The organism is Methylicorpusculum sp. (genome assembly GCF_030651835.1).
Classification (GTDB): Bacteria; Pseudomonadota; Gammaproteobacteria; order Methylococcales; family Methylomonadaceae; genus Methylicorpusculum.
This window is the reverse complement of the sequence record NZ_JAUSBX010000125.1, coordinates 57,672-110,731: the sequence shown is the minus strand read 5'-3', so window position 1 is coordinate 110,731 and position 53,060 is coordinate 57,672. Positions and strand designations below refer to the sequence as shown.

Here is a 53,060-nt window from a genome sequence, read left to right as displayed (position 1 = left end):
TCGGCGCAAATAGGAATGTTTCTCAATTAGACGCAATCAGCGTGTCTGAGCGTTCGATCTGAAGGCAAAATTCCCGGAAAATCGTCATCAAAGCAACGGCGAAATTATAAAAAATTGAGTTTTCTTTCAGACACTAATTAGATTTTTTACGGCTCGGCTTTGTTTTCCCTTCGTCGATTAATTCCTGGTATCGCTCAAACAGGAAGGCCACCCGATCACTATCACCGGAAAACTTTTTCTTGGAGTAAGCCGCGTCAACGACTGAATCAAGTTTGTGGTGTGCCTTGACCAATTCCGGGGGCATGGTCAACGGGTTGTAAAGGTCAGCAAGGGACGAGTTGGGATATTTAGCGCGGGCATCAAGGACGGCCTGCGCGGCCTCCTCGATGCTGAGCTTTTGCTTCTCGGTCGCGTTTTCCGGCCAGGGGAAATTGTTGTAAACGATGGTGTTTGAATAACTGTAATCGCTTTTAAGGCGACCGCAAACGCTCCGCATCCAAGCGTTGTGAAGGGTACTGTTTAAAATGCCAAAATTGTAGAGGCTTTCATCCGATATGATGAAAATTTTATCACCACACACCACTTCAGCATCAAGGTAACCAATCGGAATAAAGCGGCGACGCTCTGAAGAAACTTTTGGAATTGCTAAGTAACGCGGTGAAGTCGGTTGTCGTATTTCTCCAAACAAATAAGGAGTTTCCGCCTGCTTTTGGGTCGGTAACTTGGGGCTAGCTAAACGCATGGTTTTTACAGCTTCCACTCGGTGCATTATATGCGGCAGGGTTCGTAACTCGTGAGGTGAAATGCCATTTAACCACAAACACCAGCGAGAAATGGAATTGATAAACTCATCACCCATCAAGAAAGGCCGTATCCAGTGTGCCGCTTGCGGCTCAACTTGTAACAAGGCCGCTTTTTCAGCATCGTTTAACAGCAAGTTGCCGCCATCGGTAGGTTTACCACCATTTGCCATTTCCGGCACACCTTCACACAATGGTTTGCGGCGTTTTTCGAGTAATACGCTAGGCGCATCCACCAAATACGGGTTGATATTCTTAGCTTTGACCTCGTGGGCTTCAGCTTGCGAGGTTTCATAGTCAAAAATCCGCTTGTCCGCCGCATCATGCAGGGCAAAGCCGATGATGACGCAATGCACGGCAGCCTTGCCCCGCGCTTCACTCGACCATTGAAACGTGCGGTGTGCAAAATGGATTTTCACCCCGCGCCGCAGCAAGTCCGACCACAACACACTGACCTGTTCTCCTTGGGTGATGGAATTGGTAGAGACAAACGCGGCTTTTATGGTTGGATTATCGGCCATATAGTCCGCCGTCTTGCGATACCACGCAGCGACAAAATCTAGTACTCCCGTGCTCTTAACGTCATGGAAAACCCGCGCACAATCATTTTTTTGTTCCTTGCTCTGGTAGCTGTAACCCACAAACGGCGGATTACCAAGAATATAAGTTAGCTCGGAGGGTTTCACCACGTCCCGCCAGTCTACTTGTAAAGCGTTGCCGTGCATGATAGTTGCCGATTTTTTGAGCGGCAAACGAACAAAGTAACTGCCGAACTCTTCCGAGACGAGCATATTCATTTGATGATCCATCAGCCAAAGCGCGGTTTGCGCAATTTGTGCCGGGAACTCTTCAATCTCGATTCCGTAAAACTGGTCAACGTCACACAGGATATTAAACTCGCCGACGTCAAGTGAAAGCGACTGAGACTGGCCATAGAGAACGCGCAAAATCTCCAGCTCCAGTAAGCGTAATTCACGGTAAGCAATCACAAGGAAGTTGCCGCAACCACAAGCCGGGTCGAAAAACTTGAGCTTGGCGAGGCGCTGGTGAAACTCATAAAGTTTTTTAGCGCTAGTCTTGACCCGTTCAAACTCTGCCCGCAATTCGTCCAGAAACAGGGGGCGAATGAGCTTGAGAATGTTTTGCTCGCCGGTGTAATGCGCTCCCAAATCACGGCGCTGTTTTTTATCCATGACGGATTGAAACAGCGCTCCGAATATGGCGGGAGAAATCAGGCTCCAATCGAGGGCGCAAGCTTCCAACAGCATGTCCCGCATCTCCCGGCCAAAGGAAGCCGTGCTGAGCCGTTCAGCGTAAAGGTTGCCGTTGGCATAGGGGAAGGCAGCTAGCTGTTCATCCAGCGATTTAAGCCGCTTATCGCGGGGTGTGTTCAGCACCTCAAATAGATTCGCCAACCATTGAGCAAGGTCGCGGCCGTCTTCTGCCGTAATTTGTTCGATGAGTTCTTGAAACTGGCTACGTTCAAATATGCTGGTGTCTTCCGCGAACAGGCAGAACAGCAACCGTACCAGATACACCTCCAACTCGTGACCTTCATAGCCCACGGTCTTAAGCTTGTCATGCAGTCGCCCCATGCGCTCAGCAGCTTTGATATTAACCGCTTCCTGTTCCTTGAAAGAGGTAGTTTGATACCCGGCGATGAAGCCAAACAGCCGGATGTTTTTGTAAAACTCTTTCAGGGTGAAGTCGTGTTGCTGGTCTTCCTCAAGGTCATAGAGTCGGAACCGCTCGAAGTCGGAAACCAGAATATATCGGGGCGTATCTCTATCCTTGAGGCCGGGAAAATAGTCCTTTGCTTGGTTAATAAGTCCTTGCCGCGTGATTTATGCTCAACAAGTAAAATCCCTTTCCACAGCAAATCAATGTAACCGTCCCGGCCATCGAGTTTTTTACGCGTTTTTCAAAGGTGACAACCCGCTTACGGGGAACGCCGAACACATTAAAAAAGGCATCTAAAAATGATTTTGCCTCGGCATCTTCCGAAGATTCATCTATCCATTCACGGGAGAATTTTAGAGCGCGGTCTTTGATTTCGTTTCAGGATAAAGCCATGGGTGTCTCTAGGATTTGCGGTTTGGATGTTCAGGTAAATATGGGGCCAGCATCAGCCTAATGGGCTAGTTGCCTTTCTATTGCATCAGGGCGCCATCCCTGTTCGTTTTCTATGGACAATAAAAAACCCGCTAAGCCTTTCAACTTGCGGGTTTCTGTACTTCTTTGGGCTTGTTAAAAAAACCCCTGATTGGTGCCGATGGCCGGACTTGAACCGGCACGACTTGCGTCACCACCCCCTCAAGATGGCGTGTCTACCAATTTCACCACATCGGCTTGAATTCAGTTTAGCGGATTACCAGCTTATTGAGAGGCCGGTACATCTAATTGATTTTGTTCAGCCGGAACAGGAACCGGAGTATCAGTTGCTGATTTAGGCCCTAGATTTGGTACTTCGGATATTTCTGCTTCGGGCATGTCCAACAGATCTTTTACTTCAGTTGTCTTACCGCTTAAAACAGCAAGTCCTAAACTGGTGATAAAGAATAATGACGCCAAGATCGCTGTCGTTCTTGATAAGAAGGAAGCGGCTCCCTGAGCTCCGAAAATAGTGCCTGATGCGCCGCTACCAAAAGCAGCACCTGCGTCCGCACCTTTCCCTTGTTGCATTAAAACCAAGCCTATAACACCCAGGCCCAGTAATACATGAATAACGATTATAGCTTGATACATAACGATTAATTAGCCGCTTGATAAATCTTTAAGAAACCTTCAGCATCCAAAGAAGCTCCGCCAATTAAACCACCATCAATATCAGCCATAGCGAACAAACCTTTGGCATTATCAGCTTTTACGCTGCCACCGTACAATATTTGCAAGTTGCTGGCTATTTCAGGGTTTTGTTTGGCAAAGCGTTCACGAATGTATTTGTGAACTTCTTGTGCTTGCTCATCGGATGCCGTTTTGCCGGTACCGATCGCCCAGACGGGTTCATAAGCAATTACAGCACTTTTAAATGCTTCAATGCCGGCTGCCGCCAGAACTGCATCCAGTTGTTCGTCAATCACGCTGAACGTCTGATCATTTTCACGTTGTTCAAGCGTTTCACCGACACATAAAATCGGCAGGATGTCTTGTTTTTGAGCCTGGCAAAAACGCGCAGCCACTGATTCGTTGGAATCGCCATAGTAAGATCTGCGTTCAGAATGGCCGACGATTGCATAGGTGCAATCAAATTCCTTAAGCATGGCTGCCGAAATTTCGCCGGTATAAGCGCCTGATGTCTGGTCTGCCACGTTTTGTGAACCCAGCTGAAGATGAGTTCCCTTAAGCGCGTTTGCAGCGTCAGATAAATAAACATAGGGTACACAAACCGCGATATCCGCTCCTGTTTGAGTTAATCCTGAAATTATGGATTTACATAATGACGCGGTCATTTCTTTAGAACCGTTCATTTTCCAATTTCCAACTACTAGTTTACGACGCATTTTCCTCTCCGGCGAAAATAAGCTGGGTATCATATATGCATAACTTTACTAATTCAAGCACCGATTGCGTTCCTAACTTGATCAGCCAGATACTGTGCCAATTCATTGACCAGCGTTTCATTGCTGCCTTCCACCATCACTCTAATCAAAGGTTCAGTCCCCGATGATCTCAGCAATACACGACCGGTATTACCTAATTTCTTCTCAGCGTCCTTGACTGATTTCTGCAAGCCTTCGTGGGTATCAGGATTAATTTTTTCAGCGGTTTTGACATTGATCAATACTTGAGGGTATTTCTGCATGCCTGATTTCAGCTCGTGTAATGATTTTCCGGTAACATGAATTTCAGCCAGCACTTGAAGCGCTGCAACAATCCCGTCGCCTGTCGTCGTCCTGTCCAGACAGATAATATGCCCGGAATTTTCACCGCCCAAAATACCTTGCTTATTCGTCATCATTTCCAAGACATAACGATCTCCGACATTAGCACGAAACAAGGGCACACTGAGGTCTTTCAATGCGTGCTCCATTCCCAGATTTGTCATTAAAGTCCCAATCACGGGCCCTGTTAAATGTCCGCTTTTGAGCCTTGACTTAGCAATGATATAGATCAATTCGTCACCGTCAACGATCTCGCCTTTATGATCAACCATGATCAAACGATCGCCATCGCCATCCAGCGCTATACCTAAATCGGCACGGTAGGCCTGAACGGCCGCCACGAGTTTATCCGGCTTGGTTGCGCCGCATTCTTCGTTGATATTCAAGCCATCAGGATCGACACCGATTGAAACAACTTCCGCACCGACTTCGCTGAACACATGCGGGGCTATATGATAAGTCGCTCCGTTTGCGCAATCCACGACAATTCTCATGCCATTAAAATCCATAGACGTGGGTATGGTGCCTTTACAAAACTCGATATAACGGCCGGCAGCATCGTCCACTCTTTTAGCTTTGCCTAGTTCCGATGACTCCACTGTAGTCATCGGGGAATCTATATAACCTTCTATTTTTTTCTCTATTTCGTCGGGCAACTTGGTGCCTTGAACAGAAAAAAACTTGATGCCGTTATCGTAGTAAGGATTATGCGAAGCACTGATTACAATACCCGCCTGAGCCCTTAAAGTTCGGGTCAAATAGGCAATACCCGGCGTGGGCATGGGGCCCAATAACCGAGTATCGACTCCGGCGGCGGTCAGGCCTGCTTCAAGCGCTGATTCAAACATGTATCCGGAAATGCGGGTATCTTTGCCGACCAGCACAAAGCCATGACCTTCGTTCGCAAATACGCGTCCTGCCGCCCAGCCCAGCTTGAGCATGAAATCTGCTGTAATTGGCGGCACACCCACTTTGCCCCTAATTCCATCGGTTCCAAAATATTTTTTTTCCTTCATCGTTCAAGCCTATTCTGAAATAAATTATCTTTAAAAAATCGCAACCCGACAAACCTTGATCCTGAAAGACACAACTGCGCTTTAGCTAGGCATTTTGAACAGGTTTACACTGAGGAAATTGTAGTATCGAGAGGCGTATAAAACAAAAAAGGAGCCGTGAAAATAATCACCGCTCCTTTGTTTGATCAAGCTTTTTTCAATGACAGCTATTTAATTAACTGCAACAAACTGCCTTTTTAGTGGCTTCCTTCGGCTGGATCGCCGACTGAATCAGCGGGTTTATCAGTCGAGGAACTTTGGCTTTCTTTCCCATCCTTGTCCAGATGACCCCAGTCGCCCCAGCCTTTGGGCGGACCCACAGGTTTGCGCTGCATCAAATCATCTATCTGATACTTATCAATGGTTTCATATTTAATTAATGCTTCGGCCATTGAATGAAGAATGTCGATATTCTCTTTCAGAATTTCTTCAGCTCTCGCATAGTTCTTGTCGATAATAGACCTGATTTCCTCATCAATCGTATGCGACGTTTCCTCGGACACTGACTTATGACGCGTCACGGACCGGCCAAGAAAAACCTCACCTTCCTCTTCACTGTAGGCCAAAGGCCCCAAGCGCTGGGATAATCCCCACTTGGTAACCATGTTTCTTGCCAGTTCTGTGGCTCTTTCGATATCGTTGGATGCGCCGGTACTGACTTGCTCCCAGCCAAAAATCATATCCTCGGCAATACGGCCGCCAAAAAGACTGGAAATCATACTGTCCAGCTTACATTTACTGGCGCTGTATTGATCGGCTTCAGGCAAGAACATGGTCACACCCAAAGCGCGACCTCTCGGCATGATACTGACTTTATAAACAGGATCATGTTCAGGAACAGTCTTTCCAACTATCGCGTGACCTGCTTCATGATAAGCCGTCATACGTTTTTCTTTTTCACTCATCACCATGGAGCGGCGTTCTGCACCCATGATCAACTTATCTTTTGCGCTTTCAAGGTCGCCCATGCTGACCGTATTTTTATTGGTCCTGGCGGCAAATAATGCGGCCTCATTCACCAGATTGGCCAAATCGGCCCCTGAAAAACCGGGCGTGCCCTGAGCAATATATCTGACTTTAACATCGTCTGACGCAGGCACTTTCTTCATGTGCACGTTCAGTATCTGCTCTCTGCCTTTCACATCCGGCAGCCCCACAGTCACCTGACGATCAAATCGGCCTGGACGGAGCAAAGCTTTGTCCAAAACGTCCGGACGATTGGTTGCGGCAATGACAATAATTCCTTCATTACCTTCGAAGCCGTCCATTTCAACGAGCAGTTGATTCAAGGTTTGCTCACGTTCATCATGTCCACCACCCAAGCCGGCACCACGCTGCCTGCCAACGGCATCGATTTCATCGATAAATATGATGCATGGCGCATGTTTCTTAGCCTGCTCAAACATATCCCGAACGCGCGAAGCGCCGACACCGACAAACATTTCTACAAAATCGGAACCGGAAATACTGAAAAAAGGCACTTTTGCCTCACCGGCAATCGCTCTGGCAAGCAAGGTCTTTCCAGTTCCCGGAGGTCCGACCATCAGTGCGCCGCGTGGAATTTTGCCGCCCAGTTTCTGATATTTGGCCGGATCTTTGAGGAAGTCGACCATTTCTTTGACTTCTTCCTTGGCTTCATCGCACCCGGCAACATCGGCAAAGGTGACTTTAATCTGATTTTCCTCAAGCATTTTCGCTTTGCTTTTGCCAAAAGAAAGCGCACCTTTACCTCCGGCTCCGCCTCCCTGCATCTGGCGCATGAAAAACACCCAAACACCGATCAGCAGCAAAATCGGGCCGAATGACACCAATAACTGCATCAGGAAAGAGGGTTGCTCAGGCGGAACGGCTTTAACCTCAACACCGTTTTCCAGAAGATCATCAACCATGTGGGGATCATTGGGGGCGTAAGATCTAAATTGTTCACCGCTTTGCATTTTGCCTTTGATGACACGGTCATCAATGATAACGTGCTGGACCTGCCCTGATTTTACAGCTTGTATAAACTGTGTGTAAGACAGCGAGGCGTCGCCTTTAGCTCCTTGTGGCGCGAAGTTATTGAAAACTGACATCAGCACTACAGCGATGACAACCCACAAAATTACATTTTTAAGCATATCGTTCAAACTTTTCGCCCCTGACCGGAACGGTCCTCTTTTGTATTAATCGTTGGCATTATAACAGGAATAGTCATTCCCGGCCCTCGTTATTGGTTGACAATCTTATTATTTTGACTCTAGACATGATATGGTTCTGTATTTCATTTTTTAAACCCTTTAGCCAAAATATAAACTTCATTACTGCGAGGCCGCGAGGCTTTTGGCTTTCTGACCACTACCTTTGAGAAAGAACTGCTCACATCACGATAGAACTCATCAAAGCCCTCACCCTGAAAAACCTTGACTAAAAAACCGCCTCCGGGCATTAACACTGTCCGGGCTGTATCTAATGCCAATTCACACAAATAAATTGCGCGGGGCAAGTCAACGCCTTTATTACCGCTCATATTCGGCGCCATATCGGATAGGACCACACTAACAGGAGCACCTTCCAGCACTTCGTGCAACTGGTCAAGAACAGCCTCTTCGCGAAAATCACCTTGAATAAACGAAACACCTTCGAGCGGCGTCATGGGCAAAATATCTAAAGCCACAATTTTATTTTTCTTGCCAAGAATCTGCCTGGCATATTGAGACCATCCGCCTGGAGCAGCGCCCAAGTCAATGACATTCATCCCAGGCTTGATCAGTTGATCCTTCTCCTGAATTTCAATAAGCTTGAACACTGCTCTGGAGCGCCATCCTTGCTGTTGAGCCAGTTTGACATATTCATCATGAAAATGTTCCTGTAACCACTGATTGCTGCTTTTGCTTCGTGCCATTGTTGAATTCGTGTATTATTTCGCCTTTTTTACGAAGGAATTAAGAGTGATCGCAGCCGACAAAAAGAAGCTAAAGGCTCAAGCCCACAGCTTGAAACCTGTCATTATGATAGGTCAATCCGGATTAACAGAAGCTGTCCTGGCTGAAATCGAACTCGCTTTAGACAGTCATGAACTCATCAAAGTCAAGATTCGCGCCGAACGCGAAGAGCGCGTTCGTATTCAGGAATCCATCTGCACTAGAACCGGCGCGAACTTTATTCAAAGTATCGGGCAGATTTTGGTCATTTATCGTTTAAATCCCAAAAAATAAGTCTTTGCGAGGGAATCACATTCCCTCGCCTGTCACATCTGACTAGATATACTGAATGGAGATGACTTCGTACTCAACATCCCCGCCTGGTGCTTTGACGATGACCGTATCACCGGCTTCTTTGCCTATCATGGCTCTCGCAATGGGCGAGCCGATTGAAATGCGCCCTGCTTTTATATCGGCCTCATCTTCACCGACAATCTGATAAACCACTGTTTTACCGGTATCGGCATCTTCAATCTCGACAGTTGCACCAAAAACAACTTTGCCATTCGCATCCAACTTGGTCACATCAATGATTTGCGCATTTGAAAGCTTGGATTCAATTTCTGCAATCCGGCCTTCTGCAAAACTTTGCTGCTCTCTGGCCGCATGGTATTCGGCATTTTCCTTTAAGTCACCATGAGCCCTGGCATCCGAAATTGCAGCAATGATTCTTGGTCTTACAACCGATTTCAATTCCTCTAATTCAGCACGCAGTTTTTCTGCTCCGACAATAGTCAGTGGTACTTTATTCATTTATAAACAACTCCAGTCAATTTCGTTCCGATTTTATTTTTTGCTTTAAACCGGAATTATCATTTTAGAAACACACAACAAATAACCCAGCAATTCCCAGTTCGATATTTTTCAGCGTCATGTTGGGCAGGGAAAAGACTTTCGAGGAAAGCAAACCCTTCCATGGAGGCTTGACAACTGCATCCCTGCTGCCGGCATCCTCAAAAAGCTTCCTCCCGACCCTTTTTTTCTTCAAATTGAGAATTGCTCAAATAACCTGAAAATCAAACCGCCTTTCACAATGAAAACCAATAAAAGGCAAAGCTATCAGATGCCTGATCCTAACTTATCGATCATCTTCAGCAATAATGCAAAGACGCGCTTTATTCAAAAGTCTTATGTAAATCCTTAAGACAGGAAACACTCCCGGCACTCAATTCACCCAAGGCACAACACGCCGCTTTCGCACCGGCCATTGTCGTATAATAAGCGACACGGTGCTGCAAGGCTTCACGCCGCATGGTGAATGAATCGTTAATGGCTTTTTTGCCTTCGGTGGTATTAACAATCAATTGAATCTGATCGTTTTTTATCATGTCAACCGTATTGGGCCGTCCCTCGTTGACCTTAAAAACCTCTTCACAAGGTATTCCCGCTTCCTTGATGACTCTGGCCGTACCCCGGGTCGCAACAATCTCATAATTTTTTGCCACTAACAATCGGGCAATTTCCGGCAATTTAGGCTTGTCTGCATCGCGAATACTGATTAACACCTTACCGCTTAGATTCAGATCCACTCCGGCTGCCCTTTGCGATTTTGCAAAGGCTTCACCAAAAGTTTTTCCGACTCCCATGACTTCGCCGGTGGACTTCATTTCAGGTCCCAGCAAAGGATCAACACCGGGAAATTTAACGAAGGGAAAGACAGCTTCTTTGACAGAGAAATAGCTGGGGATACGTTCTTCAGTGACGCCCTGCTCTGTCAGACTTTTGCCGGCCATGCAGCGCGCTGCAATTTTCGCCAGCGGGTAACCCGTCGCCTTGGATACGAAAGGCGCTGTTCTGGAGGCTCTAGGGTTAACCTCCAGCACGTAAACATCGGTACCCTGAATGGCGAACTGAGTATTCATCAGGCCAATAACACCCAAGGCTTCCGCCATTTTTTCAACCTGTTCGCGCAACTGATCCTGTAACTCCGGGGCCAGATCGAAGGGTGGAAGTGAACACGCCGAATCACCGGAATGCACACCGGCTTGCTCGATATGCTCCATTAAGCCGCCGATCAAAATGCGCTCTCCGTCATAAATCGCATCGACATCCATTTCCACCGCATCATCAAGAAAGCGATCCAGCAAAACAGGCGAGTCATTGGATACACTGACCGCCTCTTTCATGTAACGCTGCAAACCTTCTTCGTTAAATACGATTTCCATGGCTCGCCCGCCCAAGACATAAGAAGGCCGGACCACCAAGGGATACCCCAATTCACGAGCTGAATTGATGGCTTGTTCTACCGAACGCGCCGTTGCATTCGGAGGCTGGCGCAAACCCAATCGCTCCAGTAACTTTTGGAAGCGCTCTCTGTCTTCAGCCAGATCGATGGAGTCGGGCGACGTGCCTATTATCGGCGCGCCGGCAGCTTCAAGTGCGCGAGCCAGCTTTAATGGCGTCTGCCCGCCGAATTGAACAATAACACCTTTCGGTTTTTCCAGATGGATGATTTCCAGCACATCCTCCAAGGTCAAAGACTCAAAATACAAGCGATCTGACGTATCAAAATCGGTAGAAACGGTTTCAGGATTACAATTGATCATGATTGTTTCGTAACCGTCTTCACGCAATGCCAACGCAGCATGGACACAGCAATAATCAAATTCAATACCCTGACCGATCCGGTTTGGCCCGCCACCGAGAATAATTATTTTCTCTTTGTCTGTAACACGCGCCTCACATTCTTCCTCGTATGTCGAATACAGGTAGGCCGTATCGGATGAAAACTCGGCCGCGCACGAATCGATTCGCTTATAAACCGGACGGATGTTTTTTTTGTGCCTCACGTTGCGCACTTCCGACTCGGTGGCACCCAATAATTTTGCAATTCTGGCATCTGAAAATCCTTTTCTTTTTAGCTTGTACAATTCACCGTCATCCATGGTTGCCAGCGTTTTGGCCGATAAAGATTTTTCAGCAATGACCAAATCCTCAACTTGCGCGAGAAACCAGGGGTCAATTTTGCACGCTGAAAAAATCTCTTCCAGCGTCATACCCTTTCTAAATGCATCGGCTAGATACCATAACCGATGCGCGCCTGGATGCCTGAGTTCGCGCTGAATTTTTTCCAATGCATCGTCAGCATTTAAATCGACGATTTCATCCAGACCGGTTTTGTCGACTTCAAGACCTCGAATAGCTTTCTGTAAAGACTCCTGAAAAGTCCGGCCAATGGCCATGACCTCACCTACCGACTTCATTTGAGTGGTCAGACGGTCATCGGCATCGGGGAATTTTTCAAACGTAAATCGAGGTATTTTGGTAACAACATAATCAATGGACGGCTCGAATGACGCCGGTGTTGCGCCACCTGTGATTTCATTTTTCAATTCGTCCAGCGTATAGCCAACCGCCAATTTGGCAGCGACTTTGGCAATCGGAAAACCGGTTGCTTTTGAGGCCAGCGCCGATGAACGCGATACTCGTGGATTCATTTCGATGATCACCATGCGCCCGTCTTCAGGATTAATAGCAACCTGAACATTGGAACCGCCGGTGTCGACACCTATCTCCCGCAGCACTGCAAGCGAGACATTCCGCAAAATCTGATATTCCTTATCGGTTAAAGTCTGGGCCGGTGCAACCGTAATAGAATCGCCGGTATGAACCCCCATAGGGTCAAAGTTTTCAATAGAACAGACAATGATGCAGTTATCCTTGGAATCGCGCACCACTTCCATCTCGAACTCTTTCCAGCCCAACACCGATTCTTCGATCAGCAATTCGTTTGTAGGCGACAGATAAAGTCCCCGTTCGCAAATTTCCAGGAACTCTTCCTTGTTATAGGCAATCCCTCCGCCGCTGCCGCCCATGGTAAAAGAAGGCCTGATAACCGTCGGATAACCCACTTCCAACTGAGCAGCCAAAGCTTCTTCCAAACTGTGTGCGGTTTTAGATTTCGCCACTTCAAGCCCGATACGGCCCATCGCCTGATTGAATAACTCACGATCTTCTGCCATGTTGATAGCTTCTTTCGTAGCCCCAATCATTTCGACACCGTATTTTTCCAGAACACCGTGCTTATCCAGTGCCAGCGCGCAATTTAATGCGGTCTGACCGCCCATGGTCGGCAATACGGCATCCGGACGCTCTTTTTCTATGATTTTCTCCACCGTTTGCCAGTCGATAGGCTCAATGTAAGTGACATCGGCCATATCCGGGTCGGTCATGATGGTTGCCGGATTGGAATTGACCAAGATGACCCGGTACCCTTCTTCTCGAAGCGCTTTACACGCTTGTGTGCCGGAATAATCAAACTCACACGCCTGTCCGATAACAATGGGACCCGCGCCTAGTAATAAAATCGATTTAATGTCAGTTCTTTTTGGCATTGTTTTAATTAAGTCTGTTGCGTGGGGTTTAGTGCGAAGAGGCCTGTTTCATCATTTGGATGAAACGATCGAACAAAAATTCCACATCTTGAGGTCCCGGACTGGCTTCAGGATGCCCCTGAAAGCCAAAGGCAGGGCAATCAGTGCGTTCTATGCCTTGTAAACTGCCGTCGAAAAGTGATCTGAAAGTGGGTTTTAAATGCGCGGGAAGACTGGCCTCATCAACCGCAAAGCCATGGTTTTGACTGCTGATCATAACCTTGCCTGTTGCTAATTCCTGCACCGGATGATTGGCGCCATGATGGCCAAATTTCATTTTTTCGGTTTGCGCGCCGCTGGCCAGTGCCAGTAACTGATGCCCCAAACAAATACCGAATACCGGTACTTTCCGGTCAAGAATGGTTTTGATGGCGTCAATCGCATAAGTGCAGGGCTCCGGATCGCCAGGGCCATTCGATAAAAACACACCGTCCGGTTTCATTGCCAATACTTCAGCGGCAGGCGTTTGAGCGGGCACAACCGTGACACGACAACCCCGGTTGACCAGTAAACGCAAGATATTGCGCTTGATCCCGAAATCGTACGCCACCACATGGTAAGACAGATCGCTGCGTTGGCTGTAACCGGATTCCAGCGCCCAGATATCTTCCCGCCATTCATAGGATTGATCGACACTCACGACTTTGGCCAGATCCATGCCTTTTAAACCTGGAAACTGACTGATTGCCTGCTTTGCCGCGTCTTCATCAACGGTTTCGCCGGCGATGATGCAGCCATTTTGAGCCCCTTTATCGCGCAGCAACCGAGTTAACTTGCGGGTATCAATATCGGCAATGGCAACAACATGATTATCGATTAAGTAACGTTGTAATGTTTTTTCGCTTCGCCAGTTACTGGCTAAAAGAGGTAAATCCCTGATCACCAAACCGCTGGCGAATACTTGAGCAGACTCGTTGTCTTCGGCATTGGTACCCACATTACCCACATGCGGGTACGTCAATGTCACTATTTGCCTTGCATATGACGGATCGCTCAGGATTTCCTGATAACCCGTTAACGATGTATTAAAAACTACTTCTCCCGTTGAGCAACCATCGATACCAATGGATGCCCCCTTAAAGACAGTCCCGTCCTCCAATACCAGTAATGCAGGATTACTCAAAATCAGTCACCTCAAATGTGCAAAACGGGATGAGCCAATCGGCACATCCCGTTTGAAAATATAAAAATCTGTCAAATTTTACGAGATTATCCGTATAAATTCATTAACAATTTTCGTCTGACATGCTTATTGGCTGTAATTTAAGGAAACAATGTATCTAAAAACCTTTGATTTAAAGCACCTTTGACAAAACAAACCCTATCTCTGGAGCAGATTAAGAAGCACAGGATTGAGAACTCAGGTTTTCATCAGATGGCATAGAAACATTTTGATTTATTTGTTCTATTGAAAATCCAATATTTTTATGGTCTAGTTATCAAAAATAACAACGCCAAACCTATTGTAAAATAGGGACAGAAAGTCGCGGATCCTGACCATAGGAAAGCCGGACTGCCGAAGGTGACCTTCGTCAAGGTTGCATGGGGCAGTCCGGCTTTTTTTTGCCCTAATTTTGAATAAGAACAAATCACCGTAACTATTCACCGGAGCAACAAAACAATAGTGATGCACCTTGTAGGTTGTGGTTGGTGATAGCCAAAAGGGCAAGACCATGGCCTAAATTGTTGGGTTGCGAAATACATACAACCCTAACCCACACTGAATAAGAAAAAAAATCAGCAAGGAATAATTGCATCAAAAAACCACCGTACTTATTAATAACAATAATAAAGAAGAGGTTTATATGAAAGCTATAAATTGGTCGTACATTAACAGAACCCTGACATTATTAGTTTCATGTCTGGCCCTATCATTTGCTTCATTTGCACAGGAGAAACCGTTCGACAGAATCGTGGTTTTCGGAACCAGCTTAAGCGACCCGGGAAATGGCTTCGTCTTGCTGTCCGACCCTTATGCTTTTGGATTTGACGAAAGCTGCGAGGTGGGTACCCCGGCCAACGTACCGCCTTATGATTCATTGGACGAATTGGTAATCCCGGATGGCACTTACGCCAGAGGCGGCCATCATGTAACCAATGGTGCCACCTGGATAGAACAACTGGCACGCGGCCGGGGATTATCAGGCAATGTTCGTCCGGCATTAAGAAACCCCGGATTAAAAGCCAGCAATTATGCAGTCGGAGGCGCCAGGGCATCCGAATATCCGTGCCGTTTTAATCTGGCAAACCAATTGGATGAGTATCTGGCTGACTTCACTACAACATCGGCCAATGCGCTCGTGGTGATTGAAATGGGAGGAAATGATGTCCGTGATGCTTTGGTATCTCAAGACCCAGTGGCCATTATCACCGAAGCGATTGACCAAATTAACACTACTATTCAATCGCTATATTTCAGAGGGGCCAGAAAATTTTTATTGGTTAATGTCCCTGCCATAGGACAAACACCCGCTATCCAAACCCTGAATTATTTATACCCTGACCTTAATATCGCAAATTCAGCAAATCTTCTAGCCGGGGGCTTCAACGACGCACTGGCCCTGTTGCAGGTCGGTTTAAATTTTGGCCTGCCTGATGCTGATATAAGGACGCTGGATCTTTATGCCTTGTTGAATAATATTATCGCCAATCCGAGTAATTATGGCATCACCACAATTGATCGAGCCTGCGTAACGCCAAATAAGCCGCCTTTTGCCTGCAAGAAACCTGATACCTATTTGTTTTGGGATGGCATACATCCGACTAAAGCAGTGCATGGTTTCATGGCTGATGAAGCTGCTGAGGTCCTTGATATCGATTAAATGCCTGCATGCCTCTAAAAGCTCAGCACAAACTGCTTGCAGAGTGGCGGTGTGACTTCAGGAAGTTTTTTTGGATTAAATACTTAGCACGAAGCAAGTCTGATTGACCGTTTAATCCAGTCAGAAAGATTATCTCCTCGAGGACCAATGCTGGGCATATCCCGCTGAACGGCAAAAGGTGGCAGTTTCCGGAAGCTACAACGTTTTTTTAAAGAAAAGATTGACTGGCCACGGCTGCGTTGGCAACTTGTAAAGCCGCACGCACTGTGGAAACGAAAGGAACCTGATTACTCATCGGTGACGAGGTCAGGATCAAATCAGGCAAACACACGCACGGGCTGGGAATTTTTTTCATCGATTCACAACAAGGCGCTCCCTGGCCTGTGCTTTTTAAAGCTGTCATTGCACCACTATTGTCAGCCAAACTCGAGTTTAATAACCTGGATTACCAAATAAGCCATCCGCACCGTCCGCGCGCCCCGGTTTTCCTCCCTGCGTGAAAACATCAAACAACATTCTAATGCCTATTTGACCGGCAAACTCCAGTCGGCCCGTTTCATTACGCCAATCGTCCAATTCGGGTTGTAAACCGAAGGTAACATCGAAATTCAAGTGATCGGTAGGTAACCAGCGCATGCCAAACTGCGACGCGTACTTGGGTGCATTCAAAATCAAAGGGTCGCCGGCAAATACTTCGCCGATCAAACGAACTTCCGGATGAAAGGCTTCCAAATCGTAACCGATTCCCCAATAAGGCGTGATTCGCTGCGGGCCGCCCCGCTCTCTATCTATCCGAGCACCATAGTTGGTATGCAAGATCAATTTATCACCGGCAAAACGCCAAGTCGACATGCCGATGATGTAATAATTACTGCCAACATCATGCATATCTCCACGCCCAGTGTCGAATGTCGCGCCGGCACCAAGCGCGAATCCTGGCATTATGCTGTCGATTTGCGCTTTATTGAACAATATTTTGGTTTGAAAGGCGGGATTGGAATAGGTCAGTTCATCATCGCTATCGCGTCCGACACCTACACCAGCAATCAGCTCCAACCACTGGTTGACCGATGTGCCTATCATGATATTGTATGCCGGAAAAGGGGACCAAACACCGTTGACATAGCCTGTTTCAAGCCAAGTTTCGGCTTCGATTTGGCCTTCATCGGTAATTCGCGCATCATCGGTTACGAAAGGACGTACCGCCGCCGCTTCATCGGCAATCAGGCTCAAGGCCGTGGCAAACAAATAGGATTTACCATTCAAAACATATCTATTTTTACTATTTTCAATAAGATTGAGCAATTTCATGGCATTTCTCCAAAATAGCGATAAAAAATTAAAGACGTAGCTGTTTCTTGCGATACAGCACATTCATAAAGGGATTTATTTAGAAAAGAATTAAAGCGATTAAGATGCCGGTATAGGTAATATCGATGTGGCGATCCAAAAATAAATAACAACTCCTACGGCGTCAGCGACGGTTGTTACCAAGGGAGCGCTGGCAGTAGCCGGATCTAAACCAATTCGTGTCAATAGGAAAGGTAACGACAAGCCCACTAGGCTACCGACCAGAACGCAACCGAGCATGCTCAGTGCTACAATCAGAGCTATGTCGGCTCCTCCTCGATGAAAACCGATCAAAGACACCGCGACAGCCATTGTAAGACCCAAACTAAGAGCGACAATAATTTCACGGCCTAACATGCGCCCCCAGTCTTTCAAATGAATATCGTTGGTTGCCAAGCTTCTGATTACCAGTGTTGCAGCTTGAGAGCCTGCATTACCCCCACTGTCGACTAATAAAGGCAGAAAAAATACCAACACAACATAAGCGGCGATTGTATCTTCGAAATAAGCGATGCCTGCACCTGAGAACAAGTTACCGAAGACTAATACTAATAACCAAACAATCCGCTTACGATAAAGGGTCAATAAGCTGGCGTGACGCAGATTGCTTACAGGGCTAATCGTTGCTGCTTTGTGCATATCTTCAGTCGCTTCTTGCTCTGCAACATCCATGGCATCATCGTAAGTGACGATGCCGACCAAATGTTTATCATCATCGACAACGGGTAGAGCCAATAAATCGTAACGGCTGATCATTTTGGCGGCCTCTTCCTGCTTCGAAAACACGCCAATACTAACCAGTTCGGTGGTCATGATATCCTTGACCACCGCTTTCGGAAGATTAAGAATCAACTCTCGCAGCGATATCGTACCGTTTAAACGATGTTTGGAATCGACCACATAGACTTGATAAATCATCTCAGCATTTGGTGCTGTCTTACGAACGTTGTCGAGCGCCTCTGCCATAGTCATTTGGGCTGAAACCGTGACATAATCGCAAGTCATGATAGCGCCGACCGTTCCCTCTTTATGTTTCGCCAGTTTGAGTAAATCTTCGCGTGTTTTACGGGCAACCAAACGCAGTATGCTGGCGTGTCTTTCTTGGGGGATAACATGAAGCAGATCGGCGCCTTCGTCGGCATCGATATCTTTGAGTAAGCCAGACAGATCTTGATCGGAAAGTTCAGCAACCATTTTTTCCTGCCAGAAAGGAGGCAAATGACCGAATACTGCGGCGCGTCGATCGGGGGATAGATAAGACACTATCTCACAAGCGCCTGCCGTCGATTCTTCTTGCAATATATCGGCAATATCGGCTTCATGAAAGTCTTCCAAAAATCCACGAAGTTGTTCGATATCGTTGCGATTGACTGCGCGGCGCAAAGCAGGGTGCACAATAGCGGATGTCATGACTTTCTCCTAAAGCATGCGTCAATTCGCATGCACGGGAGCAGAAGAACGCCTCGTTTAAGAGGCGTTTCTGACAGTAGGCAAACGAATCACGCTCAGTTGATTGAGTTGTTGTTTGAAATATCGACTATGGCTTTCCATTGAAGATTCTTTGAATTGAACTTGTCTTATGATAGCAATCTACAAGCCTGCCAATCCTGAATTTTTCTTCAGAATTACCCTCTACTAAATGACACAGGGTAAACTGTTAATCGGTTTTTGAAATCAAGCTGAGCGGATCAATAACGCCAAAATGACGATTATCGAATGAGTATTTTATTGGTTGAAGACGATAGAAAAGCGTCCGGTCTTTTAGTACGCGGCCTAGCCGAAGAAGGTTTTGCAGTCGATCCGGCATACTCGGTAGAGGAAGCCGAACAGTACCTGTGCATGCAGGAGTATCGTTTGATCATTTTGGATTGGTTTTTGCCGGGCAAGTCGGGTGTTGCTTGGTGTGAAGAGCTTCGGCAACAAGGCGAACGCTTACCGATTTTGATGCTCACCGCGCGCGATGCATTGCAAGACCGGGTCGAAGGGCTCAACGCAGGCGCTGACGATTACTTGATTAAACCGTTTGCGTACGAAGAACTTTTGGCGAGAACCCGCGCCTTATTGCGCCGTTCGGACATTAGTCGACAGACTAGCCTTAAGGTTGCAGACCTTACCTTGGACATGCAATCGCATCGGGCGACTAGGGGCGAGTTAATTATCACTTTGACCCAAAAGGAATATGCCATTCTGGAAATATTGATGCGTCGCGCTGGAAGAGTGGTAAGCCGAAACAATATTGCCGAATCGCTTTGGAACAACGAACATATCGGTCTGGACAATCTGATAGACGCCCATATTCGAAATTTGCGCCGGAAAATCGATCGTCCGGGCAATACGCAACTCATTCACACGATACGCGGCCGTGGATTTCGACTGACAACAAGCGATACCGACGATGCTTAAATTTAGGACGCGACTCATCTTGAGTCACCTGGTCGTTATCGTCGTTATCCTGGCAAGCTGTGGCTTTTCCGCTTACTGGATGCTCTCCCGAGCAGTGCATAATCAACTCGATGCGGCTTTGTTGGCTGTCGCTGAAACGGAAGCAGCGGTGTTGACGTCAAGTCTGCACCCGCACATCAAGTTTAACGACATTTTGTCGGATTCCGACAGACTCTCTTTTGCTCGTATCGACCGCCTGATACAGGTCATCGATAGAGAGGGAAAGGTGCTGGCCCAGAGCGCTAACTTAGGGAGTACGCAATTACCGGCACCGATAAACCTACTGTCAATGCTCGCGAGCAAGGAAACTGTCTTTGAAACACTGTTCTCGTTTGGCGACGAACCTGTGCGTATGGTCTCGATGCCGATCGATCGGTTGGATACTCCCGTAATTGTTCAAGTTGCCGGATCGCTGGACGATGTTCACAATTTATTGAATGTCGCCAACCTGCTTTTCATGATGATGACGCTCGGTTTACTCGTAGCAGTCGGCTGTGTCGGGGTATCGTTGACCCGCAAGGCATTCCAGGCGATTGAAAATATCGTTCAACGAGCTAAGTACATCAATGAAGCCAATTTGAGCGAACGCTTACCGCATCCGGGAAGTCGCGACGAGATCGGAAAATTAGTCGACACCTTGAATGAAATGCTCGATCGCATCGAACGTAGCTTTGAAGTACAACGTCGATTCACCGCTGATGCTTCTCACGAATTGCGTTCGCCGCTATCACGGTTGCGCACGGAGCTTGAAATCAGTTTACGCCGTCCCCGCGATGCGCCGGAATATCAAGAAACCTTACAATCCTGCATGGATGAAGTTGAACGATTGACCTTGATTGTCGAGGAACTGTTGGTCCTTGCTCGCATGGATGCCGGCCTGGAACGCGACTCGAGAGAAACGATTTGTATAAATAGGATTATCGAAGCGACAATAAAGCGTATCCAGTCGATGGCCGAAAAGCGCGATGTGCAAATCATCGTAGAATCGGTGCCTCAGATCTTTACCAATATGGCTTATGGATCGGTTGACCTAATCTTGACCAATTTACTGGATAATGCTGTGAAATTTTCCCCAAAGGGTGGCCGCATTTCGGTGCATTTGGCACTTACTGAAAACTTGGGGGAACTCAGCGTCTCCGATAACGGACCGGGTATCGAGCAGGATGAACAGCAACGAATCTTTGAGAGATTTTACCGTGGTTCGATTGCTTCAACGACCCATGTTGCCGGAGCGGGTCTTGGTTTGGCGCTTTCACAAGCCATTGCATGCGGTCATGGCGGGCATATCGAAATGACCAATAACGATGGAGGCGGAGCTGTTTTTATTTTCAGATTTCCGTTGGCTCGCTAATGGCAATGTCTTCGAGAAAAAATAACTTGATAAATTAGGGCTCGTCCAGATTTCCCGTGGAGACCACAACATATAGAATGCCAGAAAACCGAAAACGAAGCCTGATATAAAATGCCGGAAAAACACCACTGTTCTTTGAATACCAATGGATCAAACGCAAAACCAAAATACCGCCGAGTTACCCAATGTTCAAGTAGAAATCCACGAACAAACCGATAAAAGCTAATTGATCACCATCGCCAGCACGAGTGATAGGGCTGTGTGCCAAGTAACTCATTCCGCACATTTCAGGTTTCATCGTTTGCTGGTTAAGCACTACCTTTATGCTGTTTTCTTGTTCTTCGACACACTCAGTACGAACAGCTTGGCGATTGACATTGACCTTCTGCATGTTTTTTGGCTTAAATCCTAAGCACAAAGCGGGTCTCATTGACCGTTTAATCCAGCCAGAAATATTATCTCCTCCAGAACCAACGCAGTTAAATTAGGCATTGTTCACGTAAATAGTTGGTATCGCCCCGACTCGGCTGCCTGGGTCCAAAAGGCATGGATAGCATCGGACTTTGACCTCCTGATTACAAGGATTCGCTTACCCGGCCTAATGGTTCCGACAATCCATACCGGAATGACGGTGTTAATGTACTTTCAACTACTAACACGAACAATGCCTTAAGTTAAGGTCATCGCAATGAATTGATGGGCAGTATTGTAGAAGTGGCCAATGCCCGCGACCTAATCTGGTTAAATCGCGGGCATAACCCACTCCTACAAGATACGTTTAACTTAACGGATGCTAATCAGGCAAACATTGATCACCTTTGCAGAGGTTGATTTCAATCGTCATGTGATCCAGCTTGTGAAATTTACTCAATAATTTCTTGTAGTAAGTCGGAGATTTGGGATAGCGCGTCACAATAGCCATGATCATCGCATAATGCCCAGAACTCATCCTCCAGATATGAAGATCGGTCACCCGATTACCTGCCTTTCTTTCTATCGCTTCTATGACTTTTCTTTTGTAGGCATCATCAATACTTTCATCGACCAGGACAGGCCCCGTCTCTTTAATCAACGAATACGCCCAAACCAGAATGACGGCCGCTCCGACAAGGCCCATCAAAGGATCCAGACCAACCCAACCGTAGTATTTACCGGCAACCAGAGCAATAATCGCGAGAATCGAGGTCAAAGCGTCCGCTAAAACATGCAGATAGGCGGCTTTTAAATTGTGGTCATGATGATGGTGATCCTTGCCTGGGTTGTGATCGTGATCCCGTGCATGATCATGGCCGTGATGATGGTGACCATCCTTCAACAAAATGGCGGAAATCACATTGATTAACAAGCCGAACGATGCGACCAAAATAGCTTCGTCAAAACGGATATCAAAAGGATCCAAAAATCGCTGAATGGACTCGATCATCATAATGACGGCAACCACAGCGAGCGCGATGGAACTGGCAAAGCCGCCTAATACGCCAACCTTGGCCGGACTAAAGGCAAATGTTTGATCATGCGCATGAATACGGCTGTACCGATAGGCAAAGATGGTGATCATAAACGCGGCAACATGCGTTCCCATATGCCAGCCGTCTGCCAATAAAGCCATGGAGTTGAAGCTGAGCCCGGCTACAATTTCCACAATCATGGTCAAGGCAGTCAAGACCAGCACTAGCCGGGTACGTCTTTCTCCTTTGGCATTAAAATGTAAAAAATCGTGCTCATGCCGCCAATGACTGAGATTATGCTTGTGGGAGTCCATAGTGAAATTTCTTGGTATCAATACTCAACGGGTTATGCAGGGTGATTACCGTTTTAATTAATCGTATTTTAAGTACTTAAAGCGAGGATCATCAGGCGTTCCCTCAAGACTCGAAACCTCCTCTTTTCCCGGTTGCCACATAATCACGTCTTCAATTTTTCTCGCCAATTCAAAATCCTTATTGGTAATGCCCTTTGCCGCATGATTCATGAGCTTTACAATCACAAAAGCATAAGACACGGTCAAATCCGGATGATGAAACGCCGCTTCTGCCAGATGTCCAACCGTATTGACTACCATCAGCGTTGATTTCCAGCCACTGGTTTTATATTTACGGCGAATCCAGCCATTTTCCAGATACCAGTGCGGCAATTCATCCTCTATGCGTTTTTGTACCTCTTGATCTGAATAAACTTCTTCATGTTTGCGTTCTCTCCAACTCATCGTAAGCTCCTAAACCAAGTGAATAGAAAATCAATAGGCCTGTAAAGCTATCAGCTTTTACTCAAACGGGAAAGTACTTTACTGCTGATCATTATTATTGCCTGTCGGTTTTAACCCATTATTTCAATCTGATGCCTGCTTTTAAAAAAAAGCCTTGCAAGTTTTCACTTTAATGGGCAATTTTCATCCTAAAGTTATACATGCCCCGCCCTCCCTAACATGGAGCACAAAATATGACAAACAGACCTTTTCTATTGTTGAGAGGATTAGCCAGGGAGAGCCGATACTGGGGTGATTTCACCGAATACCTGGCCAAATCATTTCCAGGCCGACCTATTCTAACCCCCGATATTCCCGGCAATGGCCCGTTATGGCAACAAACCAGCCCTTTGAGCATAGAGGCCATGACTCAATCACTGCGTAGCCAACTGACCATCACCGGACCTATGGACATTATCGGGCTTTCCATGGGCGGCATGATCACATTGGATTGGATGATCCGATTTCCGGAAGATATTGCCAGTGGAATATTAATCAATGCCAGCGCCAGTCCCTTATCACCGTTTTATCAACGCTTACGCTGGCAGACCTATCCGGCACTGTTTAAACCGGTCCGTCTGGACATTAAGCAGCGAGAACAACTGTATCTGAACTTGACCTCCCGTCATCATCAGCAAGACGCTGAATTATTGAAGCAATGGCAGGCATGGCAAGAAGAACACCCGGTTTCTCAAGTCAATACGCTGCGCCAACTTAAATCTGCAGCCTCTTTCAGATGGACCCAACCCACCGTTCAACCGGTGTTAATCGCTGCGTCCCAAACAGACCAGCTGGTCGATTTCAGCTGTAACACCGCTCTGGCCAGTGCCTTACACAGCGATATTATTGTTCATCCAACAGCCGGACATGATTTGCCTCTGGACGATCCTGGCTGGCTCTGCGATCAAATTAAGCAATGGCTGACAAAGCTGGATATAGACCGGATTAAGTAGAACCATCAGTCAAAAATATCTGTAATCACAACAGACATGCTGATGAATTTGGCGGTCATTTTGGTTGCATAACGAGGCGATTAAAACCCGACAATATTTCAATAAAATTTCGACAATAACGCTTGACATACGGATGCCGTTTTTACAATCAAACACCTGGCGCTTTTTCCACAATTCCTGTGGATAACTCTGTGTATAAACTCAGATTAACTCCTTCAGAACCCCATTTATAAAGGCCATGAGTTAACTTGTCGACTTTTTATACAATAACAATTTACCATTTAATTTCAATAAGTTACAAATTGTCATTGACTTTTTAATACAGACAGACTTCCATGCAATCATTAAATTTCAATCCATTGATCATTCTGTGCATAAGAACATTCTAAAATTCAGAATCGTCAACCTGTTTTTTAGTCTGGACTTTTCAAAGTAAGTGAATAGGCTGTCATAATGCAGTTGAACGCACTAATCGACTCCGACTTTTTTTCAAATCAAACATACGTCAACGCTTATGCCAATTTTTATATTGCTTTGCTTGTCCCTGGGCTATCTCACCGTTAATGAGAATCCTCTGGTTGGCTATCTGATACTGCCGGAAACGATTTATATCGGCGCTAGCTTAATGGCCTTATCCGGCTTGGGTCTACTCATTAATAAAATCCCGCAAATTGACTGGCATGATGGTTTTGCCAGCGCCACTGTTTTGGTCTGGTTTGCCGACTGGCATTCAGAATTTCAACACGATGTACCCATGTTTTATTTATTTCCATTTTATCTGGCGCTAATGTCTGCTTTTGTATTTTTAGTGTTTATCAATCAACGGCAGGCGATTGACGAGCAAACACTGAGCATCATGCATAAAGCGCAACACTATAACCTATTGGTAACGCTGGCAATCATGGCACTTTCGATTGGCAGCCTGTTTATGATCGAACACTTTCTGATATTTCCAATAGCGATGACCCTATTTCACTTTAAATATGCGTTTAATCGTTGTTTGGAAAAGTGATGTGGCACTTTTTTTGAATAGCAACTCTCAATGTGAAGGAAAACATGGGCCGGGAAAGCTTTTGAAGATGTCGGCAAGCTCCATGGAAGGGGTTTCGACGTTTCTCGAATGGCTTTTCTCAGATCAAAACGCGCTAAAAATATCAACCTGGGAATTGCTGGTTTTTAAATGTCACCTTGAACCGGATTCAAACGTTCCATTAAAATGCTGCCTTTTTTAACGCGCATCTTTCAATCAATGCGACTCCGGACGCTTAGTCTCCCATTCAAACCCACCTTTTTTTAACGGGTGTTTATTAAGAAACTGGATCAAATGACTTATTTTCTGGCACAGGATTGTGCCCTTCTTCAAGGTGAATAAATAAACACATAGCTTGCTATGCGGCTTTTTGCGACCACTGAAGAAAAGCTAAAAACTCGTCAGTTGAGGGGGTTATAAAATTCAAGTTTCTACATTAGGACCATTCCAATGCCAAAAATCGAGCTGCTATTCGAGCACATACTGACTCACTATCGGGGCATATTCGCCACTATTTTCCTGTTGCCCATTTCAGCCGTCTATAGCGCCTACATTAGCGTTCTTAACTGGATTTCTTTTCGCCTCAACAGCGCCCCCGCCAAACATGACGCCAGAGTCGAGGCCGTTATCCGGCAAATCGAGGACTGGAAAAACCGGGGAGCAGAACAAAAACTATGCACGGCAAGGTCGGGCTGGAAAACCATGAGCGAGCTGGTGCCTAAATACAAGCTTACGCACCGGAAAATCGATATTGGAATGTACGATATCCTTGCTATCGACGAACAACGCCGAATTTTGAGAGTGGAACCGCTGGCGACCATGGGCCAGATTTCGCGCAGCTTGATATCAAAAGGCTGGACGCTCCCTGTTGTGCCGGAACTGGATAGCTTGACAGTAGGCGGTTTGATTATGGGCTTCGGCGTGGAAACCAGCAGCCATAAATACGGGTTATTTCAGCATATTTGTGAATCCTTCGAAATCGTCACCGCAGAAGGGAAATTGGTCAAATGCAGTCCTTCGGAAAATGCCGAACTTTTTTATCAGATTCCATGGAGTCATGGCACTTTGGGCTTTCTGGTGGCCGCCGAGTTGAAAATCATTCCGGTCAAAAAATATATCCGGATTCACTATCAGCCGGTTTATAACCTTGATGCGATGGTCAGCGTTTTCGAACAAGCCTGCCGCGATACCGACAACAATGATTTTGTGGAAGGTTTGGTTTATAGCCGCGATAAGGCGGTGATCATGACCGGCACATTTGCCGATGCCGTCGCTGCGGATGGATCTCTAAACGCTATAGGCCGATGGTATAAACCCTGGTTTTACAAGCATGTCCAAACTTATCTGGAGCAAAAAATCGAAGGTGTTGAATATTTACCGGTGCGTGATTATTTTCATCGCCATACCCGTGGCTATTTCTGGGCCATGGAAGAAATCATTTCGTTCGGAAATTATCCCTTATTCAGGGCATTGCTGGGCTGGGCCTTGCCTCCTCGTATCGAATTATTGAAATACACAGAAACACAAACCACCCGGCGGCTCAGGGAAAAACATCATGTGGTTCAGGATATGCTGATGCCGATCCGGTATCTCAAACAGTCCATTGACTATTTCGACGAGCACTTCCTGTTATATCCTCTATGGCTTTCACCGATGGCGATCAAAGATAATGGGGGACAACCTGGTTTTGTCCATCCGTTCAGAACCGCCGAAGGGGCCAAAGAAGAGCTCTACGTAGATATCGGCGCCTACGGTACGCCCAGCAAACAGGGGTTTGATAACGCCACAGCACTGCCGTTACTTGAAAAATTCGTCATCGACCATCAGGGTTATCAAGCTTTATATGCGCGAACCACGATGAGCCGTGAGGATTTCAGGATGATGTTCGATCATACCGGCTATGACCTGTTGCGGGGGCGATTGCCTTATTGCCGGCAAGCTTTCGATGAAGTGTATGACAAGGTTTCCTCAAAAGGGAGAGTTTCGCCGGTAGAGATGCGACATTTGGAAAAGAAAGGTTAAGAATCATCGTTTTTAGCCATTCAAACCTTTCTTTGGCGACTTAAAATTCTGCTGGATGGATTTTGCGCAAGGCACATCCATCCGGCTTGCAGAGCTTCACAGCGACCTCCTGCCCTATCATTTATTACCTCAATCATGCGGGTTAAGTGAAAGAATAAGCACTTAAACCAATATGTATTATTCTTAAGTCAAACTTAATGTTCGCTTTGGCGAAGGTGACTTGACTCTCACTGGCGGCTATGAGCTCATTCGCATATACCCTTCGCATTTAAAGTGAGCCTAAATGGAAAACACCCGTTCCATCCAAACCAAAATTCTGTTGAGTCTCGCCAGTGTTGTCCTGCTCCTGATGTCGGTCAGCCTTCTCTTCATGACTGACCGGCAAAAGCAGATGGTCCAAAGCCTAGCTACCGAAAAAGCCCGAGATTCTGCCAACAGCTATTTCGACGGTCTCAATGCCATGATGCTATCAGGATCCATGGCTCAAAGCCGGTTTCTGCGCGAAAAAATCCAATCACACGAAGACATCACCGAAATACGTTTGATTCGAGGCAAAAGCATCATCGACTCCTTCGGTTCCGGTTCACCAGAACAACTGCCTGTCGATGATCTGGATCATAGAGCACTGGCGGGCGAAGTGATCACCGAACTCACCAATAGCGATTTCATTACTATTCTCGAACCGGTTATCGCCAGCAGCAACTTCAAAGGCACAAACTGCCTGACGTGCCATGCGGTTCAGGAAGGCACCGTGCTGGGTGCGGTCCGGATTTCGTATTCACTGACTAATCTGCATGCCAAAATCAATCAGGATTTGATCATCGCCAGTACCATTGCAGCCGGTCTATTCGTTGCCGGAATGATACTGATCACGCTGATGATGAGAAAAATTGTTGTTAACCCGCTAGGCGAAATACGCAATACCATGAACCAGATCAGCCAAGAATCGGACCTGCAAAGACGACTGGCGATACATTCTGATGACGAAATCGGCCAACTCAGCACATCGTTCAATTCTATGCTGGCCAATTTTTCCAACAGCCTTAACCAGGTTTCTAAAACAAGCATGCTGCTAAGCCAAGCCACGACCAAGATTTCCGGTGTCGCCAAACAAACCAGCCTGGCGGCAAAACAACAGCATTATGAAACCGAATCGGTACAACAAGCCTTGTCACAACTCGAAGCATCGGTGCGCGAAGTCCGTTCGGGTGCGGAAGGCGCTTCCCAAGCATCAATCAATGCCGATCGCCAGGCTGCCAATGGCGCCGCCACCACTAAAAATGCAATTGATGGTATTTATGGTCTGGTGACTGAAATTGAACTGGCATCGGATGTGATTCGCCGCCTGGATGAAAAAAGTAAAGGCGTAGGCTCAGTATTGGATGTGATTAAAGGTTTGGCCGAACAAACTAACTTATTGGCACTCAATGCCGCAATCGAGGCGGCGCGCGCCGGCGAACAAGGGCGAGGATTTGCTGTAGTAGCCGACGAAGTCAGAACTTTAGCTAACCGCTCGCACAAAGCGACCGAAGAAATCGAAAAAATCATCGCGCAATTACAACGGGAAGCAAAAGATGCGGTAGCGGTAATGGATAATGCCAAACAAAGCGCCGAACAACGCCGCTCTCAAGTCCAATCCGCCGATAAGGAATTAACGTTGATTGCAGAACGTGTATCACAGATCCGGGAACTGAATGCCCACATGTCCGGCATTGCCGACAACCAAAGCCAGGTTGCGCAAAATGTGAGTCGCAGTGTCGCCACTATCAAACGCCTGACGGAAAAAACCGAGAAAGATGCCGAACTAACCAATGCTGCCAGCAACGATCTGGTGAAATTGGCTGACCGGCTTAATGAACTCGTCAAGCAGTTTAAACGCTGAAAATAATCGCCTGCATACGCTTTTAAGGACTGGTTCACAACGCGCATAGACAGTCATTACTCTGCATAGCCTAAATCCGCTTACCCTTAACCAAACTCAGGACGTACGTAACAATTCTCAGTTTGAACTTTTAATGTAGTTTTAAGAGGTGACGTAAGCCTTTTGAGGAACGCTGTACGGCGTTCCTCAAAAGGCTTTTCCCAGCCTAAAATGACGCCGAAAAGATCAAACTGAGAATTGCTGCTCTTTGGACTGATTTTTAAGCAAATGAATTAAATTTTCATTAAAGTTTTTTAATGAGATGCCGATCACATAATCAACGTTGCATTTATTTCAATGGTGTCGTCATGTTTAGTCCTTCATTAAATTCATCCCTTCCAAAATTTGATTTGAACGGATTCGGCCGTTCACATATGCCGCGTCATGGCAGGGAACGGCTAATTGACACTGAGCAGAAGCCAACCAATATCAGAGAAAAGCCACTAAAAGGCAGCGAACTGATATTAAATCAGTTGACTGCCAATATTGAAAAAACCTACCCATCAACCTTGAAAGGAAGCAATCAACTGGAATCCGGTCCAAGAAGAGCCGCGACTGATATGTCATTTCAGGGCATTGCCATGCAATCCAGCCGTTCCGCTCAGATACAGATAGAAACGCAGGAAGGCGATATTGTCACCATCAACTTTAGTCAGGCAGAATCCGGTAGCCGCAGCGCTTTCAATATGTCTAATAAAGATACAAGCATAAGCGGATACCAGGAAAGTTATTCGTTTAGCAGTAATTTCAACATCAGTATTGAAGGCGAGTTAAATGAAAACGAACAAAAATCATTAGAAGATTTGATGAACAAAATGCACAAAGTCAGTCATGCCTTTTTTAACGGCAACGATAAGGCCGCCATGAAACACGCGATGAAACTTGGCTTTGACAATCAGCAAATTGCCGGGTTTTCAATGGATCTGAATCGGCAAAAATCAGTTCAGGCCGTGGCCGCTTATCAGCAAACGCTGATGCCGGAAAAATCCATCAATACTGATTTATTGACTCAAGCGAGTGATTTTCTGGATAAGATAAAAACCATGTTGTCCGACGCTCAGCTTAGCCTGCAAGCGATGTCTGAGCCTCAACAGACTTTTAAAGACTTGTTTGCAGAAATCGGCCTGTTATTAAATGACAATGCCGACGAAGTGGAAGCCAGCGAGGACAATCAAGTATTTGCAGACTTGATTGACAACGTCAGTCAAAGTATTTTCGCGGACGAAATACAACAGCAAGCAGCCTGAAACAAAGATGATCCGTGCCTGAAGATCAATCTCCGTCAAGAAAATGCGCGATGGGCTCCATAGCGTAGGATGGGCAAAGCGATAGCGTGCCCATCAATAACGGTAGGTATTGATGGGCACGTCGTACCTCCTTTGCCCATCCTACTCATTAGCGACATTCTCACTATTCAACTCGTTAAAATCTTCCTCTAACAAAAAGTGAATGTGATTCCAATGTCTGCGCAAGTCAGTAATGCTGAAACACTGCAGTATATCTAGCATAGTTGAGTCCTGTTCAGCTTAAAAAATTAACAGACTACAGACCCCCTACGAATTTATAATGCCCGAATAATTCATTTTGTGAGAAAAGAACAATGGAAATATTATTAATTGGGGCGGTTATCATGATGTTTGCAGTTTTGGCATCGGCTTGGCTGATGACCTTTGCCAAATGGTTTCCAATCCAAGGCATTGATGGCGTTTTTTTAAAAGATTACAAAACCTTGATCAGGGCTCATGTGGACTTTGTTTTAATGGCATTGTTTTGTCTGGCATTTTATGCGATCAAAATACCTCTACCTATTTTAGCGTGCTGGTGTGTCGTGATTGGCGGGATGACTAACCCGGGGGTATTTGTGATTGCTGCCTTTGATACCCACTTTTGGGAAAAACCGGTCTGGAAAGTTTACACCGCACTGAGTTTTGCAATCACGACTATTGGGTTTGTCTGGGTTGGCATCGCCATCCTTGCGTATGCCCTTTAATCCGCTATTCATCAGTTAGAGCCATTCTTGATGAACAGATGCAGCTGGGCGTGTGCGTCCGAATTGGAAATGCATTACCACGACCATGAATGGGGAGTCCCTGTTCACGATGATCGTATTTTATTTGAATTTTTAATTTTAGAGGGCGCACAAGCAGGTCTTAGTTGGTCAACCATTTTGAAAAAGCGCGACGGCTATCGAGCCGCGTTTGATCAGTTTGACGCAGAACAGATTGCCGCCTACAACACCGATAAAGTTGCCGCTCTGCTCGCCAACCCGGCAATTATTCGAAATCGGCTCAAAATAAATTCCGCCATCACTAATGCTCAAGCTTTTTTAGAAGTCCAAGCAAAATACGGGAGTTTTGATCGCTTTATCTGGCATTTTACCAGCGGAGAAACGCAACAAAATCAATGGCAGAATGCCGCTGAAGTTCCGGCTCATACCCCTGTTTCAGACGTAATGAGCAAGACTTTGAAAAAACAGGGATTTAAGTTTGTAGGCACAACGATTTGTTATGCCTTCATGCAGGCCGTGGGTATGGTCAACGACCATACCGTTGATTGTTTCCGGCATGATGCCGTCAAACAGCTGGAGAACTTGTAAAAAAGAGCGCTCTGACTCGGCACTGTCGAGTCAGAGCTTTAATCTGGGGATGCGATTAACCCGAATTAAGCCGCCAATACAAAAGCAGCTTTGAGTTTGTTCATTGCATTTTTTTCCAACTGCCTGATTCTTTCTGCCGATACGTTATAGCGATCGGCCAGTTCGTGCAAGGTCGCCTTTTCTTCAGATAACCAGCGGCTGTTAACAATATCCAGACTGCGTTCGTCAAGGTCGGCCATGGCCTGAGACAATTTATCTTCCTCATGATCCTGCCATTCGGCATTTTCCAGCAAAGTTGACGGATCTGCGTTGTGTTGTTCAAGGTAACTGATGGGCGCCGAATAGCTTTCGTCGCTGGAATCGTCATGCGGCATATCTAATGCGACATCGTTGCCATCCAAACGCTTTTCCATTTCGTAGACGGTCTTTAAATCAACGCCCAAGTCTTTAGCTACTGCTTTGGCTTCTTCATTGGAAAGCCAACCCAAACGCTCTTTTGATTTGCGCAGATTAAAAAACAGCTTGCGTTGCGCTTTGGTGGTCGCCACTTTGACGATGCGCCAATTTTTGATCACGAATTCATGAATTTCCGCTCGGATCCAGTGCACGGCAAACGAGACCAGTCTGACCCCCACATCCGGATCAAAGCGTTTGACCGCTTTCATCAAACCGACATTGCCTTCCTGAATGATATCCGGCAACGGTAATCCATAGCCGCTATAGCCTCGGGCGACATGGACGACGAATCTTAGATTGTATAATACGAGCTCACGCGCGGCTTCAAGATCGCCGTTATCTCTGTAACGCAAGGCCAATTCACGCTCATATTCAGGCGTCAATATCGGCATTTGACTGACAGCATTGAGATAAGAATCAAATGACCCAACGGATAAGTTCGTTGGCAATGTGATTGCTAATGCGTTGCTCATGATTTCCCCTCTAATTTGGTTTGCAGGAATTTTAGCACTCGATATAAATGAGTGCTAATAATTTATTGCAATAGGCCCATTTTGAGAAAAAAAGTTCCCTGACAGGTTGAATAGCGAACCGAAAAAATCACCCGCATGGCTTTTAATCCGGCAAATAGGGCTTGTTATTGCAAAGCCCTCATCGATTTTTTCAGCGTTTCAACCGCAATACCCAACCTTTGCTTGATCCCGCCCAGCTGCGCTTTTACCCAAACTTTAAAGCGATTTACCGTGGCAACAATACGTTGGTGAAATTGACTGGCTTTGATGACGTCAATAAAGTAATCAAGTCGCTCATAGCTATACTTAAACCAGGCAAATGCCATTAATATCTCTTTGGAAACACGAAATAACCAAAACGTGAATGCAGCAATTGGCAGCTTGGCAATGTACAAGGCGATACCTACGAGGGGGTTTCCTTGTGCTATCAGACTTAAAGCCAGAATACCCAGACCTTCAACCAGAAAAAACAAAACTAAAAATAAAATCAGCAGCGTCAGCGGCTCGAGGCTTTTTACCTTGATTTCTACCGCATACAGCAGTTTGAGGCCACGAAGATATTGATAAATGGGCTTTGCAACCAGATCCCAAACCAGCTCCTCAAAGATAACGTAGAGCAAAATCCAGAATGCCAGAATTAAGTCGCTCAGCTTTTTCAGAACTTTTTTCATGATCTATTTTCCGGCTTTGGCTTTAAAAAGGTATCGGCTCACAACTCCCATTTTACTGGATGTAGGTGCTTGATTTCAAAGGATGCATGAATACCCGCAATTCTCAGTTTGATCTTTTCGGCGTCATTTTGGGCAGGGAAAAGCCTTTTGAGGAACGCCGTAAACCCTTCCATGGGGGATTGACAGCAGCATCCCTGCTGCCGACACCCTCTATTCCAAGCTAGCGAGAGTTACTAAATAAGAAGCCTTCCCGCTATAAAGTCTTCATTGGTTTCATCCAAAACGGTATCAATAATGCAGTTTTCAAGCAGCTGTTCAGTACCCACTTCACAAGCTACGCGCATGTAATTGGGCGAATAGCCGAACACTCTTTTTCTGCCATCACCCAAATCCTCACTGTAACCTTCCCAGAGCACCGGTGCAGTTTTACCCAGATTGGCCGAAAAAAACTCAGCCTTCAGTGCATTGGCTAGACCATGCAATTGCTGACTACGCAGCTTTTTGATGTCGGCCGGCACTGGATTGGGCAAGGTGGCGGCTTTGGTACCCTCGCGCTTTGAATAGGTAAAAATATGAATATGACCAAAACCGGTTTGCTTGATAAAGTTGAAGCTTTCCTCCCACTCCTGCTCCGTTTCTCCGGGAAACCCTACAATAATGTCAGTGGTAATATTAAAATCCGGCACTTGATCTCTTAAACGCTTTACAATTGCGACAAATTCCTCGGTTTTACAGCGTCGGGCCATTCGTCTAAGCACCGTATCGGAGCCGCTTTGCAGGGGTAGATGCAAATGTGGCATGACCCGTGGATTTTTAAACAGCTCGAAAAACTCCTCAGACAATTCCCAAGGTTCCAATGAACCTAAACGCAGACGCTGAACGTCAGTTTCCGCCAAAACCGTCTTTATCAGCTCAACCAAATCCGAACCGCGATCGTGGCCATAGCCACCCAGATGAACGCCGGTCAAGACAATCTCCTGAATATTTTGGCGCGTCAGATTGTTGATTTCTTCCAGCACGTCGGCAATCGGGCGGCTGCTCTCCTCGCCTCTGGCAACGGTAACGATACAAAACGTGCAACGATACCGGCAACCGTCCTGTACTTTGATAAACGCCCGTTGCCTGCCGCGGGCAAACAGCGACATTTCTCCGGGTTCGGCCGACATCACCGGCATACTGTCCATATTCAGCTCAGCCAGCGTTTTTTCAACCAGCTGATCTTTGTCCTGGTTGCCGATGACCAGATCCACGCCCATCAGTTCTTCCGCTTCTTCTCGGTTCAAACTGGCATAACAGCCGCTAACGACCAGTTTTGCGGTGGGATTCTCACGGTGGATGCGACGAATCAGATTGCGCGATTTACGAGACGCATCCTGGGTTACAGCACAGGAATTGATGACGATCAAATCGGCCGCTTCGGCTTGTCGGGTTACTTGATGACCCGTCTTTTGAAAGCCTTGCGCCCAGGATTCCAACTCGGCTTCGTTCAAGCGGCAACCGAGTGTTTTGAGATGAACTAACATTATGCAAAAAACCAATAAGCAACAAAAATTGAGGCTAGCAAGCCTGCGAAGTCGGCAATTATCCCACAAGCCGCCGCATGACGAATATGTTTGATGCCGACCGCGCCAAAATAAACCGCCAACACATAAAACGTCGTTTCAGTACTGCCTTGTACGATACAGGACAAGCGACCGGCAAATGAATCGGCGCCCAGCGTTTGCATGGTGTCAATCATCATGGCACGGGAGCCGCTGCCACTGAAAGGCTTCATTAAACCGGTCGGTAACGCGTCGACAAAACGATCATCCAAAGCCCATAAGCGCACAACAAATTTTACGCCATCCGCTATCCACTCCAATGCCCCGCTGGCACGAAATACGCCTATCGCCACCAGCATGGCCACCAGATAAGGGATTATGCCTACCGCAATTTGAAAGCCCTCTTTGGCTCCTTCAATAAAAGTGCTGTAGACATCGACTCGCCGGTAAAGCGCGCCAACAATAAACGCGATGATTAAGGAAAATACCGTCACATTACTCAGCAATGCGGATTGGGCCAGCATTTGCGCCTGCTCAAGCCGGAAAAAATAGGCTGACAGCAAACCCACAAACGCCGTAAATCCTCCCAAATAAGCCAAAATGACTTTATCGAATACATTAATTTTCTGAATAGCAGCAACCGCTAAAAATCCTATCAAGGTTGAAAAATAGGTCGCAATCAAAATAGGGATGAACACATCGGTGGGATTGGCCGCGCCCAGTTGTGCGCGGTAGGTAAAAATCGTGACTGGAAACAAGGTCACGGCAGAGGTATTGATCACCAAAAAAATGATTTGCGCATTACTCGCCGTATCGGGATTCGGGTTCAACGTTTGCAATTCGTGCATGGCTTTGATGCCCAACGGCGTTGCGGCATTATCAAGCCCCAACGCATTAGCCGAGAGATTCATGATCATCGCACCCAATGCCGGATGGTTATCCGGAATTTCGGGCATCAGCTTTCGAAACAACGGCGTCAGGCCCTGGGTGATCAATTGTATAAAGCCGCTCTGCTCTCCTATTTTCATGATGCCTAACCACAAGGTAAGCACACCGGTAAGCCCTAACGCAATTTCGAATGCCGCTTTGGACTGACTGAACAATGAGGCCATGATGGCAGCGAAAACAGTATCATCGCCACCTATATAAAACCGGATTAACGCGGCAATAAAAGAAAAGAGAAAAAAACCAACCCAAATGAGGTTAAGCACTGCGCTTAGAGACTAAGCGAAAGACAGTTTCTCTGAACATCCATTTTCAGAGAAATCAAGGTTTCATTGGGATACAACTTAGATATCACGGGCCAGTTTTTCCGCATAACCCGTATAGCTCCGCGGTGTTAACTGCATGAGTTCGGCTTTGGCGCCGTCCGGCATATCCAGACTTTCGATAAAATGCTGCATTTGCTCCGGAGTAATGCGGTGACCGCGCGTCAACTCTTTAAGTTTTTCATAGGGTTTTTCTATGCCGTAACGGCGCATGACGGTTTGTATCGGTTCGGCCAAAACTTCCCAATTGGCTTCCAGGTCGGCTTCAATCGCTTGCGCGTTGATCTCCAGCTTACTCAGCCCTTTCAATGTGGATTGCAACGCAATACTGGTATGGGCAATACCGACACCTATATTGCGCAGAACGGTTGAATCGGTCAGATCCCGCTGCCAACGGGACACGGGCAGTTTTTCGCTTAAAAAATTCATGATTGCATTGGCAATACCCAGATTACCCTCTGAATTTTCGAAATCGATAGGATTGACTTTATGAGGCATGGTTGATGAACCGACTTCCCCGGCAACAGTTTTTTGCTTGAAATAACCCAGCGAAATATAACTCCAGATATCGCGATTGAAATCCAGCAATACAGTGTTAAAACGCGATAACGCATGAAAAAACTCGGCGATATAGTCATGCGGCTCGATCTGAATGGTATAAGGGTTCCAGGCTAATCCCAGAGACTCTACAAAGGCTTTTGAAAACCCTGGCCAATCAACTTCGGGGTAAGCGACGGCATGCGCATTGTAATTGCCGACTGCGCCATTGATCTTGCCCAACAGCTCAACCTGTTCCAGTTGCCTGGTTTGCCGCTGCATACGCGCGACCACATTGGCAAATTCCTTTCCCGTTGTGGTAGGCGTGGCCGACTGACCATGGGTCCGGGACAGCATGGGCTGGGCGGCAGTTGCATGGGCAACGCTTCTGATTGCGCCAATGCATTCGTTGATTTGACCCAGTAACACGCCCCGCCCTTCTTTTAACATCAAGGCGTAAGAAAGATTATTGATGTCCTCGGACGTACAGGCAAAATGGAAGAATTCGTTGACCGCAGTTAATTCGGCATTCTGGGCCGTTTTTTCTTTAAGCCAATACTCAACCGCCTTCACATCATGATTCGTGGTTTTTTCAATATCCTTGATTCGCTGGGCATCTTGTTCGGAAAACTGTTCAACCAGCGTGTCGAGAAAGCTTACGGTAGCTTCACTGAACTGCTGAACTTCTTTAATTTGAGGATGTTCAGCTAACGCTTGCAGCCAACGCACTTCAACCTGAACCCGGTAGCGAATTAAGCCGTATTCGCTGAATATTGGCCGAAAAGCTTCGACTTTGCCGGCATAACGTCCGTCAATAGGTGAGATGGCAGTTAACGCAAAATTAGTCATAAGTTAGGTCCAAAAAAGTTTTTAAAAAGTATCAGAGCCACCGAATAAGTCAGCCGACAAACTCAAGACAAACGGTATGCCAATGATTTAAAGCTGCCCGGACGAATTCACACATCCTTTTAAATCAATTATCTATACCCTCAATTCGAGGCGGGCGAGTAGTTACCCTTATTTTATATCCGTGTTGGCTCGCGATTCTATGATGCCGCCGCCCAAACACGTTTCGTCCTGATAAAAAACCACCGACTGTCCGGGTGTTATGGCTCTTTGAGGCTGATCAAATTGAACCTGATAGCGGTCATCACTCAACTGTGTTACCAGGCAGTCCTGGTCGGCTTGACGATACCGGGTTTTTGCCCGGCATTTTAATGATCCGACCAAAGGGGTATTGCTGCACCAATCCATTTTTGTTGCCAGCAGCGTATTATGCAGCATTAACGGATGGTCATGACCCTGACCGACAATCAAAACATTATTCGTTAAATCTTTTTCCAGAACATACCAGGGTTCGTCCGGCGCATCTTTTACACCACCAATCCCCAAACCCTGACGCTGGCCCAGCGTGTAATACATCAGACCTTGGTGTTTGGCGATGAATTTACCGTCAGGTGTGCGCATATCACCGGGCTGAGTAGGCAAATACCGCTGCAAAAACTCCTTGAATTTACGTTCGCCAATAAAACAAATACCGGTGCTGTCTTTCTTTTTTGCGTTATCGAAACCGGCTTTTATAGCCATGGTCCGAATCTCGGGCTTGTGAAGATGGCCGATGGGAAAGAGCGTCCGGGCCAGTTGAGGCTGCCCCAACGTATAAAGAAAATAGCTCTGCTCTTTGTTGGGATCCAGGCCTTTCAGCAGAGAGAAGTGGCCGTTGTCCTCCCTTACCCTCGCATAATGGCCTGTCGCAATATAATCGGCACCCAAATCATCCAGCGCATAATCCAGAAAGGCTTTAAACTTGACATGCTTATTACACAGAATATCGGGATTAGGCGTGCGTCCGGCTTCAAACTCGGATAAAAACACCTCGAATACTTCGTCCCAATATTCACTGGCGAAATTGACAGTTTTAAGAGGAATACCCAGTTTATCGCAGACTTGCTGAGCGTCAGCCAAATCTTCCATTGCCGTGCAGTATTCGGTACCATCGTCCTCTTCCCAGTTTTTCATGAACAAGCCGGTCACATCATGGCCTTGTTCGAGCAGGATGAGCGCAGTCACGGAAGAATCAACCCCTCCTGACATACCGACGATAATTTTCTTGCTCATAAATCCAGATCTAGAAAGTTTTGTGTTATGGATAAGGGAAATTTTTGACCTTGGAGGTACTCATCAATACAAATCATCACCAAGGGACTGCGCAAACGGCCCAACTTCTCAAGCTCAGCTTTAGTCAGCCAATGCGTTGCAACAATTCCGTCATCTAAGGTCGCAGAAGGATCAAAAGAATGAACTTTACCTGAAAAACACACTCGCAAAAATGTTGGATAATCAGAATTTCTGCTCCACAATTGAACTGCAACCAGATTTTCCGGCTCAAAGAGCCAACCGGTTTCCTCATGGACTTCACGTTTGACAGCGGCGATTAAATCCTCGCCTTTTTCCAAATGGCCAGCCGGTTGATTAAATGCCAGCCCTTTTGAGGTTTCCTCCTCAACGAGAAGAAAGCGATTGTCTTCTTCTACGATTGCGGCAACAGTAACGTGGGGTTTCCAAACCATTCATTCATACTCTGAATTTTGGGGCGGCCATTGTACTTCATTTACTAAAGTTATGTGGTTAAAGATTGAAATTTACACTTGTAATCATTATGTTAAACTCTATGTCGAACTCACTTTGTTTTAGACTGTATTCAAATGTATGTCTGATTTAATTCCATCACGAGATAGCGATGTCGGGTTGGCAACTCAGGAGGCAAAGCCTCAACTGAAAAAACCCCCGTTGTATAAAGTCATTCTCTTAAATGATGATTTTACCCCTATGGATTTTGTCGTAGAGATTTTGATGGAATTTTTCAACATGTCACTTGAAAAGGCGACCCAGGTCATGCTTCAAGTTCATATCCAGGGCGTTGGCGTCTGCGGGACTTATTCCAAAGATGTCGCAGAAACAAAAGTTCACATGGTCAATAAATACTCGAGGGATCATCAGCACCCTTTGATGTGTTCAATGGAAAAAGCGTAGGGCGGAGAAATTATGTTAAGTAAAGAGCTAGAGGTCACGCTTAATAACGCATTTAAAAATGCCCATGACAAACGTCATGAGTTCATAACGGTTGAACATTTGCTGCTGGGATTGCTCGACAATTCAACAGCAAGGCCGGTTTTAAAAGCTTGCGGCTGCGATATCCCTAAACTTCAGAAAGAATTGAATCAGTATATCGATGAAACAATTTCTTTGATTCCTGAAGGCATTCAACGAGAAACTCAACCGACACTGGGTTTTCAGCGAGTTCTGCAACGGGCCGTTTTTCATGTTCAGGCGACTGACAAAAAAGAAGTTACGGGGGCCAATTTGTTTGTAGCCCTGTTCAGTGAACAGGACTCTCATGCGGTTTATCTGCTGAACAAACATAACATTTCCCGGCTGGATGTCGTCAACTATCTTGCTCATGGCGTTTCCAAACTTGACTCGGATAATGAAAATGAAGCCGATGGCGAGTCCGATATGCCCAGCAGCATTTCTGAATCGTCAGAAAGTCCGCTGGATAAATACGCTACTAATCTTAATGAAGAAGCCAGACGCGGCAATATTGACCCTTTGATAGGGCGAGAAATTGAAGTTGAGCGCACCATTCAGGTTCTGTGCCGAAGACGCAAAAACAATCCCTTACTGGTCGGTGAGGCGGGCGTAGGCAAAACAGCAATAGCTGAAGGGCTTGCCAAACGGATTGTCGAAGAACAAGTCCCCGAGGTCCTGAACGGCTGCACAATTTATTCACTTGATCTGGGCGCTTTAGTTGCGGGCACCAAGTACCGAGGCGATTTTGAAAAACGTCTGAAAGGACTGATCAATCAATTGAAAAAACAGCCTGAAGCTATTCTTTTTATTGATGAAATACATACCATAATTGGAGCAGGCTCAGCTTCAGGTGGCGTCATGGATGCTTCCAACCTCATTAAACCGGTGCTCGCATCGGGTCAGTTGCGCTGCATTGGCTCAACAACGTACAAAGAATATCGCGGCATCTTTGAAAAAGATCACGCCTTGGCTCGCCGCTTCCAGAAAATTGACGTGGTAGAACCTACCGTTGAAGATACTGTGTTGATTTTGAAAGGCTTAAAATCACGTTTTGAAGAACATCACGATATCAAATATTCTCACGAAGCCCTTCGCTTGGCGGCCGAACTGTCAGACCGCTACATTACTGACCGCCAACTGCCTGACAAAGCCATTGACGTGATTGACGAAGCAGGTGCAAAACAGCGATTACTTCCGGCATCAGAGCGCAAACAAATTATTGATACCCTTGAAATCGAGGACATCGTTTCGAAAATTGCGCGCGTACCCGCCAAGTCTGTCTCTTCCAGTGATGTTGAAAAACTTGAAGCATTAGAAAAAAATCTCAAGATGCTGGTTTTTGGTCAGGATGAAGCCATCTCTGCGCTGGCGTCTGCGATCAAACTATCGCGCGCCGGACTGCGTGACACTCAAAAGACGATCGGTTCTTTCCTGTTTTCAGGACCTACAGGGGTAGGTAAAACAGAAGTCACCCGCCAATTGGCAAAAGTGCTTGGTGTTGAATTGATCCGTTTTGATATGTCCGAATACATGGAAAGGCATACCGTTTCAAGATTGATTGGCGCGCCTCCCGGCTATGTGGGTTTCGATCAGGGCGGCTTATTGACCGAACAGGTTAACAAGCATCCTCATGCCGTATTATTGCTTGATGAGCTTGAGAAAGCACACCCCGATGTATTCAACCTGTTACTGCAGGTGATGGATCACGGCACGCTGACTGACAACAACGGCCGCCGGGCTGATTTTCGCAACATCATCCTGGTGATGACTACGAATGCAGGCGCATCAGAAGGCAGCCGGGCATCGATAGGCTTTACTCATCAAGACCATGCGACCGACAGCTTGAAAGCGATAGAAAAAATGTTCTCTCCAGAGTTTAGAAACCGGCTGGATGCCATCATTCAATTTAAACCGCTGGACATTTCTATCGTAGGTCACGTCGTCGACAAGTTTATTTTTGAACTTGAAGCGATCTTGACTGAAAAAAATGTCACGCTGATGCTAGATACAGACGCCAGATTATGGCTTGCCGAAAACGGATGCGACCCCAAAATGGGTGCAAGACCCATGGCCAGACTTATTCAAGAAAAAATCAAGAAGCCGTTAGCAAATGATCTACTCTTCGGCAAACTGGTGAAAGGCGGACACGTCCGCATTTTTGTGGAAAACAATGAACTTGCGTTCTCAATAGAAAGCAAAGAACTCGCTATATCAGAGAGAAGTTAAGATAGAAAGCTGCGCTTTCCCGTCGAATGAAAGACGGGAATCAGCGCATGCGGAATGTTATTCTTCCTTTGCTCAAATCATAAGGCGTCATTTCAACTTTAACCTTATCACCTGTTAAAATTCTGATGTAATGCTTACGCATTTTTCCGGAAATGTGGGCCGTTACAATATGGCCGTTTTCAAGCTCTACTCTAAACATCGTATTCGGAAGGGTTTCTACAACCTTACCTTCCATTTCAATTTGATCTTCTTTTGACATCTACCTTTTCCAAGCATTTTAAAGCCGCGAATCATACCACAGCCTCAGTGGTTTTAATAGCTACATATGCTTGATCAACGGAGATGCTCGTGATTCTTACAGAATGCCTATGCTGCTTTTTTTCGACCATAAGCTATCAAACCTAACAATCCTGTTCCCATCAAAAGCATTGCACCGGGAACAGGAACAAAATCAGGCGTCGTTGTAATCAGCAGAGAAGCGTACCCAGAAGACGTTTCAAAACCAAAGTTGTTTTGAATAAATCTGACATCGCCTATCATTTGAAAATGGACGTTTTGTTTATGATCGTCATTTCCAAAATCAAAGTACATTGACTCCCCATTGCGTTTTAGCATGACGTCATAAAGTAAAATGGCTGAACTAAAATCAGCATCCACTATATCAACAATTCCTAAACCCAAGTCATAAAGGCCTTCAGTAAAATCATCCGGCAGCACCCATGAAACTGATTTCTCGTTCGTGTATTTTGGAAATTCAGAGGTACCCTCAGAACCCTCAGTAAAATCAAAATATTGCGTTCCAGATAAGAAATTCCCCACATAATCCAACACCTGAACTCCACCACTTAAGGTCACATAACCATAATCGTTGAATATTTCGTCAGGAACTGAAACATCCTCGTTAGTCAACAATCTGTATTTAAACGATATTTGATCCTTTGGAAGAAGGCCGACTGTGACCTTGACAGCAGATCCTTCCACGCCATCATCATTTATAGGCAATTCGAAACCCAAATCAGCTATGGCACCAGGCGCTAAAGCATGAAACTCTTCAAGTAAAGAGACTTGTTGAGAAGGCTCTGACAGCACTTGAAAAGACATCAAGAAAAGGGCGCCGCCTATCAATAATGATGAAGTAGATTTTAATTTCATGCCGGATCAACCTTATATAAAAAATAATTTGGATTCTTTCAAAAAATGAATTGCGTGCTTTTATTTAATTCTACTTTGTCACATTCAATGAACGCACAATTCAGAATCGTCATTCCGGCAGGGATTGCCGGAATCCAGGCTCCATGGATGGATTTAAGCTTACCGTCCCTGGCACTGGATCCCCGCTTCCCGGCGAGGATGACGAGTTTGTATGTAATCTGACAAAGTAGAATTAAGCCTAAAACAATTCATTTAGCCTCAAAAACAATGCTCTAAGCTGAAAGCGCTATTTTTTTAATGGTTTCAACCCAGTCGTCGCCACTGTTTAAACTTTCCACCAGCTGTATCTTCTCCCCACCGTGTTTATGAAATATCTCCTGGTATTCAGTCCCGATTTCGTAAACAGTTTCCAGGCAATCGGCAGTAAATGCCGGAGAAAAAACCAGTAATTTTTTAGCACCTTTCACCGCCAGCTCTTCGATGACTTTATCACTGAAAGGCGTTAACCACTTATTATCCAATCGGCTTTGAAAGCTCAGGGTATATTTATCTTCGGGTATACCCAGCTTTTCAACCACGGCCTTTGTGGTTTGGTAACAAGCCGCTTTATAACAGTAATAATTAGACTCCGTTAAACTCTCTTCGCAATCATGATCCTTACATAAGTAACCGTCATTATAGACCTTGTCAACCTGCCTTTCAGGTAAACCATGGTAGCTGAAGATAATGTGGTCATATTGATTAAGATCGTATTTTTTACCTCGGTTAACAATACAATTGATAAAGTCATCGTTATCAAAATACTGAGAAATAATTTTAATCTCAGGAATCACCCACCACCGGCTAACGATTTCCATAAACCGCTGTAACGCACTGCCTGTACTGCTGGATGCATATTGTGGAAATAACGGAAAAACGATAATTTTGTGATAACCCTCTTTACGCATGCGTTCCAGCACCGAATCCATACTTGGATTTTTGTAACGCATAGCCATCTCAACTTTGATGTCGCCACCCACCACTTTTTGCAGCTTATTTTGCAGGTCAACCGTGTGTTTCAGTAATGGTGAGCCATATTCTTTGTCCCAAATTGCTTTGTAAAGCTTGGAGGAACTGCCGGAGCGAAACGGCACAATAATACAATTAACCAGAATTTTTCTGGCTAACCACGGAATATCAATCACTCGCGGGTCATTTAAAAACTGACTCAAATAGCTTCCCACATCCCAGCGGCTCGGACTATCAGGGGTTCCCAAATTTAAAAGCAAAATGGCGGTTTTTGATTTCACTGATTGTTTTCCTTTTCAAAACTGTAACTTAAAGTATTTCAAACAATTATATAACGAGAAAATTGAATACTGTACAAACTCGCAAAATCTCAGCCATTCCCAGCTTGATATTTTCAGCCTCATTTTGGGCTTGAAAACCCACTCAAACAGCCTCATGCTCACCCGGGTAATCGACCCATTGTTTGCCATTGAACAACTGTAATGGCTGGTAATTACTTTTATAAGCCATTTTTTGGCACTGTTTTATCCAAAACCCGAGGTAAAGCCAATCCAGCTTTAACTGCCTGGCGTGCTCAATTTGCCAAAGAACAGCATAAACCCCGGGACTGTAATCAGAAAAATCCGGATCAAAAAACGTATAGACCGCGGACAAGCCATTTTCAACTTGATCGACAACAGCTACCGCAAATAAAGTGCCCTCATTACGAAATTCGACAAAATGCGTATCACCCCAATGACTGCCGAGAAAGCCCATAAAATCATCCGCCTCCAGTTCCTCATTACCGTGTTCGTTATGCCTGCTGGCTAAATAACGCTTGTACAAGGCAAACTGACCGACATCGAATTGATCCGGCCTGATGACAACCTCGGTCTTTTGGTTACGCGCAATACAACGCTTTTGGCTACGAGTGGGCAGAAATTCAGGCACCTTGAGCCGTGTTGGAATACACGCATTACAAGATGTGCAATTCGGCCTGTAAATGTTGTCACCGCTTCGGCGAAACCCCAGTGCAATTAAATCTGAATACAGTACGGTGTTGATAGCCTCGGAAGGATGCACAAAAGCAGAGCGTGCAGTATGATTTTCAAGGTAACCGCAGGGATATTCACCAGACACATAAAGATTGATGCTAGTCATGGCGCTTGCCAGGCATCAGGCCTTGGCTCAACTTCACAAAACTGGTGTAAATAACCAATGAATTCCTCCCGGTCAATTTCCTCTGCACCTAAACTGAGCAGGTGGTGCGTTTTGACCTGACAATCAATCAACCGATAATTCCATTGCCTGAGCTTTTCAACAATAAAGGCAAAAGCGACTTTGGACGCATCCGTTCGCGTATGAAACATCGATTCGCCAAAAAAAACCTGTCCAATAGCAACGCCGTATAGGCCTCCTGTCAATTCTCCGTTGCACCAGGCCTCTACCGAATGAGCAACACCCAGATGATGCAAATCACGATAAGCTTCTTTGATTTCATCGGTAATCCAGGTGCCGGACTCATGAGCCCTGGGCTCTGCACAACCCCCCATAACCTGATCAAACGCTTGATCATAGGTCACAACATAATCACCTTTACGCAGCCTTTTAGCGAGACTTCGCGAAACAATCAACTTTTCCGGAAAGAGAACCAGACGAGGGTCGGGCGACCACCAAAGAATCGGTTCGCCCGGGTTGTACCAGGGAAAAATACCTTGTCTATACGCATTGACCAACCGTATGGGCGACAAGCAACCACCCACGGCCAGTAACCCATTCGGTTCCGGCAAGGCAAGGAAAGCGGGCGGAAACGGCTCGCTGTCGTTTAGGGGATCAAGAACAGCCAGTTGCATGGTCACTTGTCACACATTGATCTTCATGATTTCAAGTTACGGGTAATACAGACAAATTCACAGCCCAATCCCTTTCAATCATCCAACTCGTCCAAAAATTTTTCCGCATCCAATGCAGCCATACAACCCGACCCTGCGGAGGTAATCGCCTGCTTGTAGATTGAATCCATGACATCGCCCGCAGCAAAGACACCCGGCACACTGGTAGAGGTTGCATTACCCTGGATACCGCTTTTTACTTTGATATAGCCATGATCCATATCCAATTGACCGTTAAAAATATCCGTATTCGGCGTATGCCCTATGGCAATGAATACCCCATGCACATCCAGATCTTCAGTGGAATTGTCCTGCGTGCTTTTGATTCGGATACCGGTAACGCCCATGTCGTCACCCAAGACTTCATCAAGCGTGGAGTACCATTTGATCTCAACATTTCCGGATCGGGATTTTTCAATGAGTTTGTCGGACAGAATTTTTTCTGAGCGGAATTTATCACGGCGATGAATCACGGTGACTTTGGACGCAATATTGGACAGATAAAGCGCTTCTTCAACCGCAGTATTGCCGCCCCCAATCACGGCAACCGGCTTATTTCTATAGAAAAAGCCGTCACACGTTGCGCAGGCAGAAACGCCTTTGCCTTTGAAGGCTTCCTCTGACTCCATGCCCAAATACTTTGCCGATGCGCCCGTGGCAATAATCAACGCATCACAGGTATAGACACCGGAATCGCCAGTGAGCTTAAACGGTCTTGATGACAAATCGGCCGTATGAATATGATCAAACACGATTTCGGTTTCAAAACGCTCCGCATGTTTAAGCATTCTCTCCATTAAATCAGGGCCTTGTAATCCTTCAACATCGCCAGGCCAGTTATCAACATCGGTTGTCGTGGTCAACTGACCCCCTTGCTGCATACCCGTAACAATAACCGGATGCAAATTGGCACGCGCCGCATAGATTGCCGCCGTATAGCCCGCAGGACCGGAGCCCAGGATCAGAAGCCTGCAGTGTTTAATGTCAGTCATTGAGTTTTCTCCAAAGAAGATAGGAATAATTTTGTCTACAGATTATCACTTGAGAATGTTTATTCTCAAATTTTTGCTGATTATCCGCCAAAGGCTCAGCAAACTAATTCTGTATGACGTAACATTTTCTCCCTGCGTAAGAAGGCAATACTATAAATTATTAACCTATTGATTAAGTTATATTTTTAAAAAATAGCGTGCTGACAGATCCGAAAACAACCCCTTTTAAGGCTATCTGATTAGAACAAGTCTGGCTAAATCCTTTTAACCTGATTCTCTGGGCTAGATTAATGTTATTTATCCGAATACTATTCTATAATCATGTTTTATCGAATTATTTTAGGGAACCGATTCATGTCTGCCGTGATAGAAGAAAAAACAATTCGTGGATTACGAGAAATAGCATTGCTGGGCTTATCCACAGTAGCAGTGTTTTTTTTAATTTCCCTGGTTACTTTCAGCAACGAGGATTCAGGATGGTCTCATAGCGGATCGGGGCAAGCGATAGTCAACGCGGGCGGCATGGTGGGCGCATGGCTTTCGGATTTCTGTCTGAGCTTGTTTGGCATCATGGCTTACCTTTTCCCTGTCATGATTGGCTGGCATGGCTGCTTGGTGTATACCCAGGGCCAATCGAACAATGGTAAATTCATATTAAGCCTCAGATGGCTTGGCTTTATTGCCACCACCTTATCCGGAACCGCGTTACTTTATCTTCATCTGTTGAGAGCGCCTATTGAATTACCTCGAAATACCGGCGGCATTCTGGGCCAGGAAATTGGCGATTCTTTGGTTGTAATAGTCGGTGACTCCGGTGCAACATTATTATCACTGGCGGTTTTATTGGCAGGAATCACCTTATTTACCGGTGTATCCTGGTTAAAAGTTATCGATGATGTAGGTAAATACTCTTTGTTGTTTTGCCGTTTTTTGACCCGGCAATTATTAAAACTGACTCATGACGAGTTTGCACCCGAAACCCATAACGAAGAAGCGTCACCCGCGCAAACCCAAAAACCTGACACCAAAGCACGTAAAAAGACGGCTCCTTCCGTTTTTCAACCTGAACCAATCTTTGAAAACAAACCTAAACCCTCGTCGAAGCAAGCCATTCGAGTCGACCTTTCAAAAGTCAGCTCAGGACAATTGCCTACTTTAGATTTACTGGATGAACGCGATACGCGCGTGAAAGGCTATACCCAAAGCGAACTGGAGGAAATGTCTCGCCTGGTTGAAGATATCCTCCAAGACTTTAACGTGGTTGTTGAGGTCGTTGCGGTTCATCCAGGTCCTGTTATTACCCGATTTGAGTTACAACCGGCCGCAGGCGTAAAAGTAAGCCGCATCAGCAGTTTGTCGAAAGATTTGGCCAGAGCCTTATCTGTCTCCAGTGTCCGAATTGTCGAAATCATTCCCGGCAAATCTGTCATAGGTCTTGAGATTCCCAATCAAGAACGCGAAATAGTCAACCTGAAGGAATTATTAGCCTCCAACGGATTTGAGAAAGCCAAGTCCGCACTGACCTTAGCATTGGGAAAAGATATCTCGGGCATTCCGGTAGTAGCGGATCTCGGCAAAATGCCTCATGCTTTGGTTGCCGGCACCACCGGCTCCGGAAAATCGGTCGCAATCAATACCATGATCCTCAGTCTGCTCTATAAGTCGACGCCTCAAGACGTCCGAATGATCATGATCGACCCGAAAATGCTGGAATTGTCGGTGTACGATGGCATCCCACATTTGCTGACCCCGGTCGTTACCGATATGAAAGAAGCCAGTAATTCGCTTCGTTGGGCGGTGGGCGAGATGGAACGACGCTATAAACTGATGTCTAAAATGGGAGTGCGCAATCTGGCCGGTTTTAATCAACTGATCAATGACACCGCCGAAAAGGGAGAAACCATCCGTGATCCGTTCTTCGTTTTGGAAAGACCTTTAGAAGATGGCGAGGAATTCCCGACGCTGACTACGTTGCCCAGCATTGTTATTGTGATCGATGAACTGGCAGACATGATGATGATTGTCGGCAAAAAAGTTGAGGAGTTGATTGCAAGACTCGCCCAAAAAGCACGGGCTGCCGGCATCCATTTGATTCTGGCGACACAACGGCCCTCAGTCGATGTCTTGACGGGCTTGATTAAAGCAAACGTGCCAACTCGTATTTCGTTCCAGGTTTCTTCACGTATCGATTCCCGTACCATTCTGGATCAAGGTGGGGCTGAAACCCTTTTAGGCAATGGTGACATGCTCTTTCTGCCTTCCGGCACCAGCATCCCGATCAGAGCGCATGGCGCATTTGTCGATGATCATGAAGTCCACCGTGTCGTTGAATTCTTGAAAAAAACAGGGCCTGCTAATTATCTTGAAGAAATTACTCAGGAAAAATCCGATAGCAGCGACGGTTTCGGCGGAAACACGAGTGACGATAGCGAAACAGACCCCCTTTACGACGAAGCGGTCATGTTTGTCACAGAATCCCGTAAAGCCTCAATATCCAGCGTTCAAAGACGCTTTAAAGTAGGCTATAACAGGGCTGCACGAATGATTGAAGACATGGAATCGGCCGGCATTGTCAGTTCAGCCGAAACAAATGGCTCAAGAGAGGTTTTAGCCCCGCCTCCACCTAAAGACTAACCATGAACAATCCTGTCATCATTGGCTTGATAGCAATGCTGCTGCTCGCATTTTTGGGTGGATTGCTATTAGCCAGAGGTAAAAAACAGGAAGAAAAGCAAATTAGAGTCATTTTTTTTGTATTTTATTTCTGGTTACTCGCCTTTTTTGAACTCACCCTGTTTTCAATCATTTACTTTCTTAATTCAAAGTTCAGCTGGTTTTAATTTTGAAAAAATTATATTTAAACAATAAGTTATTGTTTGTTCCAAACTATCCGGCTTAACCGGCACCTTACCAACAATAAAGCAATCTCGCTGCATCAACTCACAAATCTGAATATTTTCAGCATAAATACTAAAAAGTTCAGCTTAAATCCTTATAGCGCCATCTATAATATAGGCTGAACTTGCCGCTTAATTTCCAGGAGACGTTTATATGATCAGATCCCAAACAATCACTTTATTGTTTTTAGCCTCGCTCGCTCTTTCAGGATGCGGGCCTATGTATTATTCCGATGAAGTTGACGATGATGATTTAGTTGAAGTCAGTTACGATGCCGTTCAGGATTTAATCAAAAATCTGAGACAGCCATTACCGCGCGGCAGTCTTGTAGTGATTAATTCATTGGTCAATACCGATGATTTAGGCCAGACCCTGTCATTCGGCAGAATTATATCCGAGCAGATTTCTTCAGCTTTACACCGGTCAGGTTATCAGATCATGGGAATGGAATTGCCTACTGAAATCTTCGTGAAAAATGACAGCGGCATTTTACATCTTTCCGATGCGACCAAAGCCGATTTGAACAAAGTGGGCGCCAGCGCTCTCATTATCGGCGTATTCGCGCCAGGTAAAGAACATGCCTATATTTCATTAAGAGTGGTTGATATAGAAACCGGGCACTTTATCTCAACTTCTGATTTATCAGTCGCAATGGGGCCTGATGTCAAAAACCTGCTCAAGCCAAAGAAAATAGAAAAAGTCGAAAAGGAAGTAAATAAGCCGGCAGAAGCCGAAAAAGCGGATACTGACGAATCAAAATCAGAATTTGAGCCGTTAGAATAAACGCAATAATAAGTCACTTCCCCGTTTTGATTTGGGGAAGTGATTCATCAATAATTAAAGCAGTGATTTGGAAATGTAATTCCGGTTGAATAACCGCGAACATCAAGGGACAGACTGACTAACTAGGCGACACAGAACGAATTTTTTTAACGATAAACCTCAAGCTTTCAATTTCTGCTTGCTGCTCACCCATCAATAACGGCATCAAGACATTATCTTCTAACGTCAATAATTGAACAAACCACGTTTGTTCGTCTGGAGACGCGCCTTCGTAAGAGGCCTCCAGATAACGCATTAACATTAAATCCAATTCCAGTGTGCCGCGGCGGCATTGCCACCGCAGTTGACTGAGATTAGCCATCAGCCCAGCTTTCTTTGAGTCAGCAGCTTTTTGGTTTCCGCAATCGCTTTAGCCGGGTTCAATCCTTTGGGGCAAGTATCGGTACAATTCATAATCGTATGACAACGATACAACTTGAAAGGATCTTCCAACTCGTCCAGACGTTCACCGGTATTCTCATCACGGCTATCGACAATCCACCGATAAGCCTGTAACAAAATAGCAGGCCCTAAATAACGATCACTATTCCACCAGTAACTTGGACAACTGGTCGAGCAACAAGCGCAAAGCACGCATTCATATAGCCCATCAAGCTTGGCCCGGTCCTCTTTGCTTTGCAGTCTTTCGGAATCTGCCGGCGGTGGCGTTTGGGTTTCTATCCACGGTTTGATGGACGCATATTGAGCAAAGAAGTGCGTCATATCAGGCACCAGATCTTTGACCACTGACATATGCGGCAAAGGAAATATTTTGACGGTATCGGGATAATCGCTGATTGCTTTAGTACACGCCAGCGTATTCTTACCATTGACGGTCATCGCACACGATCCGCAAACCCCTTCACGGCATGAGCGCCGGAAGGTCAATGTGCTGTCGATTTCATTCTTGATTTTCAGTATGGCATCCAGCACCATGGGTCCACAGGTGTCCATGTCGATTTCATAAATATCGATACGGGGATTCTCACCACTATCCGGATCCCAGCGATACACTTCAAACCGGCGGATATTGGTCACCCCTGGTGCGGCTTTGAAGGTTTTACCTTCTTTTATGACTGAATTTTTGGGCAGCGTAAATTCTACCATTAGTAAACCCTCTCTTTAGGTGGAATGACGTCAACTTCGTCAGATAATGTGTACATATGAACCGGCCTGTAGTCGATTGTGACTTTATCGTCATTCAGCCACGTCAGTGTATGTTTCATCCAGTTTGCATCATCTCGTTTAGAAAAATCTTCCCTCGCATGTCCTCCACGGCTTTCTTTTCTATTAGCCGCTGCGTTAATCGTGACGGAGGCTTGCGCCAACAAATTATCCAGTTCCAATGTCTCCACCAGATCGGTATTCCAAATCATCGATTTGTCGGAGACTTTGACATCTTCAAACGTAGCGCGTATTTCTGCGATCTGCCTGGCACCTTCTTCCAGCGTTGCCCCGGTTCTAAATACGGCGGCTTTCGTTTGCATGGATTTTTGCATGTTCAAACGGATTTCAGAAGTAGCGAGACTACCATTGGCATTACGAATTTTATCGAACCGCTCTATCGCTTTATCGCAAGCATTTTTGGCCAGCGGCTTGTGGGACGAGCCGGGTTTGACTAATTCAGCACAACGGATGGCTGCAGAACGGCCAAATACCACTAAGTCAAGCAAGGAGTTGGAACCCAATCGATTAGCACCATGAACCGATACACAGGCCGCTTCACCTATGGCCATCAAACCGGGCACAATGTGATCAGGATTGCCTTCTTTTAAGGTAACCACTTCGGCCTTATAGTTGGTGGGAATACCGCCCATGTTGTAATGAACTGTAGGCAGTACTGGAATGGGCTGTTTAGTCACATCAACACCGGCAAAAATACGTGCCGTTTCAGCGATACCGGGCAAACGTTCATAGATGATAGCCGGATCCAGATGCTCAATATGCAGATAAATATGGTCTTTTAACGGGCCTACGCCACGGCCTTCATTGATCTCAATCGTCATTGCCCGACTGACCACATCCCGCGATGCCAAATCTTTGGCAGAAGGCGCGTAGCGCTCCATAAAACGCTCCCCCTCTGAGTTGGTCAGATACCCACCCTCACCTCTCACGCCTTCAGTAATCAAACAGCCCGAACCATAAATGCCGGTAGGATGAAACTGAATAAATTCCATATCCTGCAGCGGCAAACCGGCACGCAACACCATGGCAT

The 53,060-nt window shown here is 46.0% G+C and carries 50 protein-coding genes, 1 tRNA gene, 1 pseudogene and 1 riboswitch (1 of these 53 only partly in view); of the genes and pseudogenes, 18 read left to right on the top strand and 34 right to left on the bottom strand.

What is annotated here, in order from left to right:
- Nucleotides 1-133: 133 nt before the first annotated feature.
- From Q7V32_RS16390 to rlmE, 9 genes and pseudogenes are all read right to left on the bottom strand, one after another.
- A complete protein-coding gene (locus Q7V32_RS16390) occupies nucleotides 134-2,365 on the bottom strand; it encodes a DNA methyltransferase (RefSeq protein WP_304898053.1) in 2,232 nt (743 codons plus the stop codon).
- Nucleotides 2,366-2,428: 63 nt separating this feature from the next.
- Nucleotides 2,429-2,566, bottom strand: a pseudogene (locus tag Q7V32_RS20860) (type IIL restriction-modification enzyme MmeI); the annotation flags it as partial.
- Nucleotides 2,567-2,621: 55 nt separating this feature from the next.
- The gene (locus tag Q7V32_RS20855) at nucleotides 2,622-2,816 is read right to left on the bottom strand and encodes a hypothetical protein (RefSeq protein WP_370691474.1); all 195 of its coding nucleotides are present in this window, start codon (nucleotides 2,814-2,816) and stop codon (nucleotides 2,622-2,624) included.
- Nucleotides 2,817-3,064: 248 nt separating this feature from the next.
- Nucleotides 3,065-3,149 (bottom strand) — tRNA-Leu (locus Q7V32_RS16380).
- Between the two features lie 27 nt (nucleotides 3,150-3,176).
- Nucleotides 3,177-3,545 (bottom strand): preprotein translocase subunit SecG, encoded by a 369-nt coding sequence (gene secG, locus Q7V32_RS16375; RefSeq protein WP_304898051.1) that lies wholly within the window; start codon nucleotides 3,543-3,545, stop codon nucleotides 3,177-3,179.
- Between the two features lie 5 nt (nucleotides 3,546-3,550).
- On the bottom strand, nucleotides 3,551-4,300 hold the full coding sequence (tpiA, locus tag Q7V32_RS16370) for a triose-phosphate isomerase (protein WP_304898050.1): 750 nt from the start codon (nucleotides 4,298-4,300) through the stop codon (nucleotides 3,551-3,553).
- Nucleotides 4,301-4,353: 53 nt separating this feature from the next.
- Complete coding sequence (gene glmM, locus Q7V32_RS16365) at nucleotides 4,354-5,697, bottom strand: phosphoglucosamine mutase (protein ID WP_304898049.1); 1,344 nt, start codon at nucleotides 5,695-5,697, stop codon at nucleotides 4,354-4,356.
- 236 nt (nucleotides 5,698-5,933) lie between these two features.
- Entirely contained in the window at nucleotides 5,934-7,853 is a 1,920-nt protein-coding gene (ftsH, locus tag Q7V32_RS16360) for an ATP-dependent zinc metalloprotease FtsH (protein ID WP_304898048.1), read from the bottom strand.
- A gap of 143 nt (nucleotides 7,854-7,996) precedes the next feature.
- The gene (gene rlmE / locus Q7V32_RS16355) at nucleotides 7,997-8,617 is read right to left on the bottom strand and encodes a 23S rRNA (uridine(2552)-2'-O)-methyltransferase RlmE (protein ID WP_304898047.1); all 621 of its coding nucleotides are present in this window, start codon (nucleotides 8,615-8,617) and stop codon (nucleotides 7,997-7,999) included.
- A 46-nt stretch (nucleotides 8,618-8,663) separates the two neighbouring features.
- Between rlmE and yhbY the strand changes: the two genes are divergently transcribed.
- The gene (yhbY, locus tag Q7V32_RS16350) at nucleotides 8,664-8,930 is read left to right on the top strand and encodes a ribosome assembly RNA-binding protein YhbY (RefSeq protein ID WP_304898046.1); all 267 of its coding nucleotides are present in this window, start codon (nucleotides 8,664-8,666) and stop codon (nucleotides 8,928-8,930) included.
- A gap of 42 nt (nucleotides 8,931-8,972) precedes the next feature.
- On the opposite strand, the gene greA is transcribed toward yhbY, so the two are convergent.
- The 3 genes from greA to carA form a co-directional block, all read right to left on the bottom strand.
- A complete protein-coding gene (greA, locus tag Q7V32_RS16345; protein ID WP_304898045.1) occupies nucleotides 8,973-9,449 on the bottom strand; it encodes a transcription elongation factor GreA in 477 nt (158 codons plus the stop codon).
- Nucleotides 9,450-9,811: 362 nt separating this feature from the next.
- Nucleotides 9,812-13,030 (bottom strand): carbamoyl-phosphate synthase large subunit, encoded by a 3,219-nt coding sequence (gene carB / locus Q7V32_RS16340; RefSeq protein ID WP_304898044.1) that lies wholly within the window; start codon nucleotides 13,028-13,030, stop codon nucleotides 9,812-9,814.
- Between the two features lie 28 nt (nucleotides 13,031-13,058).
- A complete protein-coding gene (gene carA, locus Q7V32_RS16335; RefSeq protein ID WP_304898043.1) occupies nucleotides 13,059-14,192 on the bottom strand; it encodes a glutamine-hydrolyzing carbamoyl-phosphate synthase small subunit in 1,134 nt (377 codons plus the stop codon).
- Between the two features lie 320 nt (nucleotides 14,193-14,512).
- Nucleotides 14,513-14,590, top strand: a riboswitch (cyclic di-GMP riboswitch).
- A 284-nt stretch (nucleotides 14,591-14,874) separates the two neighbouring features.
- Here carA and Q7V32_RS16330 point away from each other — a divergent pair.
- Nucleotides 14,875-15,891 carry an SGNH/GDSL hydrolase family protein gene (locus Q7V32_RS16330; RefSeq protein ID WP_304898042.1) on the top strand — a complete coding sequence of 339 codons (1,017 nt, stop codon included), beginning with the start codon at nucleotides 14,875-14,877 and terminating at the stop codon, nucleotides 15,889-15,891.
- A 208-nt stretch (nucleotides 15,892-16,099) separates the two neighbouring features.
- Here the strand turns inward: Q7V32_RS16330 and Q7V32_RS16325 are convergent, their stop codons facing one another.
- The 3 genes from Q7V32_RS16325 to mgtE all read right to left on the bottom strand — a co-directional run bounded on the left by Q7V32_RS16325 (nucleotide 16,100) and on the right by mgtE (nucleotide 18,651).
- Complete coding sequence (locus Q7V32_RS16325) at nucleotides 16,100-16,294, bottom strand: hypothetical protein (protein ID WP_304898041.1); 195 nt, start codon at nucleotides 16,292-16,294, stop codon at nucleotides 16,100-16,102.
- Nucleotides 16,295-16,323: 29 nt separating this feature from the next.
- Nucleotides 16,324-17,202, bottom strand: coding sequence for a hypothetical protein (locus tag Q7V32_RS16320; protein WP_304898040.1), 879 nt, complete (start codon nucleotides 17,200-17,202; stop codon nucleotides 16,324-16,326).
- A gap of 99 nt (nucleotides 17,203-17,301) precedes the next feature.
- On the bottom strand, nucleotides 17,302-18,651 hold the full coding sequence (gene mgtE, locus Q7V32_RS16315; protein WP_304898039.1) for a magnesium transporter: 1,350 nt from the start codon (nucleotides 18,649-18,651) through the stop codon (nucleotides 17,302-17,304).
- A 306-nt stretch (nucleotides 18,652-18,957) separates the two neighbouring features.
- Between mgtE and Q7V32_RS16310 the strand changes: the two genes are divergently transcribed.
- A complete protein-coding gene (locus Q7V32_RS16310) occupies nucleotides 18,958-19,644 on the top strand; it encodes a response regulator transcription factor (protein WP_304898038.1) in 687 nt (228 codons plus the stop codon).
- A complete protein-coding gene (locus Q7V32_RS16305; RefSeq protein WP_304898037.1) occupies nucleotides 19,637-21,034 on the top strand; it encodes a cell wall metabolism sensor histidine kinase WalK in 1,398 nt (465 codons plus the stop codon). The genes Q7V32_RS16310 and Q7V32_RS16305 overlap by 8 nt, the downstream gene beginning before the upstream one ends.
- 178 nt (nucleotides 21,035-21,212) lie before the next feature.
- Here the strand turns inward: Q7V32_RS16305 and Q7V32_RS16300 are convergent, their stop codons facing one another.
- From Q7V32_RS16300 to Q7V32_RS16290, 3 genes are all read right to left on the bottom strand, one after another.
- Nucleotides 21,213-21,425 (bottom strand): hypothetical protein, encoded by a 213-nt coding sequence (locus Q7V32_RS16300; protein WP_304898036.1) that lies wholly within the window; start codon nucleotides 21,423-21,425, stop codon nucleotides 21,213-21,215.
- A gap of 402 nt (nucleotides 21,426-21,827) precedes the next feature.
- Nucleotides 21,828-22,796 (bottom strand): CDF family Co(II)/Ni(II) efflux transporter DmeF, encoded by a 969-nt coding sequence (gene dmeF, locus Q7V32_RS16295; protein WP_304898035.1) that lies wholly within the window; start codon nucleotides 22,794-22,796, stop codon nucleotides 21,828-21,830.
- 57 nt (nucleotides 22,797-22,853) lie between these two features.
- Nucleotides 22,854-23,240 (bottom strand): 4a-hydroxytetrahydrobiopterin dehydratase, encoded by a 387-nt coding sequence (locus Q7V32_RS16290; RefSeq protein WP_304898034.1) that lies wholly within the window; start codon nucleotides 23,238-23,240, stop codon nucleotides 22,854-22,856.
- 233 nt (nucleotides 23,241-23,473) lie between these two features.
- On the opposite strand from Q7V32_RS16290, the gene Q7V32_RS16285 reads away from it, so the two are divergent.
- The 7 genes from Q7V32_RS16285 to Q7V32_RS16255 all read left to right on the top strand — a co-directional run bounded on the left by Q7V32_RS16285 (nucleotide 23,474) and on the right by Q7V32_RS16255 (nucleotide 31,801).
- Nucleotides 23,474-24,232, top strand: coding sequence for an alpha/beta fold hydrolase (locus Q7V32_RS16285; protein WP_304898033.1), 759 nt, complete (start codon nucleotides 23,474-23,476; stop codon nucleotides 24,230-24,232).
- Nucleotides 24,233-24,746: 514 nt separating this feature from the next.
- Nucleotides 24,747-25,244 carry a hypothetical protein gene (locus tag Q7V32_RS16280; protein WP_304898032.1) on the top strand — a complete coding sequence of 166 codons (498 nt, stop codon included), beginning with the start codon at nucleotides 24,747-24,749 and terminating at the stop codon, nucleotides 25,242-25,244.
- A gap of 468 nt (nucleotides 25,245-25,712) precedes the next feature.
- The gene (locus Q7V32_RS16275) at nucleotides 25,713-27,284 is read left to right on the top strand and encodes an FAD-binding protein (protein WP_304898031.1); all 1,572 of its coding nucleotides are present in this window, start codon (nucleotides 25,713-25,715) and stop codon (nucleotides 27,282-27,284) included.
- A 283-nt stretch (nucleotides 27,285-27,567) separates the two neighbouring features.
- Nucleotides 27,568-29,166, top strand: a complete 1,599-nt coding sequence (locus Q7V32_RS16270) for a methyl-accepting chemotaxis protein (RefSeq protein WP_304898030.1) — start codon at nucleotides 27,568-27,570, stop codon at nucleotides 29,164-29,166.
- Between the two features lie 347 nt (nucleotides 29,167-29,513).
- On the top strand, nucleotides 29,514-30,452 hold the full coding sequence (locus Q7V32_RS16265) for a hypothetical protein (protein WP_304898029.1): 939 nt from the start codon (nucleotides 29,514-29,516) through the stop codon (nucleotides 30,450-30,452).
- Between the two features lie 353 nt (nucleotides 30,453-30,805).
- Nucleotides 30,806-31,195, top strand: a complete 390-nt coding sequence (locus Q7V32_RS16260) for a hypothetical protein (RefSeq protein ID WP_304898028.1) — start codon at nucleotides 30,806-30,808, stop codon at nucleotides 31,193-31,195.
- Between the two features lie 30 nt (nucleotides 31,196-31,225).
- Nucleotides 31,226-31,801, top strand: coding sequence for a DNA-3-methyladenine glycosylase I (locus Q7V32_RS16255; protein ID WP_304898027.1), 576 nt, complete (start codon nucleotides 31,226-31,228; stop codon nucleotides 31,799-31,801).
- A gap of 65 nt (nucleotides 31,802-31,866) precedes the next feature.
- On the opposite strand, the gene rpoH is transcribed toward Q7V32_RS16255, so the two are convergent.
- Together rpoH and Q7V32_RS16245 are read right to left on the bottom strand one after the other, a co-directional pair.
- Nucleotides 31,867-32,730, bottom strand: a complete 864-nt coding sequence (gene rpoH / locus Q7V32_RS16250; RefSeq protein ID WP_304898026.1) for an RNA polymerase sigma factor RpoH — start codon at nucleotides 32,728-32,730, stop codon at nucleotides 31,867-31,869.
- Nucleotides 32,731-32,894: 164 nt separating this feature from the next.
- A complete protein-coding gene (locus Q7V32_RS16245; protein WP_304898025.1) occupies nucleotides 32,895-33,440 on the bottom strand; it encodes a hypothetical protein in 546 nt (181 codons plus the stop codon).
- A gap of 86 nt (nucleotides 33,441-33,526) precedes the next feature.
- Between Q7V32_RS16245 and Q7V32_RS16240 the strand changes: the two genes are divergently transcribed.
- Nucleotides 33,527-33,664 carry a hypothetical protein gene (locus tag Q7V32_RS16240; protein ID WP_304898024.1) on the top strand — a complete coding sequence of 46 codons (138 nt, stop codon included), beginning with the start codon at nucleotides 33,527-33,529 and terminating at the stop codon, nucleotides 33,662-33,664.
- Between the two features lie 9 nt (nucleotides 33,665-33,673).
- Here the strand turns inward: Q7V32_RS16240 and mtaB are convergent, their stop codons facing one another.
- The 5 genes from mtaB to Q7V32_RS16215 all read right to left on the bottom strand — a co-directional run bounded on the left by mtaB (nucleotide 33,674) and on the right by Q7V32_RS16215 (nucleotide 39,356).
- The gene (mtaB, locus tag Q7V32_RS16235) at nucleotides 33,674-34,963 is read right to left on the bottom strand and encodes a tRNA (N(6)-L-threonylcarbamoyladenosine(37)-C(2))-methylthiotransferase MtaB (protein WP_304898023.1); all 1,290 of its coding nucleotides are present in this window, start codon (nucleotides 34,961-34,963) and stop codon (nucleotides 33,674-33,676) included.
- Entirely contained in the window at nucleotides 34,963-36,192 is a 1,230-nt protein-coding gene (locus Q7V32_RS16230; RefSeq protein ID WP_304898022.1) for a nucleoside recognition domain-containing protein, read from the bottom strand. Before Q7V32_RS16230 ends, mtaB begins: the two co-directional genes overlap by 1 nt.
- 78 nt (nucleotides 36,193-36,270) lie before the next feature.
- The gene (purB, locus tag Q7V32_RS16225; RefSeq protein WP_304898021.1) at nucleotides 36,271-37,635 is read right to left on the bottom strand and encodes an adenylosuccinate lyase; all 1,365 of its coding nucleotides are present in this window, start codon (nucleotides 37,633-37,635) and stop codon (nucleotides 36,271-36,273) included.
- Between the two features lie 168 nt (nucleotides 37,636-37,803).
- Nucleotides 37,804-38,904 (bottom strand): tRNA 2-thiouridine(34) synthase MnmA, encoded by a 1,101-nt coding sequence (gene mnmA, locus Q7V32_RS16220; RefSeq protein WP_304898020.1) that lies wholly within the window; start codon nucleotides 38,902-38,904, stop codon nucleotides 37,804-37,806.
- Nucleotides 38,901-39,356 carry an NUDIX hydrolase gene (locus Q7V32_RS16215; protein ID WP_304898019.1) on the bottom strand — a complete coding sequence of 152 codons (456 nt, stop codon included), beginning with the start codon at nucleotides 39,354-39,356 and terminating at the stop codon, nucleotides 38,901-38,903. Before Q7V32_RS16215 ends, mnmA begins: the two co-directional genes overlap by 4 nt.
- A 139-nt stretch (nucleotides 39,357-39,495) precedes the next feature.
- Here Q7V32_RS16215 and clpS point away from each other — a divergent pair, with 139 nt between their 5' ends.
- The gene (clpS, locus tag Q7V32_RS16210) at nucleotides 39,496-39,819 is read left to right on the top strand and encodes an ATP-dependent Clp protease adapter ClpS (RefSeq protein WP_304898018.1); all 324 of its coding nucleotides are present in this window, start codon (nucleotides 39,496-39,498) and stop codon (nucleotides 39,817-39,819) included.
- A gap of 12 nt (nucleotides 39,820-39,831) precedes the next feature.
- Nucleotides 39,832-42,102 (top strand): ATP-dependent Clp protease ATP-binding subunit ClpA, encoded by a 2,271-nt coding sequence (gene clpA / locus Q7V32_RS16205; RefSeq protein WP_304898017.1) that lies wholly within the window; start codon nucleotides 39,832-39,834, stop codon nucleotides 42,100-42,102.
- 40 nt (nucleotides 42,103-42,142) lie between these two features.
- Here clpA and infA read toward each other — a convergent pair whose 3' ends face one another.
- Nucleotides 42,143-42,361, bottom strand: coding sequence for a translation initiation factor IF-1 (gene infA / locus Q7V32_RS16200; protein ID WP_304898016.1), 219 nt, complete (start codon nucleotides 42,359-42,361; stop codon nucleotides 42,143-42,145).
- Nucleotides 42,362-42,468: 107 nt separating this feature from the next.
- Nucleotides 42,469-43,254 carry a hypothetical protein gene (locus Q7V32_RS16195; RefSeq protein ID WP_304898015.1) on the bottom strand — a complete coding sequence of 262 codons (786 nt, stop codon included), beginning with the start codon at nucleotides 43,252-43,254 and terminating at the stop codon, nucleotides 42,469-42,471.
- A gap of 87 nt (nucleotides 43,255-43,341) precedes the next feature.
- Here Q7V32_RS16195 and Q7V32_RS16190 point away from each other — a divergent pair, with 87 nt between their 5' ends.
- Nucleotides 43,342-43,476, top strand: a complete 135-nt coding sequence (locus Q7V32_RS16190) for a hypothetical protein (protein ID WP_304898014.1) — start codon at nucleotides 43,342-43,344, stop codon at nucleotides 43,474-43,476.
- A 50-nt stretch (nucleotides 43,477-43,526) separates the two neighbouring features.
- Here the strand turns inward: Q7V32_RS16190 and hemH are convergent, their stop codons facing one another.
- The 4 genes from hemH to trxB form a co-directional block, all read right to left on the bottom strand.
- Complete coding sequence (gene hemH, locus Q7V32_RS16185; protein ID WP_304898013.1) at nucleotides 43,527-44,543, bottom strand: ferrochelatase; 1,017 nt, start codon at nucleotides 44,541-44,543, stop codon at nucleotides 43,527-43,529.
- A gap of 142 nt (nucleotides 44,544-44,685) precedes the next feature.
- Entirely contained in the window at nucleotides 44,686-45,402 is a 717-nt protein-coding gene (locus Q7V32_RS16180; protein WP_304898012.1) for an arginyltransferase, read from the bottom strand.
- Complete coding sequence (aat, locus tag Q7V32_RS16175; RefSeq protein ID WP_304898054.1) at nucleotides 45,399-46,094, bottom strand: leucyl/phenylalanyl-tRNA--protein transferase; 696 nt, start codon at nucleotides 46,092-46,094, stop codon at nucleotides 45,399-45,401. Before aat ends, Q7V32_RS16180 begins: the two co-directional genes overlap by 4 nt.
- Before the next feature lie 74 nt (nucleotides 46,095-46,168).
- Nucleotides 46,169-47,125: a thioredoxin-disulfide reductase gene (gene trxB, locus Q7V32_RS16170; protein WP_304898011.1), complete on the bottom strand. Its 957-nt coding sequence runs from the start codon at nucleotides 47,123-47,125 to the stop codon at nucleotides 46,169-46,171.
- Between the two features lie 354 nt (nucleotides 47,126-47,479).
- Here trxB and Q7V32_RS16165 point away from each other — a divergent pair, with 354 nt between their 5' ends.
- The 3 genes from Q7V32_RS16165 to Q7V32_RS16155 all read left to right on the top strand — a co-directional run bounded on the left by Q7V32_RS16165 (nucleotide 47,480) and on the right by Q7V32_RS16155 (nucleotide 50,806).
- Nucleotides 47,480-49,759 carry a DNA translocase FtsK gene (locus tag Q7V32_RS16165; RefSeq protein ID WP_304898010.1) on the top strand — a complete coding sequence of 760 codons (2,280 nt, stop codon included), beginning with the start codon at nucleotides 47,480-47,482 and terminating at the stop codon, nucleotides 49,757-49,759.
- Between the two features lie 2 nt (nucleotides 49,760-49,761).
- Complete coding sequence (locus tag Q7V32_RS16160) at nucleotides 49,762-49,965, top strand: hypothetical protein (protein WP_304898009.1); 204 nt, start codon at nucleotides 49,762-49,764, stop codon at nucleotides 49,963-49,965.
- A gap of 211 nt (nucleotides 49,966-50,176) precedes the next feature.
- Nucleotides 50,177-50,806 carry a FlgO family outer membrane protein gene (locus Q7V32_RS16155; RefSeq protein ID WP_304898008.1) on the top strand — a complete coding sequence of 210 codons (630 nt, stop codon included), beginning with the start codon at nucleotides 50,177-50,179 and terminating at the stop codon, nucleotides 50,804-50,806.
- A 118-nt stretch (nucleotides 50,807-50,924) separates the two neighbouring features.
- Here the strand turns inward: Q7V32_RS16155 and Q7V32_RS16150 are convergent, their stop codons facing one another.
- The 3 genes in view from Q7V32_RS16150 to sdhA are tightly spaced (each overlapping or abutting the next) and all read right to left on the bottom strand, a layout consistent with a single transcriptional unit that may run on beyond the window.
- A complete protein-coding gene (locus Q7V32_RS16150; protein ID WP_304898007.1) occupies nucleotides 50,925-51,167 on the bottom strand; it encodes a succinate dehydrogenase assembly factor 2 in 243 nt (80 codons plus the stop codon).
- Nucleotides 51,167-51,952: a succinate dehydrogenase iron-sulfur subunit gene (locus Q7V32_RS16145; RefSeq protein WP_304898006.1), complete on the bottom strand. Its 786-nt coding sequence runs from the start codon at nucleotides 51,950-51,952 to the stop codon at nucleotides 51,167-51,169. The genes Q7V32_RS16150 and Q7V32_RS16145 overlap by 1 nt, the downstream gene beginning before the upstream one ends.
- Nucleotides 51,952-53,060, bottom strand: partial view of a succinate dehydrogenase flavoprotein subunit gene (sdhA, locus tag Q7V32_RS16140; RefSeq protein ID WP_304898005.1) — the 3' portion only. It continues 676 nt past the right edge of the window; 1,109 of the gene's 1,785 nt are visible here — the last part of the coding sequence; its start codon lies beyond the right edge, outside the window; its stop codon occupies nucleotides 51,952-51,954. The genes Q7V32_RS16145 and sdhA overlap by 1 nt, the downstream gene beginning before the upstream one ends.

What these genes read in the sequence shown, in the direction of transcription:
- secG (WP_304898051.1), bottom strand. Translation starts at nt 3,545, where the DNA reads ATGTATCAAGCTATAATCGTTATTCATGTATTACTGGGCCTGGGTGTT.
- tpiA (WP_304898050.1), bottom strand. Translation starts at nt 4,300, where the DNA reads ATGCGTCGTAAACTAGTAGTTGGAAATTGGAAAATGAACGGTTCTAAA.
- glmM (WP_304898049.1), bottom strand. Translation starts at nt 5,697, where the DNA reads ATGAAGGAAAAAAAATATTTTGGAACCGATGGAATTAGGGGCAAAGTG.
- ftsH (WP_304898048.1), bottom strand. Translation starts at nt 7,853, where the DNA reads ATGCTTAAAAATGTAATTTTGTGGGTTGTCATCGCTGTAGTGCTGATG.
- rlmE (WP_304898047.1), bottom strand. Translation starts at nt 8,617, where the DNA reads ATGGCACGAAGCAAAAGCAGCAATCAGTGGTTACAGGAACATTTTCAT.
- greA (WP_304898045.1), bottom strand. Translation starts at nt 9,449, where the DNA reads ATGAATAAAGTACCACTGACTATTGTCGGAGCAGAAAAACTGCGTGCT.
- carB (WP_304898044.1), bottom strand. Translation starts at nt 13,030, where the DNA reads ATGCCAAAAAGAACTGACATTAAATCGATTTTATTACTAGGCGCGGGT.
- Q7V32_RS16330 (WP_304898042.1), top strand. Translation starts at nt 14,875, where the DNA reads ATGAAAGCTATAAATTGGTCGTACATTAACAGAACCCTGACATTATTA.
- Q7V32_RS16325 (WP_304898041.1), bottom strand. Translation starts at nt 16,294, where the DNA reads ATGACAGCTTTAAAAAGCACAGGCCAGGGAGCGCCTTGTTGTGAATCG.
- Q7V32_RS16320 (WP_304898040.1), bottom strand. Translation starts at nt 17,202, where the DNA reads ATGAAATTGCTCAATCTTATTGAAAATAGTAAAAATAGATATGTTTTG.
- mgtE (WP_304898039.1), bottom strand. Translation starts at nt 18,651, where the DNA reads ATGACATCCGCTATTGTGCACCCTGCTTTGCGCCGCGCAGTCAATCGC.
- Q7V32_RS16310 (WP_304898038.1), top strand. Translation starts at nt 18,958, where the DNA reads ATGAGTATTTTATTGGTTGAAGACGATAGAAAAGCGTCCGGTCTTTTA.
- Q7V32_RS16305 (WP_304898037.1), top strand. Translation starts at nt 19,637, where the DNA reads ATGCTTAAATTTAGGACGCGACTCATCTTGAGTCACCTGGTCGTTATC.
- Q7V32_RS16300 (WP_304898036.1), bottom strand. Translation starts at nt 21,425, where the DNA reads ATGCAGAAGGTCAATGTCAATCGCCAAGCTGTTCGTACTGAGTGTGTC.
- dmeF (WP_304898035.1), bottom strand. Translation starts at nt 22,796, where the DNA reads ATGGACTCCCACAAGCATAATCTCAGTCATTGGCGGCATGAGCACGAT.
- Q7V32_RS16290 (WP_304898034.1), bottom strand. Translation starts at nt 23,240, where the DNA reads ATGAGTTGGAGAGAACGCAAACATGAAGAAGTTTATTCAGATCAAGAG.
- Q7V32_RS16285 (WP_304898033.1), top strand. Translation starts at nt 23,474, where the DNA reads ATGACAAACAGACCTTTTCTATTGTTGAGAGGATTAGCCAGGGAGAGC.
- Q7V32_RS16280 (WP_304898032.1), top strand. Translation starts at nt 24,747, where the DNA reads ATGCCAATTTTTATATTGCTTTGCTTGTCCCTGGGCTATCTCACCGTT.
- Q7V32_RS16275 (WP_304898031.1), top strand. Translation starts at nt 25,713, where the DNA reads ATGCCAAAAATCGAGCTGCTATTCGAGCACATACTGACTCACTATCGG.
- Q7V32_RS16270 (WP_304898030.1), top strand. Translation starts at nt 27,568, where the DNA reads ATGGAAAACACCCGTTCCATCCAAACCAAAATTCTGTTGAGTCTCGCC.
- Q7V32_RS16265 (WP_304898029.1), top strand. Translation starts at nt 29,514, where the DNA reads ATGTTTAGTCCTTCATTAAATTCATCCCTTCCAAAATTTGATTTGAAC.
- Q7V32_RS16260 (WP_304898028.1), top strand. Translation starts at nt 30,806, where the DNA reads ATGGAAATATTATTAATTGGGGCGGTTATCATGATGTTTGCAGTTTTG.
- Q7V32_RS16255 (WP_304898027.1), top strand. Translation starts at nt 31,226, where the DNA reads ATGAACAGATGCAGCTGGGCGTGTGCGTCCGAATTGGAAATGCATTAC.
- rpoH (WP_304898026.1), bottom strand. Translation starts at nt 32,730, where the DNA reads ATGAGCAACGCATTAGCAATCACATTGCCAACGAACTTATCCGTTGGG.
- Q7V32_RS16245 (WP_304898025.1), bottom strand. Translation starts at nt 33,440, where the DNA reads ATGAAAAAAGTTCTGAAAAAGCTGAGCGACTTAATTCTGGCATTCTGG.
- Q7V32_RS16240 (WP_304898024.1), top strand. Translation starts at nt 33,527, where the DNA reads ATGAATACCCGCAATTCTCAGTTTGATCTTTTCGGCGTCATTTTGGGC.
- mtaB (WP_304898023.1), bottom strand. Translation starts at nt 34,963, where the DNA reads ATGTTAGTTCATCTCAAAACACTCGGTTGCCGCTTGAACGAAGCCGAG.
- purB (WP_304898021.1), bottom strand. Translation starts at nt 37,635, where the DNA reads ATGACTAATTTTGCGTTAACTGCCATCTCACCTATTGACGGACGTTAT.
- mnmA (WP_304898020.1), bottom strand. Translation starts at nt 38,904, where the DNA reads ATGAGCAAGAAAATTATCGTCGGTATGTCAGGAGGGGTTGATTCTTCC.
- Q7V32_RS16215 (WP_304898019.1), bottom strand. Translation starts at nt 39,356, where the DNA reads ATGGTTTGGAAACCCCACGTTACTGTTGCCGCAATCGTAGAAGAAGAC.
- clpS (WP_304898018.1), top strand. Translation starts at nt 39,496, where the DNA reads ATGTCTGATTTAATTCCATCACGAGATAGCGATGTCGGGTTGGCAACT.
- clpA (WP_304898017.1), top strand. Translation starts at nt 39,832, where the DNA reads ATGTTAAGTAAAGAGCTAGAGGTCACGCTTAATAACGCATTTAAAAAT.
- infA (WP_304898016.1), bottom strand. Translation starts at nt 42,361, where the DNA reads ATGTCAAAAGAAGATCAAATTGAAATGGAAGGTAAGGTTGTAGAAACC.
- Q7V32_RS16195 (WP_304898015.1), bottom strand. Translation starts at nt 43,254, where the DNA reads ATGAAATTAAAATCTACTTCATCATTATTGATAGGCGGCGCCCTTTTC.
- Q7V32_RS16190 (WP_304898014.1), top strand. Translation starts at nt 43,342, where the DNA reads ATGAACGCACAATTCAGAATCGTCATTCCGGCAGGGATTGCCGGAATC.
- Q7V32_RS16180 (WP_304898012.1), bottom strand. Translation starts at nt 45,402, where the DNA reads ATGACTAGCATCAATCTTTATGTGTCTGGTGAATATCCCTGCGGTTAC.
- aat (WP_304898054.1), bottom strand. Translation starts at nt 46,094, where the DNA reads ATGCAACTGGCTGTTCTTGATCCCCTAAACGACAGCGAGCCGTTTCCG.
- trxB (WP_304898011.1), bottom strand. Translation starts at nt 47,125, where the DNA reads ATGACTGACATTAAACACTGCAGGCTTCTGATCCTGGGCTCCGGTCCT.
- Q7V32_RS16165 (WP_304898010.1), top strand. Translation starts at nt 47,480, where the DNA reads ATGTCTGCCGTGATAGAAGAAAAAACAATTCGTGGATTACGAGAAATA.
- Q7V32_RS16160 (WP_304898009.1), top strand. Translation starts at nt 49,762, where the DNA reads ATGAACAATCCTGTCATCATTGGCTTGATAGCAATGCTGCTGCTCGCA.
- Q7V32_RS16155 (WP_304898008.1), top strand. Translation starts at nt 50,177, where the DNA reads ATGATCAGATCCCAAACAATCACTTTATTGTTTTTAGCCTCGCTCGCT.
- Q7V32_RS16150 (WP_304898007.1), bottom strand. Translation starts at nt 51,167, where the DNA reads ATGGCTAATCTCAGTCAACTGCGGTGGCAATGCCGCCGCGGCACACTG.
- Q7V32_RS16145 (WP_304898006.1), bottom strand. Translation starts at nt 51,952, where the DNA reads ATGGTAGAATTTACGCTGCCCAAAAATTCAGTCATAAAAGAAGGTAAA.